51 protein-coding genes (2 of these 51 only partly in view) are annotated in these 56205 nt (G+C 65.7%); 27 read left to right on the top strand and 24 right to left on the bottom strand.

All coding sequences use genetic code 11. From position 1 onward, the window contains the following. On the bottom strand, positions 1-614 hold the 5' portion of the coding sequence (locus ACF8LI_RS16685; RefSeq protein WP_016454212.1) for a tripartite tricarboxylate transporter substrate binding protein. Its footprint begins 415 nt before the window's first position; 614 of the gene's 1029 nt are visible here — the first part of the coding sequence; the start codon lies at positions 612-614; the stop codon falls past the left edge of the window. A gap of 109 nt (positions 615-723) precedes the next feature. Further along, positions 724-1740, bottom strand: coding sequence for a FadR/GntR family transcriptional regulator (locus ACF8LI_RS16680; RefSeq protein ID WP_392413382.1), 1017 nt, complete (start codon positions 1738-1740; stop codon positions 724-726). 244 nt (positions 1741-1984) lie between these two features. Between ACF8LI_RS16680 and ACF8LI_RS16675 the strand changes: the two genes are divergently transcribed. The 10 genes from ACF8LI_RS16675 (at position 1985) to ACF8LI_RS16630 (ending at position 13359) form a co-directional block, all read left to right on the top strand. Further along, positions 1985-3190, top strand: coding sequence for an ABC transporter substrate-binding protein (locus ACF8LI_RS16675; RefSeq protein ID WP_016447226.1), 1206 nt, complete (start codon positions 1985-1987; stop codon positions 3188-3190). A gap of 199 nt (positions 3191-3389) precedes the next feature. Beyond that, entirely contained in the window at positions 3390-4250 is an 861-nt protein-coding gene (locus ACF8LI_RS16670) for a branched-chain amino acid ABC transporter permease (protein WP_016447227.1), read from the top strand. Between the two features lie 5 nt (positions 4251-4255). Next, positions 4256-5248 (top strand): branched-chain amino acid ABC transporter permease, encoded by a 993-nt coding sequence (locus ACF8LI_RS16665; protein WP_392413381.1) that lies wholly within the window; start codon positions 4256-4258, stop codon positions 5246-5248. Beyond that, on the top strand, positions 5245-6024 hold the full coding sequence (locus ACF8LI_RS16660) for an ABC transporter ATP-binding protein (protein ID WP_012207823.1): 780 nt from the start codon (positions 5245-5247) through the stop codon (positions 6022-6024). The genes ACF8LI_RS16665 and ACF8LI_RS16660 overlap by 4 nt, the downstream gene beginning before the upstream one ends. Then, the gene (locus ACF8LI_RS16655; protein ID WP_017404300.1) at positions 6021-6731 is read left to right on the top strand and encodes an ABC transporter ATP-binding protein; all 711 of its coding nucleotides are present in this window, start codon (positions 6021-6023) and stop codon (positions 6729-6731) included. The genes ACF8LI_RS16660 and ACF8LI_RS16655 overlap by 4 nt, the downstream gene beginning before the upstream one ends. Before the next feature lie 32 nt (positions 6732-6763). Beyond that, on the top strand, positions 6764-8059 hold the full coding sequence (locus ACF8LI_RS16650) for a Zn-dependent hydrolase (RefSeq protein ID WP_047219255.1): 1296 nt from the start codon (positions 6764-6766) through the stop codon (positions 8057-8059). Then, positions 8056-9522, top strand: coding sequence for a M81 family metallopeptidase (locus ACF8LI_RS16645; protein WP_392413380.1), 1467 nt, complete (start codon positions 8056-8058; stop codon positions 9520-9522). Before ACF8LI_RS16650 ends, ACF8LI_RS16645 begins: the two co-directional genes overlap by 4 nt. Positions 9523-9730: 208 nt before the next feature. Beyond that, a complete protein-coding gene (locus ACF8LI_RS16640; protein WP_016447231.1) occupies positions 9731-12040 on the top strand; it encodes an NADP-dependent malic enzyme in 2310 nt (769 codons plus the stop codon). A 324-nt stretch (positions 12041-12364) separates the two neighbouring features. Next, the gene (locus tag ACF8LI_RS16635; protein WP_016447232.1) at positions 12365-12784 is read left to right on the top strand and encodes a ribonuclease domain-containing protein; all 420 of its coding nucleotides are present in this window, start codon (positions 12365-12367) and stop codon (positions 12782-12784) included. Between the two features lie 149 nt (positions 12785-12933). Further along, the gene (locus ACF8LI_RS16630) at positions 12934-13359 is read left to right on the top strand and encodes a barstar family protein (RefSeq protein ID WP_013804792.1); all 426 of its coding nucleotides are present in this window, start codon (positions 12934-12936) and stop codon (positions 13357-13359) included. Positions 13360-13425: 66 nt separating this feature from the next. Here ACF8LI_RS16630 and rsmA read toward each other — a convergent pair whose 3' ends face one another. The 3 genes from rsmA to ACF8LI_RS16615 form a co-directional block, all read right to left on the bottom strand. Then, positions 13426-14193, bottom strand: a complete 768-nt coding sequence (gene rsmA / locus ACF8LI_RS16625; RefSeq protein ID WP_017404994.1) for a 16S rRNA (adenine(1518)-N(6)/adenine(1519)-N(6))-dimethyltransferase RsmA — start codon at positions 14191-14193, stop codon at positions 13426-13428. A gap of 76 nt (positions 14194-14269) precedes the next feature. Beyond that, the gene (locus tag ACF8LI_RS16620) at positions 14270-15697 is read right to left on the bottom strand and encodes a peptidylprolyl isomerase (protein WP_016447234.1); all 1428 of its coding nucleotides are present in this window, start codon (positions 15695-15697) and stop codon (positions 14270-14272) included. Positions 15698-15738: 41 nt separating this feature from the next. After that, positions 15739-18174 (bottom strand): LPS-assembly protein LptD, encoded by a 2436-nt coding sequence (locus ACF8LI_RS16615; RefSeq protein WP_392413379.1) that lies wholly within the window; start codon positions 18172-18174, stop codon positions 15739-15741. 92 nt (positions 18175-18266) lie between these two features. On the opposite strand from ACF8LI_RS16615, the gene ACF8LI_RS16610 reads away from it, so the two are divergent. Next, positions 18267-19364 carry an aminoglycoside phosphotransferase family protein gene (locus ACF8LI_RS16610; RefSeq protein ID WP_016447236.1) on the top strand — a complete coding sequence of 366 codons (1098 nt, stop codon included), beginning with the start codon at positions 18267-18269 and terminating at the stop codon, positions 19362-19364. A gap of 13 nt (positions 19365-19377) precedes the next feature. Continuing rightward, positions 19378-20130 carry a 16S rRNA (uracil(1498)-N(3))-methyltransferase gene (locus ACF8LI_RS16605; protein ID WP_047219258.1) on the top strand — a complete coding sequence of 251 codons (753 nt, stop codon included), beginning with the start codon at positions 19378-19380 and terminating at the stop codon, positions 20128-20130. On the opposite strand, the gene ACF8LI_RS16600 is transcribed toward ACF8LI_RS16605, so the two are convergent. Continuing rightward, positions 20117-20983 (bottom strand): alpha/beta hydrolase, encoded by an 867-nt coding sequence (locus ACF8LI_RS16600; RefSeq protein WP_392413378.1) that lies wholly within the window; start codon positions 20981-20983, stop codon positions 20117-20119. The two genes, ACF8LI_RS16605 and ACF8LI_RS16600, sit on opposite strands and share 14 nt — an antisense overlap. Then, the gene (locus ACF8LI_RS16595) at positions 20983-22497 is read right to left on the bottom strand and encodes a M20 family metallopeptidase (protein WP_046241498.1); all 1515 of its coding nucleotides are present in this window, start codon (positions 22495-22497) and stop codon (positions 20983-20985) included. Before ACF8LI_RS16595 ends, ACF8LI_RS16600 begins: the two co-directional genes overlap by 1 nt. 123 nt (positions 22498-22620) lie before the next feature. Here ACF8LI_RS16595 and ACF8LI_RS16590 point away from each other — a divergent pair, with 123 nt between their 5' ends. Further along, a complete protein-coding gene (locus ACF8LI_RS16590; RefSeq protein ID WP_016447240.1) occupies positions 22621-23010 on the top strand; it encodes a MerR family transcriptional regulator in 390 nt (129 codons plus the stop codon). A gap of 38 nt (positions 23011-23048) precedes the next feature. Further along, positions 23049-23690, top strand: coding sequence for an NAD(P)H-dependent oxidoreductase (locus ACF8LI_RS16585; RefSeq protein ID WP_046984813.1), 642 nt, complete (start codon positions 23049-23051; stop codon positions 23688-23690). Here the strand turns inward: ACF8LI_RS16585 and ACF8LI_RS16580 are convergent. From ACF8LI_RS16580 to ACF8LI_RS16565, 4 genes are all read right to left on the bottom strand, one after another. Continuing rightward, the gene (locus tag ACF8LI_RS16580) at positions 23674-24837 is read right to left on the bottom strand and encodes a glycerophosphodiester phosphodiesterase (RefSeq protein ID WP_250439086.1); all 1164 of its coding nucleotides are present in this window, start codon (positions 24835-24837) and stop codon (positions 23674-23676) included. The genes ACF8LI_RS16585 and ACF8LI_RS16580 overlap by 17 nt on opposite strands. Positions 24838-24907: 70 nt before the next feature. Next, positions 24908-25492, bottom strand: a complete 585-nt coding sequence (gene metW, locus ACF8LI_RS16575) for a methionine biosynthesis protein MetW (protein WP_012207840.1) — start codon at positions 25490-25492, stop codon at positions 24908-24910. Next, the gene (locus ACF8LI_RS16570; RefSeq protein WP_392413377.1) at positions 25489-26637 is read right to left on the bottom strand and encodes a homoserine O-acetyltransferase; all 1149 of its coding nucleotides are present in this window, start codon (positions 26635-26637) and stop codon (positions 25489-25491) included. Before ACF8LI_RS16570 ends, metW begins: the two co-directional genes overlap by 4 nt. Before the next feature lie 106 nt (positions 26638-26743). Further along, positions 26744-27322 (bottom strand): TMEM165/GDT1 family protein, encoded by a 579-nt coding sequence (locus ACF8LI_RS16565; RefSeq protein ID WP_034348253.1) that lies wholly within the window; start codon positions 27320-27322, stop codon positions 26744-26746. 493 nt (positions 27323-27815) lie between these two features. On the opposite strand from ACF8LI_RS16565, the gene ACF8LI_RS16560 reads away from it, so the two are divergent. Both ACF8LI_RS16560 and ACF8LI_RS16555 read left to right on the top strand, forming a co-directional pair. Beyond that, positions 27816-28181 carry an RNA-binding protein gene (locus ACF8LI_RS16560; RefSeq protein WP_016447246.1) on the top strand — a complete coding sequence of 122 codons (366 nt, stop codon included), beginning with the start codon at positions 27816-27818 and terminating at the stop codon, positions 28179-28181. 255 nt (positions 28182-28436) lie between these two features. Then, a complete protein-coding gene (locus ACF8LI_RS16555; protein ID WP_392413375.1) occupies positions 28437-28967 on the top strand; it encodes an RNA recognition motif domain-containing protein in 531 nt (176 codons plus the stop codon). A 103-nt stretch (positions 28968-29070) separates the two neighbouring features. On the opposite strand, the gene ACF8LI_RS16550 is transcribed toward ACF8LI_RS16555, so the two are convergent. The 4 genes from ACF8LI_RS16550 to ACF8LI_RS16535 are packed head-to-tail and all read right to left on the bottom strand — an operon-like array spanning position 29071 to position 32088. Beyond that, positions 29071-29871 (bottom strand): SDR family oxidoreductase, encoded by an 801-nt coding sequence (locus tag ACF8LI_RS16550; RefSeq protein WP_016447248.1) that lies wholly within the window; start codon positions 29869-29871, stop codon positions 29071-29073. Positions 29872-29912: 41 nt separating this feature from the next. Continuing rightward, complete coding sequence (lptC, locus tag ACF8LI_RS16545; protein ID WP_016447249.1) at positions 29913-30530, bottom strand: LPS export ABC transporter periplasmic protein LptC; 618 nt, start codon at positions 30528-30530, stop codon at positions 29913-29915. Continuing rightward, positions 30527-31087: an HAD family hydrolase gene (locus ACF8LI_RS16540; RefSeq protein WP_016454196.1), complete on the bottom strand. Its 561-nt coding sequence runs from the start codon at positions 31085-31087 to the stop codon at positions 30527-30529. Before ACF8LI_RS16540 ends, lptC begins: the two co-directional genes overlap by 4 nt. Continuing rightward, complete coding sequence (locus tag ACF8LI_RS16535; protein ID WP_016447251.1) at positions 31087-32088, bottom strand: SIS domain-containing protein; 1002 nt, start codon at positions 32086-32088, stop codon at positions 31087-31089. The genes ACF8LI_RS16540 and ACF8LI_RS16535 overlap by 1 nt, the downstream gene beginning before the upstream one ends. A 97-nt stretch (positions 32089-32185) precedes the next feature. Between ACF8LI_RS16535 and ACF8LI_RS16530 the strand changes: the two genes are divergently transcribed. Continuing rightward, positions 32186-32743, top strand: a complete 558-nt coding sequence (locus tag ACF8LI_RS16530) for an adenine phosphoribosyltransferase (protein ID WP_017405006.1) — start codon at positions 32186-32188, stop codon at positions 32741-32743. A gap of 17 nt (positions 32744-32760) precedes the next feature. On the opposite strand, the gene ACF8LI_RS16525 is transcribed toward ACF8LI_RS16530, so the two are convergent. The 7 genes from ACF8LI_RS16525 to rpmH all read right to left on the bottom strand — a co-directional run bounded on the left by ACF8LI_RS16525 (position 32761) and on the right by rpmH (position 38595). Beyond that, positions 32761-33498 carry a hypothetical protein gene (locus tag ACF8LI_RS16525; protein WP_070080762.1) on the bottom strand — a complete coding sequence of 246 codons (738 nt, stop codon included), beginning with the start codon at positions 33496-33498 and terminating at the stop codon, positions 32761-32763. A 177-nt stretch (positions 33499-33675) separates the two neighbouring features. Next, a complete protein-coding gene (locus ACF8LI_RS16520; RefSeq protein WP_016447254.1) occupies positions 33676-34155 on the bottom strand; it encodes a Crp/Fnr family transcriptional regulator in 480 nt (159 codons plus the stop codon). Positions 34156-34377: 222 nt separating this feature from the next. After that, positions 34378-35799, bottom strand: coding sequence for a tRNA uridine-5-carboxymethylaminomethyl(34) synthesis GTPase MnmE (gene mnmE / locus ACF8LI_RS16515; protein ID WP_017407040.1), 1422 nt, complete (start codon positions 35797-35799; stop codon positions 34378-34380). Positions 35800-35899: 100 nt separating this feature from the next. Further along, a complete protein-coding gene (yidC, locus tag ACF8LI_RS16510; protein WP_016447256.1) occupies positions 35900-37609 on the bottom strand; it encodes a membrane protein insertase YidC in 1710 nt (569 codons plus the stop codon). Then, a complete protein-coding gene (gene yidD, locus ACF8LI_RS16505; RefSeq protein ID WP_016447257.1) occupies positions 37606-37896 on the bottom strand; it encodes a membrane protein insertion efficiency factor YidD in 291 nt (96 codons plus the stop codon). The genes yidC and yidD overlap by 4 nt, the downstream gene beginning before the upstream one ends. Beyond that, positions 37893-38402, bottom strand: coding sequence for a ribonuclease P protein component (locus ACF8LI_RS16500; protein ID WP_017407041.1), 510 nt, complete (start codon positions 38400-38402; stop codon positions 37893-37895). The genes yidD and ACF8LI_RS16500 overlap by 4 nt, the downstream gene beginning before the upstream one ends. A 58-nt stretch (positions 38403-38460) precedes the next feature. Beyond that, a complete protein-coding gene (rpmH, locus tag ACF8LI_RS16495) occupies positions 38461-38595 on the bottom strand; it encodes a 50S ribosomal protein L34 (RefSeq protein ID WP_012207856.1) in 135 nt (44 codons plus the stop codon). A 414-nt stretch (positions 38596-39009) separates the two neighbouring features. Here rpmH and dnaA point away from each other — a divergent pair, with 414 nt between their 5' ends. The 8 genes from dnaA (at position 39010) to ACF8LI_RS16455 (ending at position 52564) form a co-directional block, all read left to right on the top strand. After that, positions 39010-40416: a chromosomal replication initiator protein DnaA gene (gene dnaA, locus ACF8LI_RS16490; protein WP_016447259.1), complete on the top strand. Its 1407-nt coding sequence runs from the start codon at positions 39010-39012 to the stop codon at positions 40414-40416. 121 nt (positions 40417-40537) lie between these two features. Then, positions 40538-41656 (top strand): DNA polymerase III subunit beta, encoded by a 1119-nt coding sequence (gene dnaN, locus ACF8LI_RS16485; protein ID WP_016447260.1) that lies wholly within the window; start codon positions 40538-40540, stop codon positions 41654-41656. A 202-nt stretch (positions 41657-41858) separates the two neighbouring features. After that, positions 41859-44438: a DNA topoisomerase (ATP-hydrolyzing) subunit B gene (gene gyrB, locus ACF8LI_RS16480; protein WP_392413372.1), complete on the top strand. Its 2580-nt coding sequence runs from the start codon at positions 41859-41861 to the stop codon at positions 44436-44438. A 153-nt stretch (positions 44439-44591) separates the two neighbouring features. After that, complete coding sequence (locus tag ACF8LI_RS16475) at positions 44592-46220, top strand: class I SAM-dependent DNA methyltransferase (protein WP_047217512.1); 1629 nt, start codon at positions 44592-44594, stop codon at positions 46218-46220. After that, positions 46217-47587, top strand: coding sequence for a restriction endonuclease subunit S (locus tag ACF8LI_RS16470; protein WP_162233970.1), 1371 nt, complete (start codon positions 46217-46219; stop codon positions 47585-47587). The genes ACF8LI_RS16475 and ACF8LI_RS16470 overlap by 4 nt, the downstream gene beginning before the upstream one ends. A gap of 4 nt (positions 47588-47591) precedes the next feature. Next, entirely contained in the window at positions 47592-48503 is a 912-nt protein-coding gene (locus ACF8LI_RS16465) for an OST-HTH/LOTUS domain-containing protein (RefSeq protein WP_047217513.1), read from the top strand. Between the two features lie 45 nt (positions 48504-48548). After that, entirely contained in the window at positions 48549-51848 is a 3300-nt protein-coding gene (locus tag ACF8LI_RS16460) for a type I restriction endonuclease subunit R (protein WP_047217514.1), read from the top strand. A gap of 5 nt (positions 51849-51853) precedes the next feature. Then, a complete protein-coding gene (locus ACF8LI_RS16455; protein ID WP_047217515.1) occupies positions 51854-52564 on the top strand; it encodes a M48 family metallopeptidase in 711 nt (236 codons plus the stop codon). 34 nt (positions 52565-52598) lie between these two features. On the opposite strand, the gene ACF8LI_RS16450 is transcribed toward ACF8LI_RS16455, so the two are convergent. Together ACF8LI_RS16450 and ACF8LI_RS16445 are read right to left on the bottom strand one after the other, a co-directional pair. Next, positions 52599-53531: a DUF5655 domain-containing protein gene (locus tag ACF8LI_RS16450; RefSeq protein WP_047217516.1), complete on the bottom strand. Its 933-nt coding sequence runs from the start codon at positions 53529-53531 to the stop codon at positions 52599-52601. A 487-nt stretch (positions 53532-54018) separates the two neighbouring features. Next, entirely contained in the window at positions 54019-54948 is a 930-nt protein-coding gene (locus ACF8LI_RS16445; protein WP_012201944.1) for a LysR family transcriptional regulator, read from the bottom strand. A 239-nt stretch (positions 54949-55187) separates the two neighbouring features. Between ACF8LI_RS16445 and ACF8LI_RS16440 the strand changes: the two genes are divergently transcribed. After that, on the top strand, positions 55188-55976 hold the full coding sequence (locus tag ACF8LI_RS16440; RefSeq protein WP_047217517.1) for a 5-oxoprolinase subunit PxpA: 789 nt from the start codon (positions 55188-55190) through the stop codon (positions 55974-55976). 53 nt (positions 55977-56029) lie between these two features. After that, on the top strand, positions 56030-56205 hold the 5' portion of the coding sequence (locus ACF8LI_RS16435; protein WP_012201946.1) for an acetyl-CoA carboxylase. Its footprint extends 73 nt past the window's final position; the window shows 176 of its 249 coding nt (coding positions 1-176); its start codon is at positions 56030-56032; its stop codon lies off the right edge, out of view.

Below are 56205 nucleotides of genomic sequence, written 5' to 3'. Positions count from 1 at the left end.
CCCTTGTAGGGCACGTGGCCGATCTTGACCTTGGCCTGCATGGCATACAGCTCGGCGCCCAGGTGGTTGGGTCCGCCCGTGCCCGACGAGGGGTAGTTGAGCTTGCCGGGCTGGGCCTGGGCCGCCGCCGTCAGCTCCTTGAGTGAGTGGAACGGGCTTTGCGCTCCCACGGTGAGCACCAGCGGGCTGCGCGCCACCAGGCTGATGGGCGCGAAGTCGCGCAGCGGGTCATAGGGCAGCTTGGTATACAGGCCCTTGGCCATGGCCATGCAGCCCACGTCGCCCAGCACCACGGTGTAGCCGTCGGCCGGCGCCTTGGCCACCAGGTCGCAGCCGATGGTGCCGTTGGCACCGGGCTTGTTGTCCACCACCACCGTGGTGTGCATGCTCTCGCCCAGCTTTTGCGCCAGCAGGCGGCCCAGGATGTCGGTGGAGCCACCGGGTGCGAAGGGCACGACCAGGCGAATGGTCTTGGACGGATAGCTGCCTGCGCCCTGGGCATGGGCGAGGGGCGCCGCCAGCGTGGCCGCCAGCGCCAGGCCGCCGGCCAGGGCGTGCCACAGGGCTGCGCGGCGCACCGGGGTGCGGGAGGATGCGAAAGGGGTTTGTCTCATGCTGTTGTCTCGTGAGGGGAATGCGTGAAGGCCAAGCGCGCGGCAGCATACCAGCAGCGGGCAGCGCGAAACGCGTGGCGTGGGGCGCCGATGACCGGTGCGGGACAGCTCAGGAGGCCGCGCGCTTGCGTGCGGCAGCGGGACGCGCGGACGTGGCCTTTGCAGGCGACTTTGCCGGAGCCTTCGCAGCCGTCTTTGCGGAGGCCTTTGGGATGGTTTTTGCGGGGGCCTTTGCCGGGGCCTTCGCGGTGGCCCTTGCGCTCGCCCTTGCCTTTGTTTTTGGCGCAGTCCCTGGCGCTGTCGCTGCGGCCTTTTCCACCGGCTGCACGGCGCGTCGCGGACGCGGGCTGCGCAGGCTGTCGGCATCGAGGATGAGCCGGCCCTGGATGCGGCCCTTCATGCGCTTGACGCTGCTGGCCGCATCGCGCATGTGCTCCTGCATCAATGCGCGCACCTTCGCAGCATCGCGCTCGCGCGCGGCCTGCACGATGCTGCGGTGGAACTGCGCATTGGCCTCGCCGAAGCGCCGGTGCTCGGCCTGCGGAGTACGGTTGGCGAAGACGATGAGCTGGCGGATCATCTCGTTGATCAGCTCGCAGGTGAAGCGCAGGAACGGGTTGGGGTTGGCGGCCGCCAGGATGTCGTGGAAGTTCACGTCCTCGCGCCGCTGGCTCACCAGGTCGTCGCTGCTTTGCGTGGGATCGCAGCAGGCGATGCTGTGCTCCAGGGCCTCGAAATCGGCCTCGGTCAGATGGGGCACGGCGCCTGCCGCCAGCTCGGGCTCCAGCATCTGGCGCACCGTGTAGATGTCGTCGATGGTCACCTCCTGGAAGAACAGGTAGTTCTGCATGAACTGCAGCGTGCGGTCCAGCGGCACCTCGACGACCGTGCCACCGCCCGAAGGGCCGGTGGAGATGGTGATCAGCCCCTGCACTTCCAGCGACTTGAGAGCCTCGCGGATCGTTCCCTTGCTGACCTGGAACTGGGCCTGCAGCTCGCTTTCGCGCGGCAGGCGGTCGCCGGGGCTGAGGTTCTTTTCGGTGATCAGGCGCTTGATCTCCTGGGCCACCAGATCCGGGCGCTTGAGCTGCCGGATCGCCAGGGGGGCCGACTTGGGTGTAGCCATTGTTGTGTTCTCCGGAAGGGCACCGGATCGTGTCCGCGCCCAGTCTGCATACGGGTTTGGTGCAGTATGCACCGCCATGGCGCGTGGGCGTTTGCGCCTAGGGTTAGCACGCGCCCTATTCCTTGTATTTATCACTATAAATATGAATCAAGGAGCCTGCACGCACCCGTTTCGACTGGCATGCAACTTGCTCTGAAAAGCGTACCCGGGCCGCAGCGCCTTCAGTCCCCATCACGGAGATCCCATGCAACGTCGTCACCTCCTGCAACTCTCGGCACTGGGCGCATTGCCCGCATCGCTGGGCCTGGGCCGCAGCGTCTGGGCGCAGTCCAAGGACAGCATCCAGTTCGCCTGCCCCGTGCCCATGTCGGGCGCCTTCGCGGCCAACGGCAAGTACGCGGACCTGGGCATGAAGCTGGCCATAGAGCAATACGGCAAGGCGCTGGGCCGCCCGCTGGCCTACACCGTGCTGGACACCGAGGGCAAGCCCGCCACGGCCGTGCGCAAGCTGCAGGAGTCTTCGCAGCAGCAGGGCACGCGCTTTTTCGCAGGCGGCATCCTGTCGTCGGAGGCGCTGGCCATGGGCAAGGAGGCCGAGAAGGCCGGCGGCATCTTCATCACCACCGCAGGCGCCGACGAGATCACGGGCAAGGACTGCAACAGCGCCACCTTCCGCTGGTCGGCACCCACCTTCGGCGCCATCGAGCAGACCGTGCGCCCGCTGATCGAATCCCTGCCCAAGGCCAAGCGCTGGTACACCATCACGCCGCAGTACGTGTTCGGCGACGGCCTGCTTACGGCGGCCAAGAACATCTTCAAGGAAAAGGGCATCGAGCATGTGGGCAACAGCTACCACTCGCTGACCGAAAAGGAGTTCAGCGGCTACCTGACCAATGCCGTGGCCGCCAAGCCCGACGTGCTGCTGCTGCTGAACTTCGGCGCCCAGTCCTCGGACACGCTGCGCCAGGCCATCAGCTTCGGCATGAACAAGAACATGACCATCCTGATCGCCTGGGCCTCAGGGCTGGAGCAGTTCGAGTCGCTGGGCGCCGACCTGTGCGACGGCGTGTACTTCGGCGCCCAGTACTGGCACACGGTGGACACGCCGCTCAACCGTGATCTGGTGCAGCGCTGCAACGACAAGTTCAAGGCCAATCCCAACTACAGCCTGGCCGGCCACTACATCTGCACCAAGCTGATGATCGATGCCATCATCAAGGCCGGCACGGCCGACCCCAAGGCCGTGGTCGCCGCGCTGGAAGGCATGAAGTACCAGGGCCTGACGGGCGAGGAAGAGGTGCGCAAGGCCGACCACCAGGTGCTCAAGAGCTACTACCTGCTCAAGGGCAAGGCCAAGTCCAAGATGAAGAACAAGGACGACTACGTGGATGTGGTCAGCTCAGGCAAGTCCTTCCTGCCCGTAGACCAGACCGGCTGCAAGCTGGTTTGAGATGGAAGGCACCCCCTGAGGCGCTGCGCGCCTTCCCCCTCTCCTTCGGGAGGGGGACGACACCCTCGCGGCGGGGCGGCCCTTGCTCGGTGTCCCTGAGTTGGGCCGTGCCAGTTCAAGGGCTCAGCCCTGTGTCGCACGGGGTTCAAACCATCGCGCATTCCGCGCCGCCTCCTTCGTCCATCGTTTCGGACCCTGTATGAGCATCTATCTGCTTCAGACCATCAACGGGATCGGCATAGGCATGCTGTATTTCCTGTTGGCCGTGGGCCTGTCCATCGTTTTCGGCCTGCTGCGTTTCGTGAATTTCGCGCACGGTGCCTTCTACCTGCTGGGCGCCTATTTCTGCTACCAGATGACGCGCTGGGGCATGAGCTTCTGGCTGTCCCTGATCGTGGTGCCGCTGGCCGTGGGCGCGCTGGGCTGGCTGGTGGAAAAGCTCATGCTGCGCCATGTGTATGCCAAGGCGCATGAGTTCCACATCATCGTCACCGTGGGCCTGGCCCTGGTGGTGCAGGAGCTGGTGATCGTGCAATGGGGCCCGCTGGGCGACAGCGTGGCCGTGCCCGATCTGCTGCAGGGCGTGGTGATGTGGGGCAGCTTCGTCTATCCCAAGTACCGGCTGTTCGTGATCGGCTTCACCGCCGTGCTGGCCGTGCTGCTGTGGTGGCTGCTGGAAGGCACGCGGCTGGGCAGCGCAGTGCGCGCGGGCAGCGAATCGACCGAGATGGTGTCCCTGCTGGGCGTGAACGTGCTGCGCATCTTCAGCCTGGTGTTCGCGCTGGGCGCTGCCACGGCGGCGCTGGCCGGCGTGCTGGCCGCGCCCATACGCGGCGCCGAGCCCTTCATGGGCGTGGAGGCACTGGGCGTGGCCTTCGTGATCGTGGTCGTGGGCGGGCTGGGCAGCTTCGGCGGCGCACTGGTCGGCGGCCTGCTGATCGGCATCGTGCAAAGCGTGATGAGCACGCTGTGGCCCGAGGGCGCGCGCCTGATGATCTACGTGGCCATGGCCGCCGTGCTGCTGCTGCGACCCCATGGCCTGCTGGGCCGCAAAGGATGAAGACCATGACCAGGCATTCCCATCTCCTTCTCGCGCTGGCCATCGTGGTGGCCATGCCGCTGTGCATGCAGTCGGGCTCGCTGGCCAGCGAAGTGCTGATCTTCGGCCTCGCGGCCATGGGCTGCAATCTGCTGCTGGGCTACACGGGGCTGCTGTCCTTCGGGCAGGGCATCTTCTTCGGGCTGGGCAGCTACACCATCGCCCTGCTGCTGACACGCTGGCCCCTGCCCATGCCGCTGGCCCTGCTGGCCGCCACCGCCATGGGCGCCGTTGGCGCGGCCATCGTCGGCTGGGTGGCCATACGCCAGCGCGGCACCTATTTCGTGATGCTCACCCTGGCGTTTGCGCAGATGTTCTATTTTCTGGCCTACTCGGCCACGGACATCACCGGCGGCGACAACGGCCTGCTCGATGTGCCCCGCCCCGCCCTCGCGGTGGCCGGCCAGACGCTGTGGCCGCTGGCCACGCCCTGGCAGTACTACGGCTTTGTGGCCGTGCTCTTTCTGGTGGTGTTCTGGCTGCTGCGCCGCGTCTGCGACTCCATGTTCGGCCGCACGCTGCTGGCCGTGCGCGACAACGAGGAGCGCGCCGCCGCCGTGGGCTACGACCTGAGGCTGCTCAAGCTGCAGGCCTTCGTGATCTCGGGCGCGGTCACGGGCCTGGCCGGCGCGCTGCACGCCATGATGACGGGCATCGCCCCGCTGTCCAATGCCGAGTACCACACCAGCGAAATGATCCTGGTGATGACCGTGATCGGCGGCACGGGCAACCTGCTGGCCTCGGTGCTGGGCGCGGCCTTCTACGTGCTGCTGGGCGACTGGCTGTCCACGCTGTGGCCGCGCTGGCTGCTGCTGCTGGGCGTGGTGCTGATGATCGTGAGCCTGGGCCTGCAGCGCGGCCTGTGGGGCCTGGGCGAGAGCCTGTGGGCCCTGGTGCGCCGCAAAGGGCCGGCAGATGCCGCGGCGGCCGCTGCAGAAACCAAAGGAGGCCAGGCATGAGCGCCGCAGCATCTCCCATCCTGCTCGAGGCCGTGGGCGTCGAGAAGCGCTATGACAAGTTCGTCGCCCTGGGCGGCGTGGACCTCAAGGTGCGCGCCCATACCGTGCACTCGGTGATCGGCCCCAACGGCGCGGGCAAGACCACGCTGTTCCACATGCTCACGGGCACCAAGAGCGTGAGCGGCGGGCGCATCGTCTTCGACGGCCACGACGTGACGCGCGAGCCCGACCACCGCCGCGTGCGGCGTGGCATGGCACGGTCCTTTCAGGTCACCAGCCTGTTCCTGACCCTGCCCGTGCGCGAGAACCTGCGCCTGGCCGCCCAGGGCGTGGCGCCCGCCAGGGCGCTGGACTGCTGGAACGCGCCCGTGGGTGCTCGCGCCCTGGCCGACACCGTGGCCAGCGTGCTCTCGCGCCTGGGTCTGGAGCGCCATGCGGACACGCCGGCCGGCAACCTCTCGCACGGCCAGCAGCGGCGGCTGGAGGTGGGCATGGCCCTGGCCGCGCGGCCCAAGGCCATCTTCCTGGACGAGCCGACCTCGGGCATGGGCATCGATGACCTGGACGAGATGAAGCGCCTGATCCAGGGCCTCAGGGATGAGCACACCGTGGTGCTCATCGAGCACAACATGAACATCGTCATGGACATCTCCGACACCATCACCGTCATGCAGCAGGGCCGCGTGCTGGCCGAAGGACTGCCCCACGAGATCCGCGCCGACGAGCGCGTTCGCAGCGCCTATCTGGGCAACATGATCACGGGAGGAAAGGCATGAGCGGTCCCCTGCTTTCGGTCGAGGGCATACACGCCCACTACGGCAAGAGCCATGTGCTGCAGGGCGTGTCGCTGCAGGTGCAGGACGGCGAGCTGGTCACGCTGCTGGGCCGCAACGGCGCGGGCAAGACCACCACGCTCAAGTCCATCGCAGGCGTGATGCAGCCCTCGCAGGGGCAGATCCGCTTCGGCGGCGAGCCCGTGCACCGGCTGGCCACGCACCAGGTGGCCCAGCGCGGCATCTGCCTGGTGCCCGAGCACCGCGGCATCTTCAAGCTGCTCACGGTGGAGGAGAACCTGATGCTGGGCCAGCGCAAGCGCTCGCCCTGGCAACTGGCCGACATCTACCGCATCTTCCCGCGCCTCAAGGAGCGGCGCGGCAACGGCGGCGGCCAGCTGTCGGGCGGCGAGCAGCAGATGCTGGCCATAGGCCGCGCCCTGATGAACGCGCCGCGCCTGCTCATGCTGGACGAGCCCGTCGAGGGCCTGGCGCCCGTGATCGTGGAGGAGATCGTGGCCCAGCTCAAGACCATCAAGGCCGCTGGCGTGGCGATCTTGCTGGTGGAGCAGAACCTGGAGGTCTGCACCCAGCTGGCCGACCGCCACTACATCATCGAACAGGGTGCGATTGCGCACGAGGCAGGCAATGCCGCTTTCCTGGCCGATGACGCCATCAAGGACCGGTATCTCGGTGTAGGGATCGCCTGATCCACCGCCTTTCGCATTCCCAGGAGTCATTCATGGATCTCAGTACCCCTCTTGCAGCCGCCGCCGTTGCGGCCGGGCTGCGCACCGACGGCGCCCGCCTGTGGCAATCGCTGATGGACCTGGCGCGCATAGGCGCCACACCCAAGGGCGGCGTGTGCCGCCTGGCGCTGACGGACCTGGACCGCCAGGGGCGCGATCTCTTCGTGCAGTGGGCGCGCGAGGCCGGCTGCAGCATCCGCGTCGATGCCATCGGCAACATCTTCGCGCGCCGCGCAGGCCTGGACGATGCGCTGCCGCCCGTGATGACGGGCAGCCACATCGACACCCAGCCCACGGGCGGCAAGTTCGACGGCAACTACGGCGTGCTGGCCGGGCTGGAGGTGCTGCGCACGCTGGGCGATGGCGGCGTGCGCACGCGCGCCCCGTTGGAAGTGGCCGTGTGGACCAACGAGGAAGGCTCGCGCTTCGTGCCCGTGATGATGGGCTCGGGCGTGTTCGTCAATGCCTTCACGCTGGAGCATGCGCTGGCCCAGCGCGATGCCCAGGGCGTGAGCGTGGACGAGGCGCTGCGCGCCATCGGCTATGCCGGGCCGGCCGGCCCGGCGCCTGCGGTGGGCGCGTATTTCGAGGCCCATATCGAGCAGGGCCCGGTGCTGGAAAACCATGAACGCGTGATCGGCGTGGTCAGCGCCGCGCTGGGCCAGCGCTGGTACGACGTCAGCGTGCAGGGCATGGAGGCCCATGCCGGCCCCACGCCCATGGAGCTGCGCCGCGACGCCCTGCTGGCCGCCAGCGACCTCGTGGCCGAGGTCAACCGCATCGCCCTGGACCGCCTGCCGCATGCGCGCGGCACCGTGGGATCGCTGGAGGTGTTTCCCAACTCGCGCAACGTGATCCCGGGCGGCGTCAAGCTCAGCGTGGACCTGCGCGCGCCGGACGACGGCCAGTTGCTGGACATGGATGCCGCACTGCGCGCGGCCTGCGAGCGCATTGCGGCCGCGCATGGCGTGACCGTTGGCGTGGAGCAGGTCGTCTACTTCCCGCCCCAGCCCTTCACGCCGCACCTGGTGGAGGCCGTGCGCGCCAATGCGGCCGACCTGGGCTACAGCGCCATGGACGTGGTCAGCGGCGCGGGCCACGATGCCGTCTACCTGGCGCGCGTGGCGCCTGCCGCCATGATCTTCGTGCCCTGCGCCGACGGCATCAGCCACAACGAGATCGAGGATGCCGAGCCCGCCCACCTGGAGGCCGGCTGCAACGTGCTGCTGCGCGCCATGCTGGCGGCTGCGGGCGTGGTGCAGGCAGCGGACGGCGGGGTGCCGGCATGAAGATCCTGATCGCCCGGCTCAACCACGAGACCAATACCTTCTCGCCCGTGCCCACGCCCATCGAGGCGTTTGCGCCCACCTATGGCGAGGCCGCCTATTCGGCCAACAAGGGCATGCGCACGGCCATGGCCGCCTTCATCGACCTGGCCGAGGCGGCGGGCGCCACCCTGGTCACGCCGGTATCGGCCACCTCCAATCCCAGCGGCCCCGTGCATGCGGCCGCCTATGACGAACTCACTCGCCGCATCGTGGCGGCCGCGCCGGGCTGCGATGCCATCTTGCTGGACCTGCACGGCGCCATGGTGGCCGAGAACAGCGCCGACGGCGAAGGCGACCTGCTCGAACGCGTGCGCGCCGCCGCACCCGGCGTGCCCGTTGGCGTGGCGCTGGACCTGCACGGCAACATCACCGAAAAAATGGTGGGCAATGCCGACGTGATGGTGGGCTTCAAGACCTATCCGCACATCGACATGTACGAGACCGGCGAGCATGCGGGCCGCCTGCTGCTGGACATGCTGGCCGGCCGCGCGCGCTACGCCGTGTGCTGGCACCGCCTGCCCCTGATGAGCCACACGCTGCGCAGCACCACGCTGGACGGCCCCATGCTGGACGCCGTGAACGCAGCGCGCGCCCTGGAAGCGGAGGGCCTGCCCGCGGTCTCGGTGTTCGGCGGCTTCTCGCTGGCCGACATCGCCGCGCCCTGCGTGAGCGTGGTCGCCACCTGCAGGACCGACGAGCGCGCGGCCACCCAGGCGAGCGTGGACGCGCTGGCCGCCCGGATCTGGCAGCGCCGCGCCGACTTCGTCTACCGCAGCGAGCCGCTGGCCGATTCGCTGCGCCGCGCCCAGGCCCTGGCCGACGGCGCCGACCGCCCCGTGCTGCTGCTCGACCATGGCGACAACTGCATGTCCGGCGGCACCTGCGACACCATGGACGTGCTGCAGACCGCGCTGGAGCTGGGCCTGTCAGGCATTGCCGTGGGCCCGCTGTGCGACCCCGAAGCGGTTGCCTCGCTCACGGCGGCCGGCGAAGGAGCCGAGGTGGAGATCGCGCTGGGCAACAAGGTCTCGCTGGAACGCATCGGCCTGCACAAGCAGCCGCTGCGGCTGCGCGGCACGGTGCGCGCCGTCAGCGACGGCGCCTACACGGTCAGCGGCCCCATCTACACCGGCCAGCGCTGCCACATGGGCCGCACGGTCTGCCTGGACACGGGCGCAGCGCAGATCGTGATCACCGAGCAGACGCACGAGCCCTGGGACCTGGGCGTGTTCCACTGCGTGGGCATGGACCCGACGCGCTTTCGCTTCGTGCTGCTCAAGTCGCGCATGTACTGCCGGCCCGTCTTCGTGCCGCTGTCGGCCGGCCTGGTCGAGTGCGACAGCCCCGGCGTGACCACCTCGGACTATTCGCGCTTTCCGTTCGCCCGGGTCAGCCGCCCGGTGTTTCCGCTGGACGCCATCTGATGGACGCCATGTGATTGCCCGGCTTTGCGGCGCCGCGCAAGCAAAGACCGCCGCCGCCGCAGGACATTGGGCAACCAGGCATCACAACAGTTTCACAGCAGGGCCCGGCTATTGCCTGTCGGCCTACAATCGGTTCCCCCCTACCTCGGCCGACGGCACGCGGGCTGATCCGCGCGTGCGTTGGCCATGCCTTCGCTGGAGACGCTTGATGTCCGACAACACGGCCCCGACCCCTTCCGATAAACGTGCCCAGCTGCGCCGTGCCGCACTCGAATACCACGAGTTTCCCAAGCCCGGCAAGCTGACCATCGTGCCGACCAAGCCCATGGCCAACCAGCATGACCTGGCCCTGGCCTACTCGCCCGGCGTGGCAGCGCCCTGCGAAGAGATCGTCAAGGATCCGGCCGCCGCCTTCAAGTACACGGCGCGCGGCAACCTGGTGGCCGTGATCTCCAACGGCACGGCCGTGCTGGGACTGGGCGACATCGGCGCGCTGGCCTCCAAGCCGGTGATGGAAGGCAAGGCCGTCCTGTTCAAGAAGTTCGCGGGCGTGGACGTCTTCGACATCGAGATCAACGAGAAGGACCCGCAAAAGCTGGTCGACGTGATCGCCGCGCTGGAGCCCACCTTCGGCGCCATCAACCTGGAAGACATCAAGGCGCCCGAGTGCTTCTTCGTGGAGCGCGAACTGCGCCGCCGCCTGAAGATCCCCGTCTTCCACGATGACCAGCACGGCACGGCCATCACCGTGGCTGCGGCCATGGTCAACGCGCTCAAGGTCGCGGGCAAGAAGATCGAGGAGGTCCGGCTCGTCGCCTCGGGCGCGGGCGCCGCTGCCCTGGCCTGCCTGAACCTGCTGCTCAAGGTCGGCCTGCGCCGGGAGAACGTGTTCGTCACCGACCTGGCCGGCGTGGTCTACGAAGGCCGCACCGAACTGATGGACGAGGACAAGGCCCAGTTCGCACGCGCCACCGAGCTGCGCACACTGGGCCAGGTCATCGAAGGCGCCGACGTCTTCCTCGGCCTGTCCGCTGGCGGCGTGCTCAAGCAGGACATGGTGGTCAAGATGGCCGCGCGCCCGGTGATCTTCGCGCTGGCCAATCCCAACCCCGAAATCGTTCCCGAAGACGTCAAGGCCGTGCGCAGCGACGCCATCATCGCCACGGGCCGCTCGGACTATCCCAACCAGGTCAACAACGTCCTGTGCTTCCCGTACATCTTCCGCGGTGCGCTGGACTGCGGCGCGACCACCATCACCACCGAGATGGAAATCGCCACCGTCCACGCCATCGCCGAACTGGCCCAGGCCGAGCAGAGCGAGGAAGTGGCGGCAGCCTACGTGGGCGAGCAGCTGAGCTTCGGTCCTGAGTACCTGATCCCCAAGCCCTTCGATCCGCGCCTGATGATGAAGATCGCCTCGGCCGTGGCCCAGGCTGCCGCCGAATGCGGCGTGGCCCAGCGCCCGATCCAGGACATGGACGCCTACCGCGCCCATCTGCAGACCTTCGTCTACGCCTCGGGCACGATGATGAAGCCGCTGTTCGCCACGGCCAAGAAGGCCACCAAGAAGCGCGTGGCCTATGCCGAAGGCGAGGAAGAGCGCATCCTGCGCGCCGCGCAGATCGTGGTGGACGAGCGCATTGCGCGCCCCACGCTGATCGGCCGCCCGGCCATCATTGCCCAGCGCATCGAGAAGTTCGGCCTGCGCCTGAAGGAGGGCCAGGACTACGACGTGGTCAACGTCGAGCACGACGAGCGCTACCGCGACTTCTGGCAGACCTACCACCGCATGACCGAGCGCAAGGGCATCACCGTGCCCATCGCCAGGATCGAGATGCGCCGCCGCCTGACCCTGATCGGCTCCATGCTGCTGCACAAGGGCGAAGTGGACGGCCTGATCACCGGCACCTGGGGCCAGACATCGCACCACCTGCAGTACGTGGACCAGGTGATCGGCCGCCGCGCCGGCGTGCAGACCTATGCCTGCATGAACGGCCTGCTGCTGCCCGACCGCCAGGTCTTCCTGGTGGACACCCACGTCAACTACGACCCCACGGCCGAGCAGCTGGCCGAGATCACCATCATGGCCGCCGAGGAAATGATGCGCTTCGGCGTCAAGCCCAAGGCCGCCCTGCTGTCGCACTCCAACTACGGCTCCAGCAACCAGCCCAGCGCCGTCAAGATGCGCCAGACCCTGGAGCTGCTGCGCGAGCAGGCCCCCTGGCTGGAAGTGGACGGCGAGATGCACGGCGACGTGGCCCTGGACGGCAAGGCCCGCGCCCAGCTCATGCCCAACAGCACGCTGCTGGGCAATGCCAACCTGCTGGTCATGCCCAACATCGACGCGGCCAACATCAGCTACAACCTGCTCAAGCAGGCCGCTGGCGGCGGCATTGCCATCGGCCCCGTGCTGCTGGGCGCCGCCCGTCCCGTGCACATCCTCACGCCGAGCACGACGGTGCGCCGCATCGTCAACATGACGGCGCTGACGGTGGCGGACGCTAACGCTAACCGTTAAGCACCCCCTGAGCGGCTTCGCCGCTTCCCCCGTGTGCACGGCGCCCTCTCTCGCTTCGCGGGAGGGGGACGACACCCTCGCTGCGGGGCGGCCCTTGCTCGGTGTCCCTCGTTTTGGCCGCGCGCGTTTTTGAGACAACGGGCGGCATTTGCATTGAATGGAAGGCAACTCAGGCGCAGAGTTGCCTTCTCACTGTTCAATCCCCAGACATTTCCTCGGTCAAGCTGCCTGTTTTTTAGGCAGAACTTGCATTTTGAGGGGTGTTCCGTCACACTAGCGGGTCGAGATTTCAGGGCATCCCTGGATTTCTGAAAGGTGTAGTTGATGCTGAAGGCAGCCGCCGCCAAGGCGTACCAGTCCGGTCTAGCGCTCATCGTCGGGGCCGCCTTTGTGCTGTCGCCCTCGCTAGCTGATGCGCGCCGCTCGGCGCCCGAGAGCGCGGATTCGACGGCGGCCATGGCCACCGTCACCCTGTCAGAGCTGCCGCGCGAAGGCCGTTCCACCTATACGCTGATCCTGCGCGGCGGGCCTTTTGCCCACGACAAGGACGGCACGGTGTTCGGCAACCGCGAGCGCATCCTGCCGCGCCAGTCGCGCGGCTACTACCGTGAGTACACGGTGCGCACGCCCGGCTCGCGTGACCGCGGAGCCCGCCGCATCGTCTGCGGCGGAGAGCCCCAGCAGCCCGATGCCTGCTACTACACCAGCGACCACTACAGCAGCTTTCGCAAGATCATCGAATGACCTCGACCCAGTCTTTGCAGCCAGTTCGACCCTCCGCGTCCGACGCAGTGCGCTGGCAGGGGTCTGCATTTCATCCACAGCCCGGGGACGCCGCAGGCCACGTGCCCGTACCCGCAGGCCACATCCACGTTAGAGAAAGAGCCACGGAGATGGATGCACCACTTCGTAAGATCCCGGACACCCCTTTGCGGAACGTGCGCGCCAACATCGTGCAGTCCATCCGCGCCTACAGGGTGGAGGATCTGCAACAGGCGGCCGAGACGCTGGGGTGCCATTTCCTGTATGCCAACCTGGCCCATGCGCAGACCAAGGCCGACATCCTGGAACTGCTGGCCACGCAGTTCTTCTTCCCCGCGCATTTCGGCAAGAACTTCGACGCGCTCTACGACTGCCTGACCGACCCCATCCACAAGGCCGGCCCGCAGCCGGGCTTTGTGCTCGTGCTCGACCAGATCCCGACCACGCCCAAGTTCGACAAGGAAGTGCGCGAGCAGCTGCTGGACAGCTTCCGCGACGCGGCCGAGTACTGGGCCGAGCGCAAGATCCCGTTCCGCTGCTTCTACTCTTTCCTGTAAGAGCCGCACATTGATAGCACGGCGCCAGCGTCCCATGTGGGCGCTGGCGCCGTGCGCCACCTGCGTCTAGCTGCGCGTGAACCGGGCTGCAAGTGCCTCGTACTCGGACACCGGCACTTCCTCGGCGCGGCGCTGCAGGTCGAACTCCCCGTCAAAGCCCTTGGCTTCCAGCCAGCGCCCCAGCGTGTTGCGCAGGATCTTGCGCCGCTGGCTGAAGGCCACCTGCACCATCTCCTCCAGCAGCTTCGCGTCCAGGGCCGCCGGCGCCTCGCGCGGGACCATGCGCACGACGGCGCTGTCCACCTTGGGCGGCGGATTGAAGCTCTCGGGCGGCACGTACAGCACGCTCTCCATCGCATAGCGCCACTGCAGCATGACCGTCAGCCGCCCATAGGCCGCCGTGGCCGGAGAGGCCACCATGCGATCGATGACCTCCTTTTGCAGCATGAAGTGCTGGTCCTCGACCACGTCCACCTGCTCGAGCAGGTGAAAGAGGATGGGGCTGGAGATGTTGTAGGGCAGGTTGCCCGCAATGCGCAGCTTGGGCACGCCCAGGCGCGCAGCGATGGCGCGAAAGTCCACCTTGAGCACGTCGGACTCGACCACGTCGAGCTGCTCGTGCAGGCGCAGGCGCACGGCCAGGTCGCGGTCCAGTTCGATCACGGTGAGCCGGCCCAGGCGCTCGACCAGGGGCTGGGTCAGGGCCATCAGGCCCGGACCGATCTCGACCATGGACTGGCCCGGCCGGGGATCGATGGCACGCACGATGCCGTCGATGATGCCGCCATCGGTCAGGAAGTTCTGGCCGAAGCGTTTGCGAGGAATGTGTTTCATAGAAAAAGCAAGGCGGTGCGCCATGGCACCGCCTTCCATTGTGGACTGCCGCAGCCATGGCTGCTTGGAGGGTGTCTTATTGCGGGGGCTCGCGGTACTCGACGTAGGCGCGGCCACGCAGCTCCTGCAGCCAGGTCTGGTAGTCGGTTTCGAGCTTGCGCTCGCGCACCACGTTGCGCACCATGTCGCGCTGCTCGCGCGGCGTCAGCGCGGCCTGGCGACGCTCGATGAGCTGGATCAGGTGCACACCGAAGCGCGAGACCAGCGGGTCGCTGACCTGCCCGGGCTGCAGCGCATTGAGCACCTGCTCGAACTCGGGCACGAACTGGCCGGGCGAGGCCCAGCCCAGATCGCCGCCGTTGCGCGCGCTGCCGTCCTGCGAGAACTCGCGGGCCAGCGATTCGAAGCTGGCCTGGCCGCTGTCCACGCGGCGCTTGTAGTCGGCCAGGCGCTTGGCGGCATCGGCCTCGGTCATCTGGTCGCCGATGCGCAGCAGGATGTGGCGCGCATGGTTTTGCGTGACCACGGAAGGCATGCCGGCCTGCGACTTCTCCAGCACCTTGAGCACGTGAAAGCCCGCGCCCGAACGGAAGGGGCCGACGATGCCGCCCTGCGGCGTCTGGCCCACGGCCTTGGTGAACAGTTCGGGGTAGCGGTCCAGCGGGCGCATGCCCATGGCGCCGCCGCCCTGGCCGTCGGGCACATCGGAGAACTCCTTGACCACGGCCAGGAAGTCGCCTTGCGTGCGGGCCGCCTCGGCAGCCTGCTTGGCGCGGGCTTCGCGCTCGGCCACTTCGGCGGGGCTGGCATCCTCGCGCACGGCGATCAGGATGTGGCCCAGGTTCACGGCCGCCGGCGCCTTGTCGGCGCCGCCGCTGCGCTGCTCGGCCAGGTAGCGGTCGATGTCGGCTTCGGTCACGCGCACGCGGCCGTCCACATCGCGCTCGCGCAGGCGCTGCAGCGTGATCTGGCGGCGCAGTTCTTCGCGGAACTGCTTTTCGTTCACGCCCTCGGCCCGCAGGCGTGACTGCAGGCCGGCCTTGTCCAGGCCGTTTTGCCGCGCCACATTGGTCAGCGCCTGGTCCACGGCGTAGTCATCCACGCGCAGGCCCGTGTCCTTGGCTTCCTGCAGCTGGGCCTTTTCCACGATCAGCCGCTCCAGCACCTCGCGGGCCAGCAGCGCCTCGGGCGGCATCTGGCCGCCCTGCTCGGCAATGTTCTGCGCCACGCGCGCCATGCGGGCCCGCACCTCGTTGTTGGTCACGGGCTCGGAGTTGACCACGGCCACGATGTAGTCGGCCGAGCGCACGCCGGCATTGCTGCCGCGATCACGCGACAAGGGCTGGTTGGTGGCGTCCAGCGCGCGCGAGACGGAGGCATCGCCGGCCTGGGGCGCCCTGGACTGGCCCGGAACACGCAGGCCTTGCGCCTGGGCTGTGGTGGCCAGCAAGGCCAGCGCCACAGCGGCCGCTGCGCAGCAATGGGTCTGGGAAAGAAAACGCATGGGAGAGATGCCTTGCAAAAAGCGTGTTTGGAGCCTTGGCTCTAATCGTAATTGGTGAAGCGGCTGGGCGGCGTCACCGACTCGCGCAGGTACTGGTAGCGCGGCACATTCTGCTTGAGGCTGCGCTGCGGGTCGGCACCCAGGCTCAGCCGCGAGAAGCCTACGAACTCGATCTGGAACAGCAGCCGGGTGTTGGACTGGGTGATGGAGCTTTGCAGGCGCTCCAGCACCACGCGGCCAATCCAGCAGCAGCCGTCGTACTCCAGCCCGACCACGGTATCGACGAGCTTGCGGTCCTTCAGGCTGTAGTTCAGCCGGCCCACCGTGTACCAGCGGCCGCCGCCCTGGCCACGGCCGGCCCCCAGGTCACGGCCCTTGTCGCCCCAGAGGTCGTTGATGGGCCATTGCCAGCCCACATCGACCAGCTTGCTGGCATCGGTGCGTGCCACGGTGTCGTACTGGGTACGGTAGGCCACGTTCACCGTGCGGTAGGAGCTGGGGCTGTAGCGCGCGCCGAAGGTGGTGCGCACCGGGCGGTTCAGGTCGCGGTTGTACTGGGTCGTGCCTTCGGTGGACCAGGCATCGGTCCAGTTGATGGCCGCACCCAGCAGCACGTCGGACAGCCGGCTGGTGGCAGGCACCTCGCCGGGCAGGATGACCTTCTGGTCGGAGAAACGCACGCGCTGCGCAATGCCGAAACGCGCCTTTTCCGCGCCCGTGGCCCCGTCGATCAGGCGTGTGGTCGCGCCCAGGGTCAGCAGGTGGTTGTCGGCAATGCGGTCCTGGCCGTTGTAGTCGTTTTCGGAGTAGATGCTCGCGAAGTTGAAGTCGTTGCGCGCCGTGTCGTACAGCGGCAGAAAGCTCTGGTCGCGGTAGGGCGTGTAGGTGTAGAAGGCGCGCGGCTCGAAGGTCTGCAGCAGCTGGCGGCCGAACAGCGTGGTGTCGCGCTCGAACACCAGGCCGCTGTCCACACTGACCGTGGGCAGCGTGCGCGAGGCATTGCGGCTGCCGTTGCTCATCAGGCGGTCCACCTGGTAGTTGCTGGTGTGCAACTGGATCCTGGGCGTGATGAAGGCGCCCGGCGACAGGAAGGGACGGCTCAGCTGCGCCTGCATGTAGCTGCGCTGGCCGTTGTTGTAGGTCATGCCGGCCAGGGGCTTGTCGATCTCGAAGCGCGTGGTGTCGGCCACGAAGCTGAAGTCCAGGCCGTGCGGCAGGTCCAGCGGCGTGTAGCGCCATTGCAGCTGCGGCTTCATGCCGTAGGGCGGGGCAATGGGCGCCGATGCGTCCTGCATGGTCTGCCAGTACAGGGTGCGCAGGGTCAGCACCCCGTCGCCACGCGCCCAGGACAGGTTCACGTCGTTGGGCAGCAGGCGCTCGCGCAGCGTACGGGCGGCCAGCGGGAAATCACGCCAGTAGTTGTCGTCGCTGACGCGGTTGAGGTTCATGTTCAACCCCAGGCTGCCGATGGGCGAGCTGATGACGCCCCGGTGCTGCAGCGAGTAGGCCCAGCGGTCACGGTCGCGCTGGCGGTCGCCGGGCATGTAGGCCGCATAGGCCTCGCCCGAATAGGTGGGCTCCAGATAGCGGAACTGGGCGCCCAGGTTGACGCCGCGCTTGCTCATGACCGAGGGATACAGGGTCATGTCGCGGTTGGGCGCAAGGTTCCAGTAGTAGGGCTGCGTGTATTCGATGCCGCTGAGCTTGTCCAGGCCCATGGTGGGAGGCAGCAGGCCCGACTTGCGCTTGTCCGACAGCGGAAAGCTCATGCGCGGCACGGGCAGCACGGTCACGCCCTTGAACTGCAGGGCCGCGCCCTCGGCCACGCCGACTTCCTCGGCCATGTCGATGTGCAAGGTCCGGGCGCGCAGCATCCAGGCCGGCTGCCAGGTGGCTTCGTCATCGCGCTGGCAGGTGGTGTAGGTCGCGTCATGGACCACGGCATGGTCGCGGTCGATGAAGTCCACGCGCGAGGATTTGCCGTAGGCCCCGTTGGCCAGGAAGCGGTAGCCGGCGTTGTCGAAAAAGCCCTTGAAGGCATCGACCTGCAGGTCCAGCTGCGAGCCTTCGTAGACATTGCCGGCCTGGTTGATGTGCACGGCGCCCGAGGCATTAACGCGGTCGTCGGGCACCTGGTATTCGAGCCGGTCGGCGCGGATCATGGTGTCGCCGCGGCGCAGTTCGGCATTGCCCTCGATCACCGCATTGATGTCCGGCTGGCCGCTGAGCGCGTCGCCACGCACGTAGACGGGCTGCTGGGAGCGGACCGCCTCAGGGTAGGTTTCCTGCATCAGCGTGCTGGGGCGCAGCGGGCGCACCTGCTGCAGCCGGCCTTCATCGGCCGCAGCGGGCTGCGCCTGGGCCAGCGTCGAGCCACCGGCCCATGCGAGAGCCACAAGCCAGGCCAGCGGGCGTACAGCGGGGCGCGCGGGCGCGCGGGCAGCCAGCGGATCGGGGAGCGGCGGTCGGAGGTACACGGTGGTCAACAGCGGCGGGTGGACAAAGGCGCAAGCCTAGCATCACCGCCGGGCATTCGCCGGGGTGGCGGTTTGTAGAATCGCGATTATCCATGAGCCATCCAAACACCCCCACGGCCGGCGTTGTCTGGGCCGACCCCGCCCGCCATGCCGCCTTCGACGCCTGGCTGGCCCCGCTGTCCGCCCGCCACGCGCTGCGCCCCGAAACCCTGCGCCCGGCATCGGCCGATGCCAGCTTTCGCCGCTATCTGCGCCTGGACACCGCCGCCGGCGCCAGCCTCATCGTCATGGATGCACCGCCGGACAAGGAAGACTGCGCGCCCTTCGCCAAGGTGCAGGCACTGATGGCCTCGGCCGGCCTGGCTGTGCCGCAGATCCTGGACTGGGACGCCGTGCACGGCTTCATGCTGCTGTCCGACCTGGGCGGCCACACCGTCATCGAGGCGCTGGACCCGGAAAAGCCCCAGGACGCGGAAGCCTGGTACCGCTCGGCGCTGGAGGTGCTGCTGGCCTGGCAGACCGCCTCGCGCCCCGACGTGCTGCCCGCCTATGACGACGCCCTGCTGCGCCGCGAACTGCAGCTGTTCCCCGACTGGTACATCGCGCGCCACCGCGAGACCGTGCTCGACGACAGGCAGCAGGCCACGCTGGCCAAGGCCTTCGACCAGATCGTGGCCCACAACCTGGCGGCACCCAGCGTCTTCGTGCACCGCGACTTCATGACGCGCAATCTCATGCAGCCCGTGACCGCCAGCGGCCCGCTGGGCGTGCTGGACTTCCAGGATGCGGTCTACGGCCCGGTGACCTATGACATCGCCAGCCTGCTGCGCGATGCCTTCATCAGTTGGGAAGAGGACTTTGTCATCGACATTACCGTGCGTTACTGGGAAAAGGCACGCAAGTCGGGATTGGTGGGCGCGCGCAGCCAAAGCGGCTGGGGCGACGATTTCGGCGAGTTCTACCGTGGCGTGGAATGGATGGGGCTGCAGCGCCACCTCAAGGTGGCCGGCATCTTTGCACGGCTGACACTGCGAGACGGCAAGCCCCGCTACCTGGCGGATACGCCGCGCTTCATCCACTACATCCGCGCCACCTGCAGCCGCTACCGCGAGCTGACGCCGCTGCTGCGCCTGGTGGACCAGATCGAGAACATCCAGCCCCAGGTGGGCTGGGCCTACGGGCGCGTTTGAGGACAGGTACGCCATGCCACGCTTTCACTGCCCCATCGCGCTGCACAGCGGCGACGACATCGAACTGCCGCCCGGCGCGGCCCGCCATGTGCAGGTGCTGCGCCTGCAGCCCGGCGACGGCATCACCCTCTTTCAGGGCCGTGCCGGCGAAGGCTTCAGCGGCGGCGAGTTCGAGGCCACCGTGCTGCGCATGGGCCGCAGCGACGTGGCCGTGCGCATAGGCGCGCACCACGCCGTGGAACGCGAACCGCTGCGCCCCGTGCACCTGCTGGCAGGCATCACGGCCAACGAACGCATGGACTGGCTGGTGGAGAAGGCCGCCGAGCTGGGCGCCGCCAGCATCACGCCGCTGGTGGCCGAGCGCAGCGTGCTCAAGCTCAAGGGCGAGCGCGCCGAGAAAAAGCTGGCGCACTGGCAGGCCGTGGCCGTGTCGGCCTGCGAGCAGTGCACACGCAACCGCGTGCCGCCGCTGCATGCGCCCACCGACCTGCAAGACTGGCTGGAGGGCGGCGCGAAACAGCTGCCGCCCGGCACGCTGCGGCTGCTGCTGTCGCTGGGCGAGGGAACCCGGCCGCTGGGCGAGATCGTGGACGCCACGGCCGAGGATGCGCCCGTGGTCTTTCTATCGGGCCCCGAAGGGGGCCTCTCTCCGGCCGAAGAGGCCCTGGCCCGCGCCCAGGGTTTCGTGCCCGTCACGCTGGGTCCACGCGTTCTGCGCGCGGAAACCGCGCCCTTGGCCGCGCTGGCGGCGCTCACGCTGGACTGAACCGGCCCAGCCACTGCCGCAGCCTGGCGAACACGGGCGCGGCGAAGGCATCGCTTTCGTTGAACAGCTCGTGGTAGGCGCCGTCAAAGCACTGCGCCTGCACCACGGCCGGCGGCGCACGGTCGGAAAAGGCCTGGCTGCCGGCCGGCGCCACCAGCCTGTCGTCCCCTGCCCACAGCAACAGGCTGGGCACACTCCAGCTGCCCGCACGGGCCAGCACCTGCGGGCCGCCCTGCGCCAGAAAGCGCGCCAGCCGTGCGCTGATGCGGTCGTGGCACAGCGGATCGGCGCGGTAGGCATCGCAGACCGCCACGTCATGCGAGAGATACGGAATCTGCAGGCCGTTGGACACGCGCAGATCGGGCAGCAGGCGCGGCAGCGTGCCAACGAGCAACTTCTGGATCGGCGACAGGCCCACATCGAGGGCTGGCGAGGACAGCACCAGCGCATCGACAGGCCGGATGGCCCGGGCCACGAACAGCGCCGCCACCAGGCCGCCCAGGCTGTGGCCCAACAGCACCAGCGGCTGGCTGGCCGGTTGCCGGGCGCGCGTGTCATCCACCACGGCCGCCAGGTCGTCCAGAAGCCGGTTGTCGCCCGTCAGGCCACCGCGCGGCCCTGCCGAGCGTCCGTGGCCATATTGGTCGTAGCCGCGTACGGCATAGCCCCAGGCATTGAGCCGCTGGGCCAGTGCCGCATAGCGGCCGATGTGCTCGCCCAGGCCGTGCACCAGCAGCACGGTGGCGCGCGCCGGGCCCTCGCCGGCAGGCCAATCGCACAGTGACAGCTCGGCGCCGTCGCCGGATGCCAGGCGTGTGACCTGGCCTTCCGGCGCGGGGGCAGACGCTGCCATCACGCCACGCCGGCAGTGCCGGCACCGGCTTCGGAACCTGCCTGCGTCACGGCCATGGCGGCGATCACCTGGGCCACGGCGGCCGTGAGCTTCTTGGCATAGGGCACGTGCAGGAATTCATTGGGGCCGTGGGCGTTGCTCTTGGGGCCGAGCACGCCGCAGACCATCATCTGGGCCTTGGGAAAGCCCTGGCTGAGCATGTTCATCAGCGGAATCGTGCCGCCCTGCCCGATGTAGCCGCAGGAGGCGCCGAAATGCGCCTGGCTGGCGGCGTTGAGCGCGTCCTCGAACCAGCCGTCCATGGCTGGCGCATTCCAGCCGCTGGCACCCGACAGCCCTTGCCAGGTCACACGGGCCTGGTAGGGCGCGTTGTCCTCCAGCAGCGCCTTCATCTCCTGCACGCAGGCGGCGGCATCAACCAGGGGCGGCAGGCGCAGGCTGAGCTTGAAGGCCGTGTAGGGCCGCAGCACGTTGCCGGCATCCTGCAGCGCGGGCAGGCCCTCTGCGCCTGTGACACTCAGCGTGGGCTCCCAGGTGCGCTTGACCAGCGCCTGCACCGGGTCGGTGGTGGTGGGCAGGGCAAACAGCGTGGAGCCGCCGCAGTCGTAGTGCGCCCAGGGAAAGCGCGCATAGGTCTCCTCGCCGAGGATGGCCGCCGTGGCGCGCATCTGGGCCATGCGGTCGGCCGGGACCTCGCAGTGGAAGCTGGCGGGCAGCAGGCGCCCGGTCTTGCTGTCCTCCAGACGGTCCAGCACCTGGCGCAGGATGCGGAAGGACGACGGCACGACGCCCGAGGCATCGCCCGAGTGCACGCCCTCGGTGAGGATCTCCACCTTCAGCGTGCCGCTGGCCATGCCGCGCAGGCTGGTGGTCAGCCACAGCTGGTCGTAGTTGCCGGCGCCGCTGTCCAGGCAGATCACCAGGCCCACATCGCCCAGGCGCGGACGCAGGGCATCGACATAGGGCAACAGGTCGCGCGAGCCGCTTTCCTCGCAGGTCTCGATCAGGCCCAGGATGCGCGGGTGCGGCACGCCCTGGCGCTTGAGCTCCTGCACGGCGGCAATGCTGGCGTAGACCGCATAGCCGTCGTCGGCGCCGCCACGGCCATAGAGCTTGCCGTTCTCGTACTTGGGCGTCCACGGACCCAGATCGCTGCGCCAGCCGTCGAACTCGGGCTGCTTGTCCAGATGGCCGTACATCAGCACCGTGGGGCTGGAGGCCGCCTTGTCCTGCGTGCCTTCCACCTCGAAGAACAGCACTGGCGTGCGGCCCGGCTGGCGCACGATCTCCAGCGTCAGGCCCGCCACCTTCTGCGCCTGCACCCAGTCGGCCGCATTGCGCAGCACGGTCTCCAGGTGGCCCTGCTGCTCCCAGTCGGGCGCGAACATGGGCGACTTGGCGGGAATGGCGATGTACTCGGTCAGCGCCGGGACGATGCGCTCGTCCCAGGAGCGGCTGATCCGGTCCAGCGCGGCTGCAGGCTGCAGCAGTTGTGAAGGAGTGCGTGCATTCATGGTGGGTCCTCGTGTCAGGGATGGGCGCACCGTTCGAGCGAAGCCAGCGCCGCGATCCGGTCATTGTGCGCCAACGCCATGCAGACCATGAGAGCCCGGCGCCAGCGACTACGATCACGCCCCATGTATATCGGAGAACTCGCCCGACGCGCCGGCTGCTCGCCCAAGGCCGTCAGGCTCTATGAATCACGGGGCCTGCTCGGTGCCGTGGCGCGGGCAGGCAGCTACCGCGTGTATGGACAGCAGGATCTGGTGCTGGTGCAGCGCATCCGCCAGGCGCTGGGGCTGGGCTTTCGACTCGACGAGCTGCATGGCCTGCAGCGCCTGGACCACGCCGACAGCTGGGACGCGCTGGCCCGGCTGCTGCGCGGCCGCCGCGAGCAGGTGCAGGCGCAGATGCAGCACCTTCAGGGACTGCAGACGCAGCTGGCCGCACTGGAGCGTGAGCTGCTCGAATGCCGCCTGGAGCCGGCGGATTCCAGAGAACGCGCCTGCGAAACCGCCATGGCTTGATCCAGGGTCTTGACCCTGCCCCTTGGGGCAAGGCGAACATGGCCGCCATGTTTCCAAGCACCACGCACCCCCATCATCCCCAGCGCATCCTGATCATCCTCGGCCACCCGTCGGCCGGCAGCCTGTGCGCCGGCCTGGCCGATGCCTACGCCCAGGGCGCACGCGACAGCGGTGCCCAAGTGCGCACGCTGCGCCTGGGCGAACTGGAATTCGACCCGCTGCTGCGCGCCGGCTATCGCCAGGATCAGCCCCTGGAGCCTGACCTGCAGCAGGCCCAGGCCGACATCCTGTGGGCCAGCCACCTGGCCTGGGTCTATCCGACCTGGTGGGGCGGCCTGCCGGCCTTGCTCAAGGGCTTCATCGACCGCATCTTTCTGCCGGGCTTCGCCTTCAAGTACCGCAAGGGCTCGATGCTGTGGGACCGGCTGCTGGCCGGCCGCACCGCCGATCTGCTGGTGAGCATGGATTCCCCGCCCTGGTATTACCGCTGGCTGGCGCACATGCCGGGCCATCACCAGATGCGCCGTGCCATCCTGGAGTTCAGCGGCATCCGGCCCGTGCGCATACACAGTTTCGGACCCGTGCTCGGCGCCGATGCCGCACGCCGCCAGCAGTGGCTGGAGCAGGCGCAGGCAGCGGGCCGGCGCACGGCAGCACGTCCGGTCAAGGCCGCGACTTGAGCAATGCGTCAATGGCGGCTCGCCCCACCGACGGGTCGTCGGTGAAGATGCCATCGATGCCCGTGCGCAGGAAATCGTCCATGTCGGCGCGCGCATTGCCACGCCGGGCGCCGTCCTGTGCGGGCGGAGATTTCAGGCTCAGGGGAAGGAAGGCGTTCTCGGGCCGCAGCGTCCAGGGATGGACCAGCAGCCCCGCGCGATGGGCATCGGCCACCAGCGCAGTGGGCGCGGCATTCGCACCCTGCACCACGGGGATCACCATGCTTTTGCTCGGCCCTATGCCGTTGGCGTAGCGCGCAATCTCGGCCAGGCCTGCGGGCGTGACCATGTCGGCATAGCCGGGGCCCGTGCCGCGTGCCACGCTGTCATAGGGCTTGCCCTTGGGCGCCAGCAACTGCACCAGGCGCAGGCTGCTGCGCGCACGGATCCAGCGCAGGTTCTCGACCTCGAAGGACTGCACGAACACTGGCGCCTGCGCATGGTTCCAGCCGTTGTCCGCGAGCAGCTTGAGCAGCGCGGGCTCCAGCGCCAGGCCGATGGACTGGAAGTAGCTCGGGTGCTTGGTCTCGGGATAGATGCCGATGGTGCGGCTCGAGCGTGCGCTCTCGGCTCGGGCCAGGTCGATGACCTCCTGCAGCGTGGGCACCTCGAAACGGTCATTGAACTGCACATTCGCCGGGCGGATCGCCGGGATGCGTTCGCGCGCACGCAGCGTCTTCAGCTCGGCCAGCGTGAAATCCTCCACGAACCAGCCCGTGATCGCCTGCCCGTCGATGGTTTTGGTGGTCTTGCGCGCCGCGAACTCGGGGCGGTCGGCCACATTGGTCGTGGCCTCCTTGAGGCTGCCGTCGGCCGCGAGGATGGCGATGGCGTTCTCATGCCGCGCCACCAGCACGCCATCGCGCGTGATGACCAGGTCGGGCTCGATGAAGTCGGCGCCCGCGCGTATGGCCTCGCGGTATGCCTCCAGCGTGTGCTCTGGCCGCAGCGCCGATGCGCCGCGATGGGCGATCAGCGCGGGCCGGGGCGGCCAGTCGGCAGCGGCATCGCTTCGGGCGGGCGCCTGCGGTGCGGCGCAGCCGGCCACCAGCAGGCCAGCGGCCGCGCCGGCCAGGGCCAGCGCGCGGCGGCGTGGGAGGTTGTCCATGTCTGTCTCCGGGGTCTCGGGGCATTCGATTGTGCGCGCCGGAGATGACACGGGCATGGCCCGCCTGCGCTCAGGCGTGCTCGAAATGGAAGACCGCCGTGCCCGCCATGAGATTGGGCAGGGTACGCACGCTGCGGCCATCCTGCAGGCCGAAGGAGTCCAGTATGCGCAGCCGGTTCCGGGTGGCCAGCACCTCGAAGTCCTTGTAGGTGCCCACGCGGATGTTGGGCGTGTCATACCACTGGTAGGGCAGGCGCCGCGTCACCGGCATGCGCCCGCGCAGCACGGACAGGCGGTTGGGCCAGTGCGCGAAGTTGGGGAAGGCGACGATGCCCGCGCGCCCTATGCGCGCCGTCTCCTGCAGCATGGTCTCGGCATTGCGCAGATGCTGCAGCGTATCGATCTGCAGCACCACGTCGAAGCTGTTGTCCTGGAAGATGGCCAGGCCGTCCTCCAGATTCAGCTGCAGCACGTTCACGCCCCGGCGCACGCAGGCCAGCACGTTGGCGTCATCCAGCTCCACGCCGTAGCCGGTGCAGCCACGCTCTCGCTGAAGGTGCGACAGCAGGGCGCCATCGCCGCAGCCCAGGTCGAGCACGCGCGAGCCCTTGGGGATCAGGCGCGCAATCGCCTGCATGGTGTTCAGCTCGGTCATGCGGCCTCCTTGGCGGCTGTCGTGGTTTCCTGGGCGATGCCGTCGAAGTAGGAGCGCATCACGTTCATGTAGCGGGGGTCGTCGAGCAGGAAGGCGTCATGGCCGTGGGGCGCGTCGATCTCGGCATAGCTGACGTCGCGGTTGTTCTCCAGCAGCGACTTCACGATCTCGCGGCTGCGTGCGGGCGCGAAGCGCCAGTCGGTGGTGAAGCTGACCAGCAAAAAGCCGGCCTTGGCCACCGACAGCGCCTGGGTCAGGTCGCCGCCATGCGTGCGCGCCGGGTCGAAGTAGTCGAGCGCGCGCGTGATCAGCAGGTAGGTATTGGCGTCGAAGTAGCTGCTGAACTTCTCGCCCTGGTAGCGCAGGTAGCTCTCGATCTGGAACTCCACGTCCTGCGTGCTGTACTTCAGGTCCAGGCCCTCCCTCAGCTGGCGGCCGAACTTCTGGTTCATCACGTCGTCGCTCAGGTAGGTGATGTGGCCGATCATGCGGGCGATGCGCAGGCCGCGCGCCGGCACCACGCCATGCTCGTAGAAATGCCCGCCATGGAAATCCGGATCGGTGACGATGGCGCGCCGCGCCACCTCGTTGAAGGCGATGTTCTCCGCATTGAGGTTGGGCGCGCTGGCCACGACCACGGCATGGCGCATGCGGTCCGGATGGCGCAGCGACCAGGACAGCGCCTGCATGCCGCCCAGGCTGCCGCCCAGCACCGCGGCCAGCTGCGCTATGCCCAGCCGGTCCAGCAGCCGGGCCTGCGCGTCCACCCAATCCTCCACGGTGACCACGGGAAAGTCGGCGCCATAGATCCTGCCGGTGTCCGGATGCGTGTGCATGGGGCCCGTGGAGCCAAAGCACGAGCCCAGGTTGTTCACGCCGATCACGAAGAACCGGTTCGTGTCCACGGGCTTGCCGGGGCCGATCATGTTGTCCCACCAGCCCTCGCTCTTGGGCTGGCCCTCGTACACGCCGGCCACATGGTGGGAAGCGTTGAGCGCATGGCAGACCAGCACGGCATTGCTGCGGTCGGCGTTGAGCTGCCCGTAGGTCTCGTAGGCGAGGTCGTAGTCGCGGATCGAGCCGCCGCCCTGCAGCGGCAGCGGCTCGTCGAAGTGCATGGATTGTGGTGTGGCGATGAAGGACATGAAAAAACCCGGCATCGCTAAAAACGAGGCCGGGTTCTCTGGTGTCGTCTTTAGCTGGATTTATAAAGCGCCCGCAAGCAGAAGCAAATCGGCGCATGAGGAATCATTATGCCAAAACGCCTGCCCCCGGAAGGAACAGGGCCAGCACGCCCAGCACCAGGAAGATCACGGCCGAGATCACATGCACCAGCCGGATGGGCACGCGCTTGACCAGCTTGTCGCCCAGCCACACCACGGGAGCGTTGGCCAGCATCATGCCCAGCGTGGTGCCGGCCACCACCCACAGGTAGGCGTTGTACTTGGCCGCCAGCATCACGGTGGCAATCTGCGTCTTGTCGCCCATCTCGGCCAGGAAGAAGGCCACCAGCGTCGTGCCGAAGACGCCCCAGCGCGAATGCCCGGAGACCTCGTCCTCGTCGAGCTTGTCGGGGATCAGCATCCAGACCGCCATGGCGATGAAGGACAGGCCAAGAATCCAGCGCATGGCGTTCTCGCCAAGATAGCTGGTGATCCAGGCGCCCACGGCACCGGCCAGCGCATGGTTGACCAGCGTGGCCACGAAAATGCCCGCAACGATGGGCCAGGGTTTGCGAAAACGCGCGGCGAGCACCAGCGACAGCAGCTGGGTCTTGTCCCCCATCTCGGCAAGCGCGACGACGGAGGTTGAAATCAGGAAGGCTTCCATGGTGTGGGGATTTATCCGGCCGGATAGAGCACGCATTGACCACGCTCCGACTCCGGCCTTTGGATCGGTGCGCGGTCAATGGTCTCGATCGGTCACACGCAGCATTGCACTGCGCGCCGCATACGCCATAGGCCAGCGAAGGCCCAAGTTTGTTGACGCATGCATCCGGCTGCTGAGCCGAACGATCTACTCCCCAAAGACTGAGCCGGCGATCATAGCAGCCCTCGGATCTGCATGCCGGCCCTCACTGCCGCCAAGGCACTTGCTTATGCGCTGCCGCAATTTCAGGGTAACTCCCAGGGGCATTCTGTGGCGGGCACGATGAATTTTTGCGAAACAGTAATAACGTGCGAAAACTTCTGCCACATAATGGGCGAGCTTTCGTTCGGGCTTCGGCTCAATGAGTGCTAGTGCGTTTGCGTCTCTAACGTTGTCATCCCGTGTTGACTCCCTAGGGCTCCATCGCGTTTTCCAGTTTTTTCAGGAGTCCTCCATGGGCAACAAGCTTTACGTCGGCAACCTGCCGTACACCTTCCGTGACAGCGATCTGGAGCAAGCCTTCAGCGAATTCGGCGCCGTTAACAGCGCCAAGGTAATGATGGAGCGCGACACCGGCCGTTCCAAGGGTTTCGGCTTCGTCGAAATGGGCAGCGATGCCGAAGCACAAGCTGCTATCCAAGGCCTGCACGGCCAAAACCGCGGCGGCCGTGACCTGGTGGTCAACGAAGCCCGCCCGATGGAGCCCCGCGCTCCCCGTAGCGGCGGCTTCGGCGGCGGCTTCGGTGGTGGCGGCGGTGGCGGCTTCGGCGGTGGCAACCGCGACGGCGGCTACGGCGGTGGCCGTCGCAACAGCTACTAAGCTCTCGCTTAGAGCATGCGTTAGCAAAAAAAGGGGCCCTCCGGGCCCCTTTTTTGTTGCCAAACGTTATCAGCTTGTGTTTTCGAGCATTTATCTTTTTGATTTTTGTGCTTCATAATTTAGTTTCGGGCAGACCCGTTCGAACGCTATGTGTTTAGGAAGGTTGGCCAGGCTCTTGTATACAAGGAACCTGATGTCTGTGCGTCCTGAAGCCGAGCGCAAACCAGTGAGCATTGAGGAGTTGAGGAGTTTTTGATGGGCAATAAGCTTTACGTCGGCAACCTTCCCTATGGTGTGCGTGACAACGACTTGGAGCAGGCATTCAGCCAGTTCGGCGCTGTCACCAGCGCCCGGGTCATGATGGAGCGCGACACAGGCCGTTCCAAGGGATTCGGGTTTGTCGAGATGGGCAGTGATGCCGAGGCTCAGGCTGCCGTTCAGGGCATGAATGGCCAGCCATTGGGCGGACGCAGCCTCGTGGTGAACGAAGCACGTCCCATGGAGCCTCGCCCCCCGCGTTCGGGCGGCTTTGGCGGCGGTGGCGGCGGCTATGGCCGTGGTGATGGTGGCGGCGGCGGCGGTTACGGTGGCGGTGGCCGCGGTGATGGCGGTGGCTACGGACGCGGTGACGGTGGCGACCGTGGCGGCTATGGCCGTGGCGACGGCGGCAGTGGCGGCGGCTACGGCGGTCGTGGCGACGGCGGATTCCGCAGCCCTTATGGCTCCGGCCCCCGCAATGGCGGCCGTGGCGGCGGCTGGGGAAACAACAATAACAACGGGGAATGAGATCCACGGTTCTCAGTGTTACCCCGAATCAAAAAGGCTCCTTCATGGAGCCTTTTTTACGCACAAGATGCGTGCATGAGCATATTCCGAACGGCAATGGGCATCAGGGATTTTCCAAATGCCGATGTTTGCGCTTCCGTCCTACAAGCAGCCTGTCGAATATCGCGTTGGGGAGAATTTTCATCAACCGCCCCACCCAGGCCATTTGCCATGGAATGATGACCAGACTGCGGCGAGCTTCAATGGCACGCCAGGCCCTTGCGGAAAACTCCTGCGGCTCCAATAGGAATGGCATGCCATAGCGGTTACCACGCGTGAGGGGTGTATCCACATAGCCAGGAAGCAATGTCGTGACTTTTACGCCACTACTGCGCAATTCACCGCGAAGGCTTTCGCAATAGGCAATGACTGCAGCTTTGCTGGCGCAATAAGCGCCGTGTCCTGGCAGGCCGCGCAGCCCGGCCACACTGGAAATTCCGACCAGTTGCCCGCTTCCACGCTGCACCATGGGTGCGATGAAGGGGTGGAAGCTGGCCACAACCCCCATCGTGTTGACGGCCAGCACCTGCTGCATGGTGTCGATGTCCTCGCGCATCGAGGTGTCCACGCCCCAGCTGACGCCAGCATTGGCGATCACGACATCGGGCAGGCCCTGCTGCTGCTCGCAGCGCCGGGCGGCGGCGATGATGCTGTCAGGCACGCCCACATCAGCCTCGTAGAGGGCGAAACGCGAGGAGTCCAGGCCCTGTTGCGCAGCCCACTGCGCCATCACGTCGCCGCGCCGAGCCACCAGCGCCAGCGACCAGCCTTGCTGGTAGGCGTGCCAGGCCAGGGCCTGGCCTATGCCGCTGGATGCGCCGGTGATGAAGGCCAGGGGTGCCGGGCTGCGCGAGGATGTCGTCATGGCTTGTTCTCCATCGGCATGCCTGCGCTTGCGCTGGCGCCTTACTTGGTCCTGGAAGGCTGCAGGGTGCCGCGCACGCGGCCCTGCAGTTTCATGACCAGATCCAGGTTGCTGTACTGCATGCTATCGGCCGTGAAGCGGTCCTTGCCACGGGTCAGCACCACGGGCTGGTTGGAACTCACGCGCTCCTCGTTGGGCCAAGCGTGCAGGAATTCGCCCTGGAATTGCAACTGCGGCTGCGGCTGTTTACCTGCTGTCACAAATGGCTCGCGCGTGACGATGGCATTGCCGAACATTTGCACCTCGGAACCATCAGCATTGCTCAGCGCCCGGTTCGCACTGCCGCGCGTGATGCGGCCTTCGGGCGAGACCGCGAACATGCGGACGTTGTCGATTTCAAGCGTGTCGGTATCGGGATAGTGGCGGCCCATGCTGCCCTCGATCTGGCTCTTCAGACGCCCCGTGGCATCGAAGCTCTTGATCGAGAAATCCTTCATGAAATAGTCGGGCTCGTGCGCCACGGCCTTTTCGGTGCCGCTGGCCAGGGGCTGCGGCGCATTGCGCACCAGCCACCAGGTGCCCAGCGCCAGCAGGCCCATCAGCAGCACGGGCAGGTACAGGGAAAGCCGGTCACCGACGCGGCGCCAGGCCTGGGTCATGATGCGTATTCCGCCAGCAGCCCGGCATAGGCGCCACGCGCGGCCAGCAGCAGGTCGCACAGCTGGCGCACCGCTCCTTCACCGCCGCTGCGCGGCGTGACCCAATCGGCCACGGCCAGCACTTCGTCATGGGCGTTGGCCGGTGCGCAGGCGAAGGCGGAGCGCCGCATCACGGGCAGGTCCGGCCAGTCGTCGCCCATGGCTGCCGCCTGGTGCCATTGCAGGCCCAGCTCCTTCAGGATGGCCTCGGCGGCAGGCACCTTGTCTTCCGTGCCAAAGCGCGCATGCGTGACGCCCAGATTGCTCAGCCGCAGGCGAAGCGCGGGCGAATCGCGGCCCGTCACCACGGCGGGCGTGATGCCAGCCTTTTGCAGCAGTTTCAGACCATGGCCGTCCAGCGTGTTGAAGCGCTTGAGCACTTCGCCTTCGCCAGAGAACAGCAGGCCGCCATCGGTCAGCACGCCATCGACATCGAAGAATGCCACCCGCACGTCCTGCGCCAGCAGCAGCAGCGGTGCGTCCCAGTTCTGCACGGGCGTCAAGGGAGCGCGTGCCATCAGATTACCTTGGCGCGCATCAGGTCGCGGATATGGACCACGCCGCGCAGCTGGTGCTGCGCATCGGCCACCAGCACGGCGGTGATGCCGTGCTCCTCCATCATGCTGGCGGCGTCGACGGCCAGCGCGTCTTCGGCGATGGTGCGGGGGCCCTTGTGCATGACATCGCCGGCCTGCAGCGCGCGCAGGTCGGTGCCGGCCTCGACACGGCGGCGCAGGTCTCCGTCGGTGAAGATGCCTTGCAGCACGCCTGCCGCATCGACGATGGCCGAGCAGCCCAGGCCCTTGGCGCTCATCTCGCGCATCAACTCGACAAAGCTGGCATCGGCCCCGACCTTGGGCAGCTCTTTGCCGCTGCGCATGACATCGCGCACATGGGTCAGCAGCTTGCGGCCCAGCGCGCCGCCCGGATGGGAGCGCGCAAAGTCCTCGGCGCCAAAGCCGCGTGCATCGAGCAGTGCCACGGCAAGGGCGTCGCCCATGGCCATCTGCGCGGTGGTGCTGGCCGTGGGTGCCAGGTTCAAAGGGCAGGCCTCGCGCTCCACACGGGTGTCCAGCACCCAGTCGGCATGGCGGGCCAGCGTGGACTGCGCGCCGCCGGTCATGGCCACCAGGGGTATGCCCTGGCGCTTGATGGCAGGCAGCAGCACGGTGAGTTCATCGGCCTCGCCGCTGTTGGACAGCGCCAGTACCAGATCGATGCCGGTCACCATGCCCAGGTCGCCATGGCTGGCCTCGCCCGGATGCACGAAGAAGGCGGGAGTGCCCGTGGATGCCAGGGTGGCCGCCACCTTGCGCCCGACATGGCCACTCTTGCCCATGCCCATCACGACGACGCGGCCGGACAGGCTCAGGATGCGCTGCACCACTTCACCGAACACGCCATCCAGGCGCTGCGACATGGCAAGAAGGGCATCGGCCTCGATGCCCAGGGTGTCGCGGGCCAGGCGCAGGACCCTGGACGTATCCAGCGCATTCAAGGTGGCAGCATCAGAATTCATCTGGAAGATTTTAGGCGGTCTGGCTACCCGGCGGCGGCGGCCCCCATCGGGCGTCTGGGTACACTGGCCCGTTCTTTCCAGCCCCCGATCCAGCGCCATGCACACCACCCTCAGCGTCAACGACTACCTGCGATCGCACATACGCACCGTGCCCGACTGGCCGGCGCCCGGCGTGCAGTTCCGCGACATCACGCCGCTGCTGCAGGACCCCCAGGTCTTTCGCGTGATGACCGACGCCTTCGTGCACCGCTACATGCAGCGCGGCATGCGCCCCGACGTGGTGGCAGGGCTCGATGCACGCGGCTTCATCCTGGGTGCCGTGGTGGCCCACGAGCTGGGCGTTGGCTTTGTGCCCATCCGCAAGAAGGGCAAGCTGCCGTTCACCACGGTGGAGGAAACCTATGAGCTCGAATACGGCAGCGCCACGGTAGAGCTGCACACAGATGCCGTCAAGACCGGCGATCGCGTACTGCTGATCGACGACCTGATCGCCACCGGCGGCACCATGATGGCCGGCAAGAGATTGCTGGAAAAGCTGGGCGCCACGGTGATCGAGGGCGCGGCCATCGTGGATCTGCCCGAACTGGGCGGCTCCACCCTGCTGCGCGATGGCGGCCTGCCGCTGTTCACGCTGGTGGATTTCGCCGGCCACTGAATCAGGCCGGCGCCCGGTCAGCGCAGTTCGCCGTACTGGGTGACACCCAGGTCCAGATGGTCCAGCGTGCTGTGGTGAAAGTCCGCGCCGCGTTCGCCTGCGCCTGGCCCGAGCAAGGGGCCCGAGCGGCGCACGCCGGCGGGCGCCGCAGCTGCAGAGCCCGCACCACGGGCTGCAGCGGGCATGGCCGCCACGGCCATCTTGAAGGCGGCCATTTCCTGATCGTCTATGGGCTCGAACGGCGCCGTGTCCTGCCTGCGGCGCTGGGGCGCCACGGCCTCCATCGCAGCCACGACGGGGACGGCCACGGGCTGGACGGGACGCGGTGTGCGCACGGCCACGGAATGCACCTGGGCCTGGGCGGCGGCGTTCTGGTCGCTGACCCGCCAGTACACGGCTGTCACGACCGCGCCCATGCGGGCCTTGGCCGCCTGGGCCAGCATGGCCTCGATCTCGCTGAGCCGAGCGGTTTCGCTGGCATAGGCCCGTGCCAGGTCCATCATCACCACGAAGCGCTGGCCCACGCTGTCCAGCGAGAGCACCTTGAACTTGTAGCTGGCCGACAACACCCCGGCACGCACCATGACATCGCGCACCACGCCGTAGAGCTGCTCACGGCGCTCGGACCGCTCGCTGCGGCGCCCGGCCGCGACGGCATCACGGCGTGCCGCGGGGTTGGCCTGGCCATCGTTTCCAGGCGAACCACGACCCTGTTCGGGCAAAGGCTTGCGGGAAAACCAGTTGAACACAGACATGGGGGCTCTCATTGTCACGAATAGTCACAAACTCGCGGCATTGTGCCTGCAACTTGGCGACATTTTGAGCACAGGTGTTGCAAAAACCGCTGTATCAATTTGTCGCAGAGCAAAGCCCGGTCTGTAATCCCACCCGGCCCCCCGAGAGCCTTCGCCCAAGTGCCGTTCAGGTGCTGCTCAGGTGCTCGCCACCCGGCGGCGGCTGTCCACCGCGCGTCGCGCCAGGACCTGGCCGGCGGCCATGACCAGGGCCAGCGCCACCCCGGGCTGGCGGTTGCTGAGTTCGGCGAAGCGCATGGCCGTCAGGCACCACAGGCGCCCCGGCGCGGCAGCCTGCACGGTGGCGTGGCGCGCGCGGTGCGCAAAGAAGGCGCCCTCGCCCAGGATGGAGCCCGGACCGACGATGGCCAGGCGGATGCGCTCCTTGGCATCCTGGTAGTGCACGCTGAGGCTGCCGGACTCCACGAAGTACAGATTGCGGTCCAGCGAACCTTCGGCAAACAGCAGCTCGCCCGCGGCCAGAGTGACGGGCACCAGGTAAGGTGCCAGCAGATCCCACTGCTCCGAGGTCAGCGCGTTCTGCACACCGTCGACAGCCACGGCCGACGACATGGCCTGGGCCAAGGGCCGCAAATCATTGTGGGAGGAAGAAGACATGGCGGATCCGGTTCGAAGTGGGCCGCGTACCCGCTCCGGGACGGCACCCGGCGACAGGCAGCGGCAAGGGCCGCTGCGGCACGCCGCATGCTAAGCGACGGCAGCGGGCACGCCAATGCCGGCGCGTGGGTTTTCGACGGCAAATTTTGTAGCAAAAGATAAATATTGCCGCCATCCCATCAGCCGTGCTGGGCATGCCGCGCTCAGCCCGGATCCCCTCCGTCACTTGCCAATGCAAAAGCTCGAGAAGATCACACCCAGCAGGTCATCCGAGCTGAATTCCCCGGTGATGGAGTTCAGCGAGACCTGGGCCAGGCGCAGTTCCTCGGCCAGCAGGTCCAGATGGGCGGCCTGGGCCGCCAGCTGCAGCTCGGCCTCTTCCAGGTGCGCGGCCACGGCCTGCAGCGCCTCCACATGGCGTGCGCGCGCCAGGTACAGGCCTTCGGGGGCGGACTGCCATCCGGCCACATCCAGCAGGCGCCGGCGCAGCGCATCCAGGCCGTCGCCAGTGCGTGCCGACAGCGCCACGCTGCCTTCGCGCCCGCCATGCGCCTGCAGCTGGGCCGGCTCGGCGCGATCGGTCTTGTTCCAGACATCGATCACGGGCACCTGGCCCGGCAGCTTCTGGGCCAGGGTTTCGGCGATGGCCGCGTCTGCGGCCAGATAGTCGTTGTCGCCCATGCGCGTGAGGTCGTGCAGGAAGAGCACGGCATCGGCCGCGGCGATCTCGTCCCAGGCGCGCGCGATGCCGATGCGCTCGACCTCGTCGCTGCTCTCGCGCAGGCCTGCCGTGTCGATCACATGCAGGGGCACGCCCTCGATCTGGATGGTCTGCTGCACCTTGTCGCGCGTGGTGCCGGCGATGGGCGTGACGATGGCCAGCTCGGCACCGGCCAGCGCATTGAGCAGCGAGCTCTTGCCCGCATTGGGCTGCCCTGCGATCACGACCTTGATGCCTTCGCGCAGCAGCGCACCCTGGTGGGCGCGCGACAGCACCTGGTCCAGCTTGCCGCGCAGCCGCGCGAGCTGGCCGCTGGCATCGGCCTTTTGCAGGAAGTCGATCTCTTCCTCGGGAAAGTCCAGCGTGGCCTCGACCAGCATGCGCAGGTGCACCAGCGCATCGCGCAGGCCATGAATCTCCTCGGAGAAGGCTCCCGACAGCGAGCGGCTCGCGCTGCGCGCGGCGGCCTCGGTGCTGGCGTCGATCAGGTCGGCAATGGCTTCGGCCTGGGCCAGATCGATCTTGTCGTTGAGAAAGGCACGTTCGGTGAATTCCCCAGGCTGGGCCAGGCGCAGGCCAGGCAGTACGCTGCGATGGCCTTCGAGAGGCTCTTGCGCCGCCTCCAGGCAGCGTGCCAGCAGCAGCTGCAGCACGACCGGGCCGCCGTGGGCCTGCAGCTCCAGCACGTCCTCGCCGGTGTAGCTGTGCGGCGCCGGGAAGAACAGGGCCAGGCCGTGGTCTATGGGTCCGCCTGCGGCATCGCGCAACGGCAGATAGGTGGCCTCGCGCGGCTTGAGGTCGCGCCCGCACAGCACCCGCACCAGCGGCGCCACCCCCTTGCCGGAGACGCGCACGATGCCCACGGCGCCGCGCCCCGGAGCGGTGGCGATGGCGGCAATGGGGTCGTTGTGGCGGGGCAGCATGGATGGAGCTTTCTTGGGAAGGGATTTCAGGCCGCCGATGATAGGCCGCCCATGAAAAAAGCCCGCCGAAGCGGGCTTTGGAGCCAGGGCCTTCGCAGGCTTACTTGGCAGGCTTGGTCTTGCCGAAGTTGGGCAGATTGAACTGCGGCGGCACGCCCATGCGGGTGTTGATGATCCACTGCTGGGCAATGGACAGGATGTTGTTCGTCAGCCAGTACAGCACCAGGCCGGCCGGGAAGAAGAAGAACATCACGCTGAAGACCAGGGGCATGATCCACATCATCTTGGCCTGCATCGGATCCGGCGGAGCGGGGTTCAGCGCGGTCTGCAGCAGCGACGACAGGGTCATCAGCACGGGCAGGATGAACAGCGGGTCCTTGGCCGACAGGTCGGTGATCCAGCCGATCCAGGGCGCGTTGCGGATTTCCACGCTGGACAGCAGCACCCAGTACAGCGCGATGAACACCGGGATCTGGATGATGATGGGCAGGCAGCCGCCCATGGGGTTGACCTTTTCCTCGCGGTAGATGCGCATCATCTCCTGCTGCATCTGCTGGGGCTTGTCCTTGAGGCGCTCGCGCATTTCCATGATGCGCGGGTTGATGGCCTTCATCTTGGCCATCGAGGAGTAGGCCTTGGCATTGAGCCAGTAGAAGGCGATCTTCAGCAGCAGCACCAGGGCCACGATGGACCAGCCCCAGTTGCCCAGGAAACCGTGCAGCTTGTCCAGCAGCCAGTACAGCGGCTTGGCCAGGATGGTCAGCCAGCCATAGTCCTTGACCAGTTCCAGGCCGGGGGCCAGAGCCTCCAGGCGCTTTTCGATCTGGGGTCCGGCAAACAGGCGCGCTTCCACGCTCTTGCTCTGGCCGGGCTCGATGGTGCCCACGGGCGTGATCATGCCGACGGCGTAGAGGTTGCTGTCCACCTTGCGCAGGAAGTTCTCGCGCTGCACGCCTTCGGCCAGCAGCCAGGCGCTGGCAAAGTAATGCTGGACCATGGCCACGTAGCCGCCCGAGGACGACTTCTCGACGCTGGCCTTGCCGTTTTCGATGTCCTTGAACTCGACCTTCTGGTACTTCTTCTCGTCGGTGTAGACGGCCGGGCCCGTGAAGGTGGAGTACATGGTGGACTCTTCGCCTTCGGGCTTGTTGCCGTCGCGCACCAGCTGCAGGTACAGCTGCGGGTTCACGGCAGTCGTGCCGGTGTTCACCACTTCATGGCGCACGCCGATGTCGTAGGCACCGCGCTTGAGCGTCCAGATCTTGACCAGCTTCACGCCGCCCATGTCGGGCGACTCGAAGCGAAGCTCCATCTGGTCCTCGCCGTCCTTGAGCTCGCGTGCACCGGGCAGCGCGGTCATGGTCGTCTTGTGCGTGGGGAAACCGCCGCCGATCAGGCCCGACTGTCCCAGGTACACACGGTGCACGCTCTCGTCGAACAGCACGACCGGTTTGTCCTTGTGGGCGGAATCGGCGTACTTGAGCAGCTCGGCATGGCGCAGCGTGCCGCCCTGGCTGTCGAAGGTCAGGCGCAGCACGTCGGTGCTGATGGTCACGTTCTGGCGCGGAGCAGCCTCGGGCGCGGCAGCGCCGCCAGGCACTTCGCCGGCACCGGCCGTTGCCGCAGTCGCTGCCGAGGGCACGCTGGCGTCGCCGGGCGCCTTGCCCGTTTCAGGTGCCGGGGCCGTGGCCACGGCCGGCGCGGGGAAGAAAGTGGCCTTCTTGCCGTTGTGCACTTGCCATTTGTCCCATAGCAAGACCAGCGAAAAGCCAAATATCACCCACAGGATGGTGCGGCGAATATCGTTCATGAAGACTTCTTAGGTGAGGAAGGTTGGGTGTTTTCGGGCGCAGCCGTCAGGCTGGTGAACAGCCTGGGCTTGTGCTCTGGCACAGGGTCATGCCCCCCGTCACACCACGGATGACAGCGCGCCAGTCGGCGCAGTGTCAGGTAGGAGCCTACCGCAGCGCCGTGTTGCTCCAGCGCTTCAAGGGAATAGGCAGAGCAGGTCGGCGTGAAGCGGCAGGCCGAGCCCAGCCAGGGACTGAGCATCAGCCGATAGCCACGCACCAGCGCCATCAGCAGCCGCTGCATCATGGCGTGGCTCCGGCAGGCTCGCCAGCGGCAGCGGCCGGCTCCTGCGCTGGCTGAGGCAACCCGGGTGCCGGCTGCGACAGGCGTTTCGCGGCATGGGCGAACAGCTGCTGCAGCTCGGCACGAACCGCCTGCTTGAGCACATCGGACGTGGCGCTCACGAACTGGCGCCGGTCAAAGCCCGAGCGCAGTCGCACCACATGCGCGCCATGGAGCATCAAGGCCTCGTGCTCGCCGCCCACGGCGTAGATCTGCCGCTTGATGGTGTGGCGTGTCACCGATCGGCGCGCCCAGCGCTTGGGCACCATGGCACCCAGCCAGGCATCCCGGCGCACCGCGCCAACGCCGAACAGGGCCTGCGGATCTTGCGATCCGGGCCCTGTCGGTGGCGGCATGGCAGCGACCTGCTCCGTCAGAACGAGACGGTGCAGGGCGAAGTGCGCGGTACGCGAAATCGTACCGGCAGCCATGGCGGCCTGAAACTGCGGACGTGTTTTCAGCCGTTGCATTCCAGCACCCCTTTCAGGGGTTCAGTGCAGCGAGCAAACCGCCCAGCAATGGCTGGCCTTAGACGGCCAGACGCTTGCGGCCCTTGGCGCGGCGAGCGTTGATCACGGCGCGGCCGCCCTTGGTCTTCATGCGGACCAGAAAGCCGTGGGTGCGGGCGCGACGGGTCTTGGAGGGTTGGTAAGTACGTTTCATGTTGGTTCCTAGAGAAGGTTCAGTTTTGCACCGGTCCCGTATCCGGCACGCTACACGCAGTGCAGCCAGCAGCCGCCACAAAGGCAAACCGCCAGGCCACCTGCCAAAAATCTGCACGATGCACTTGCCATGTGCGGCCAGGAGCGCGAACCGGGAAGGTTTCGCCCAAGGCAACCAGCAGCAGCATGCAGACCCGATGCAGACGGGCGGGACATATCACCCTGAACACATTCAGGGAAACCCGCGATTATCACAGCGTTGCCCACTTGATGCAATGCCCTTCGAACCCGAAGGATGCCTGCCCATTTTGCGACAGGGCAGAGGACAAGCTCCTGATATTTTGTGGATAACTTCCGCAAAAGCTACAATGGCAGCCTCGCAACAGTTCCTCCTATCCACAACTAGACTTCGACAATGACAGAGGAACCTACGAACGATGCAGGCCAGGGCCTGTGGCAAGTCTGCGTTGAGCAACTGGGGCAGGAAATGCCTGAGCAGCAGTTCAACACCTGGATCAAGCCCCTGACCGCGCACGTCGCCGAAGACTTCTCCAAAGTCACCGTCTACGTGGCCAACCGCTTCAAGCTCGACTGGATCCGCGCCCAATATGCAGGCCGCATCTCGGCCATGCTGGAGTCGCTCTATGGCCAGCCGGTGACACTTGAGTTAGCGCTCGCTCAACGGGAAAGCGTTGTGCGTACTTATGTTCGCCCATCTTCCAGCGAGCGCTCGGCCCCACCGGAAACCATTGTCACCTCGGTGCCCACGGTCACTGGCGAAGACGCGGCAGCGCCGGTCTTCCGTACGCGCCTGAACGCCGCGCTGACCTTTGAAACCCTGGTGGAAGGCACGGCCAACCGCATGGCACGCTCGGCCGCCATGCATGTGGCGGGCTCGCCCGGCCACCTGTACAACCCGCTGTTCATCTACGGCGGCGTGGGCCTGGGCAAGACCCACCTGGTGCATGCCGTGGGCAACAAGCTGCTGGCCGACAAGCCCGACGCGAAAGTTCTCTACATCCACGCCGAGCAGTTCGTCTCGGATGTGGTCAAGGCCTACCAGCGCCGCACTTTTGACGAATTCAAGGAGCGCTACCACTCGCTGGATCTGCTGCTGATCGACGATGTGCAGTTCTTCGCCAACAAGGACCGCACGCAGGAGGAGTTCTTCAACGCCTTCGAGGCCCTGCTGGCCAAGAAGAGCCACATCGTGATGACCTCGGACACCTATCCCAAGGGTCTGGCCAACATCCACGAGCGGCTGGTCTCGCGCTTCGACTCCGGGCTGACGGTGGCCATCGAGCCGCCCGAGCTGGAGATGCGCGTGGCCATCCTGATCAACAAGGCCCGCGCCGAGAACGCCGAGATGCCCGAGGAAGTCGCCTTCTTCGTGGCCAAGAACGTGCGCTCCAACGTGCGCGAGCTCGAAGGCGCGCTGCGCAAGATCCTGGCCTATTCGCGCTTCAACCAGAAGGAAGTCTCCATCCAGCTGGCCCGCGAGGCCCTGCGTGATCTGCTGTCCATCCAGAACCGCCAGATCAGCGTGGAAAACATCCAGAAGACGGTGGCCGACTACTACAAGATCAAGGTGGCCGACATGTACAGCAAGAAGCGCCCGGCCAGCATTGCCCGGCCGCGCCAGATTGCCATGTACCTGGCCAAGGAATTGACCCAGAAGAGCCTGCCCGAGATCGGCGAGCTGTTCGGCGGACGCGACCACACCACCGTGCTGCACGCGGTGCGCAAGATCGCCGGCGAACGCCAGCAACTGACCGAGCTGAACCAGCAGCTGCACGTGCTGGAGCAAACTCTCAAAGGTTGATGAAAACTCCCCCGTTCAGGCCCTGCGTACGCGGCAAAATGGGGGATTCGAGCGGCAAGAGGGGGCTCATGTGTGAGCCGCCGCTCCCACCGAGACCCGCATCCTTAAATCAGAGGTTGACATGATCGTCCTGAAAGCCACACAAGACAAAGTTCTCGCGGTCCTGCAATCGGTGTCCGGCATCGTCGAACGCCGCCACACGCTGCCCATCCTGGCCAACGTGCTGATCAAGAAGACCGGCAACGCATTGCAGCTGACCACCAGCGACCTGGAAATCCAGATCCGCACCACCGCCGAACTCGGCGGCGACACCGGCGACTTCACCACCACCGTGGGCGCGCGCAAGCTGATCGACATCCTCAAGACCATGCCCGGCGACCAGACCGTGAGCCTGGAGACCCAGCAGGCCAAGATGGTGCTCAAGGGCGGCAAGAGCCGCTTCACGCTGCAGACCCTGCCGGCCGAGGATTTCCCGCTGGTGCAGGAGGCTGCGGCCTTCGGCCCGTCGTTCAGCGTGCCGCAGAAGGTGCTCAAGGACCTGCTGGGCCAGGTCTCCTTCGCCATGGCCGTGCAGGACATCCGCTACTACCTCAACGGCATCCTGTTCGTGGCCGAGGGCAAGCAGCTGTCCCTGGTGGCCACCGACGGCCACCGCCTGGCCTTTGCAAGCAGCCAGCTGGACGTGGAAGTGCCCAAGCAGGAAGTGATCCTGCCGCGCAAGACCGTGCTGGAGCTGCAGCGCCTGCTGTCGGATGCCGGCGGCGAGAACCAGCCCCACATCGAGATGCAGTTCGCCAACAACCAGGCCAAGTTCACCTTCGGCGGCATGGAGTTCGTGACCAAGCTGGTCGAGGGCAAGTTCCCCGACTACAACCGCGTCATCCCGCGCAACCACACCAACAGCGTGACCCTGGGCCGCGCCCCGCTGCTGGCCAGCCTGCAGCGCACGGCCATCATGACCAGCGACAAGTTCAAGGGCGTGCGCCTGACGGTGGAGCCCGGCACCTTGCGCGTGGCCTCCAACAACGCCGAGCAGGAAGAGGCCATGGACGAGCTGGACATCGACTACGGTGGCGACACCATCGAGATCGGCTTCAACGTCACCTACCTGATCGACGCCCTGTCCAACATGGGCCAGGACATGATCAGGATCGACCTGCAGGACGGCAACAGCTCGGCGCTGCTGACCATCCCCGAGAACGACAGCTTCAAGTACGTCGTGATGCCGATGCGCATCTGAGCGCGCGCAACACCTACCCGATGCCTGACACATTGCGCAGCCCCTGCACCCGCCGCCCGGTGGCACAAGCCGGTGCAAGGCGCGCAACCACCCTATCCGACTCGTAGCCCGCAGCGCGCGTCCCTACGCACCGCGCCAGCGGCCGAATCGAACATTTTCAAGCGAAGCGACAGCTTCCGACGGAACTACCCCAGGGCCTTCCATGACCGACGAGAACAAGCCAGAAAACCAGACCATTGCCCCCGAAGGCTCAGACTCCAGCGGCTATGGCGAAGGCGCGATCCAGATCCTCGAAGGCCTGGAGGCCGTGCGCAAGCGCCCCGGCATGTACATCGGCGACACCTCCGATGGCACGGGCCTGCACCACCTGGTCTTCGAAGTGGTGGACAACTCCATCGACGAAGCCCTGGCCGGCTACTGCGACGACATCCTGGTCACCATCCATGCCGATGGCTCCCTGTCCGTCATCGACAACGGCCGCGGCATCCCCACGCGCGTGAAGATGGACGACAAGCACGAGCCCAAGCGCTCGGCGGCCGAAATCGCCCTCACCGAACTGCACGCGGGCGGCAAGTTCAACCAGAACAGCTACAAGGTCTCGGGCGGCCTGCACGGCGTGGGCGTGTCCTGCGTGAACGCACTGTCCATCTGGCTCAAGCTCAGCGTGCGCCGCGACGGCGAAGTCTACGAGATCGACTTCTCGCGCGGCCAGGTGCAGAACCGCCCCATCGAGATCGTGGACGGCGTCGAGGTCTCGCCCATGCGCGTGGTCGGCAAGAGCGACAAGCGCGGCACCAAGGTCCACTTCCTGCCCGACACGGAAATCTTCACGCAGAACCATGAGTTCCGCTACGAGATCCTGGCCAAGCGCCTGCGCGAACTGTCCTTCCTGAACAACGGCGTGCGCATCCGCCTCAAGGACGAGCGCGACGGCCGCGAGGACGACTTCTCCGGCGCCGGCGGCGTCATGGGCTTCGTGCAGTTCATCAACGCCAACAAGAAGGTGTTGCACCCCACCGCCTTCCACGCCAACGGCACACGTCCTGCGGAAAGCTACGGCGGCATCCCCGGCACCGAGATCGGCGTCGAAGTCGCCATGCAGTGGAACGACAGCTACGCCGAGCAGGTGCTGTGCTTCACCAACAACATCCCGCAGCGCGACGGCGGCACCCACCTGACGGGCCTGCGCGCCGCCATGACGCGCGTGATCGGCAAGTACATCGAGCAGAACGAACTGGCCAAGAAGGCCAAGGTCGAGGTCAGCGGCGACGACATGCGCGAAGGCCTGTGCTGCGTGCTGTCCGTGAAGGTGCCCGAGCCCAAGTTCAGCAGCCAGACCAAGGACAAGCTGGTCTCCAGCGAAGTGCGCGCGCCCGTGGAGGACATCGTCGCCAAGGCGCTGACCGACTACCTGGAGGAAAAGCCCCACGACGCCAAGATCCTGTGCAGCAAGATCGTCGATGCCGCGCGTGCCCGCGAGGCCGCGCGCAAGGCCCGCGAGATGACGCGCCGCAAGGGCGTGCTCGACGGCATGGGCCTGCCCGGCAAGCTGGCCGACTGCCAGGAAAAGGACCCGGCGCTGTGCGAGATCTACATCGTCGAGGGTGACTCCGCCGGCGGCTCCGCCAAGCAAGGTCGCGACCGCAAGTTCCAGGCCATCCTGCCGCTGCGCGGCAAGATCCTGAACGTGGAAAAGGCCCGCTACGAGAAGCTGCTGTCCAGCAACGAAATCGTCACCCTGATCACGGCCCTGGGCACCGGCATCGGCAAGGCCACGGCCGAATCGGGCAAGAGCGGCAGCGACGACTTCGACCCCAACAAGCTGCGCTACCACCGCATCATCATCATGACCGACGCGGACGTGGACGGCGCCCACATCCGCACCCTGCTGCTGACCTTCTTCTACCGCCAGATGCCGGACCTGGTCGAGCGCGGCCACATCTACATCGCCCAGCCGCCGCTGTACAAGGTCAAGAACGGCAAGGAAGAGCTGTACATCAAGGACGGCCCCGCGCTCAACCAGTACCTGCTGCGCATCGCGCTGATGAACGCCAGCGTCAGCACCGGCGGCGCCAACCCGCGCACGCTGGACGGCGAGGAACTGGCCAAGCTGGCCAACATGCACCTGGCCGCCGAGACCGTCATCGACCGCCTGTCCAACTTCATGGATGCCGAGGCCCTGCGCGCCATCGCCGACGGCGTGCAGATCACGCTGGACAGCATCGAGGCGGCCCAGGCCTGCGCCCCCATCCTGGAGGCCAAGCTGCGCGAGTTGACCACCACGGGCGTGCCCGCCGAGGTCACGGCCGAAATCGACCCGGTCTCCGAAAAGCCCGTGCTGCGCATCAGCCGCCACCACCACGGCAACATCAAGAGCTCCATCCTCACCCAGGAATTCGTGCGCAGCCACGACTACGCCGCGCTGGCTGACGAAGCCCAGAACTTCAACGGCCTGCTGGGCGAAGGCGCCAAGGTCACGCGTGGCGAAGGCGAAAAGGCCAAGAGCGACAAGGCCGGCGACTTCCGCCAGGCCATGCAATGGCTGCTGCACGAGGCCGAACGCACCACGGCCCGCCAGCGCTACAAGGGCCTGGGCGAAATGAACCCCGAGCAGCTGTGGGAAACCACCATGGACCCCACCGTCCGCAGCCTGCTGCAGGTGCAGATCGGCGACGCCATCGAGGCCGACCGCGTGTTCACCATGCTCATGGGCGACGAGGTGGAGCCGCGCCGGGACTTCATCGAGACGAATGCGCTGCGGGCGGGCAATATCGACGTGTAGGCCGCCTATAAGGCGACACATTACGTGAAAATTTGAGACCCATAAGTTGGGAAACTTATGGGTCTTTTGCCATTAATTGGCAACCTCCATTGCTTTCCATCCGAGGCGCTACTAGCCAGCTTCGCGCCTCTTGCACCGGTAATACACAGAGACATGGCCAACCAGCTAACCCTAGAAACCCTCGAATCCTGGCTCTGGGAGTCCGCCAACATTCTGCGCGGCTCCATCGACTCCTCGGACTTCAAGAACTACATCTTCGGCCTGCTGTTCCTCAAGCGCTTCAACGATGTATTTGAAGAGCGTGTGCGACATCTCCAGCAAGTGGAGCTCCTGAGCGAGGTGGATGCCGTGCTTGAGGTCCAGGACAAGTGGGGATCGTTCCCCAAGAACGCGCGCTGGCCCAGCCTGATCGCCCGTACCGAGAACATCGGCGAGGCGCTGGACAAGGCCTTCTCGGACATCGAGCAATACAACACCGAACTGCAATACGTGCTGACCGCCACGCAGTACGGCGACAAGCGCGTGTTGTCCGATGCCACGCTGCAGCGCCTGCTGCGCCATTTCAACCAGTACAAGCTGGGCAATGCCGACCTCTACAAGGCCGACATGCTGGGCGATGCCTACGAGTACCTCATCAAGCAGTTTGCCGACGATGCCGGCAAGAAGGGCGGCGAGTTCTACACGCCCAAGGCCGTGGTGCAGCTGGTGGTGGAGCTCATCGACCCGCAACCCGGCCACAGCGTGTACGACCCTACCTGCGGAAGCGGCGGCATGCTGGTGGAGAGCGCACACCACATCGCCAAGCTGCCCGGCGGCACGCTGATCGGCGACCGCCCCAACGCCCTGCTCTACGGCCAGGAAAAGAACCTGGGCACCTGGGCCATCGCCAAGCTCAACCTCTACCTGCACAACATGCGGGCCGAAATCGAGCGTGGCGACACTCTGGTGGAGCCCAAGCACCTGGACAACGGCTACCTCAAGACCTTCGACCGCGTCATTGCCAATCCGCCGTTCTCGGCCAAGGCCTGGTGGACGCCGCTGGAGCTGGAGAGCGAAGCCAAAAAAGAGAGCGAAGACAAGGATCCCAAGAAAAAACCCAAGTCGCCCAATTACAAGGAGGTCAGCGACCCCTTCGGCCGCTTCACCTACGGCGTGCCGCCACGTGGCTATGCCGACCTGGCCTTCGCCCAGCACATGCTGGCCAGCCTGAAGGCCGATGGCCGAATGGGCATCATCCTGCCGCACGGCGTGCTGTTCCGCAGCGGCGAAGAGGGCAAGATTCGCGAGGGCCTGCTGTTCGGCACCGATGCCGCCAGTGGAGGCCAACCGGGCGACCTGATCGAGGCCATCGTCGGCTTGCCGTCCGCGCTGTTCTACAACACCGGCATCCCGGCCTGTGTGCTTGTGCTGAACAAGCGCAAGCCCGTCGCGCTCAAAGATAAGGTCATCATCATCGACGCCAGCCATGAGTATCTCGAAGGCAAGGCCCAGAACAGCCTTCGCACCGAGGATATCGAGCGCATCGCCCGCATCCATAAAACCGCCTTCGAGCGGCAGGCCGAGGTGGAGAACTACTGCCGCTTGGTCACGCTGGACGAGATTCGCGGCAATAACGGCAACCTCAACATTGCGCGGTACATCGATAAAGGGGAGACCGAGGAAACCGTCAATGTGACGGCAACTTTGGCGGAACTGGCGGCACTGGCCGAAGAAGAGGCGCAGATTGATGCACGTATGAACGGTTACCTGTCAGAGCTGGGTTTGTTCGGGGAGCGTATATGACACAGGCAACTCACCATTTCCTTCAGAACAGCCTGCGGCGCTTGATCGCCTCGGACTGGAAACTGGGAGTGGTTGGGGATTTCGTTGCTGAGCTGAATGCTGGTGTGAGCGTCAATGCGGTTGAGACTGAGGGTGGCTGCGCAGGGGATGAAGTCGGCGTGCTGAAGTCCGGTGCGGTGCTCCGAGGCAAGTTCTTTCCTGAACAGCACAAGGTCGTAGTCCCCGCGGACCGTGGGCGCGTCGCGACAAGTGTCCGTGCTGACCGAATCATCCTTAGCCGCATGAATACGCCCGCACTCGTCGGAGAGTCAGGGTATGTCGAAGAAGACGCCCCGCATCTGTTCCTGCCGGATCGCCTTTGGCAGACGGAGCCGTCGAACGAGCCACATTCACAGCGCTGGCTGTCCTACTGGTTGCAGCATCCCGCGGTGAGGGCGCTCATTGTGGCGGCGGCGACAGGCACGAGCAACAGCATGAAGAACATCTCCAAGGAGACGGTCCTGTCATTGCCCGTGCCGCGAACACCACTGGCTGAGCAGACAAGGATCGCCGCCATCCTGACGGCTGTGGACGACAAGCTGGACGTGATTGCGCGCCAGATTGAAGCCACCCAGACCCTTAAGCAGGGCCTGATGCAGACACTATTCAGCCGGGGTGTCGGCACCAAAGGCTCGAACGGCACATGGGCACCCCACACGCACCTCCACCATATTGATGGGCGAGAACTCCCCCGGGCTTGGGGAGCAGCAACGCTAGGCGCCTACATCGCCGAGCTTCGCTCAGGCGTTAGCGTGAACGCGGAAGACCGGGTCTGCCGCCCGGGCGAGATAGGCGTGCTCAAGGTCAGCTCAGTTCAAGACGGCAGATTTTTTCCGTCGAATCACAAGACCGTCGTTCCCATGGAACTTGATCGAGTGGCTGAACCGGTACAAGAAGGTTGCATCATCATCAGCCGGGCCAACACTCCAGCACTCGTCGGCGAATCTGCCTACGTAGTGAATTCTCACCCGGAGCTATTCCTACCAGACAAGCTTTGGCAGACTCGGCCAACCGACAGCGCCCATTCGGCGCGCTGGCTAGCGTTCTACCTTCAAAGCCCGGGAGTTAGGCAAGAAGTTCGAAAGGCTGCCACCGGAACCAGCGGAAGCATGAAGAACATCTCTAAGGCTTCGTTGCTGAACATATTCATGCCGCTGGTTCCCTTGGAAGAGCAGCTCCACATTGCTGAGTTGCTTGGTGCGATCACGTCCAAGATTGAGGCATTGGAAGAAAAGGATCGGCACTACCAGAGCCTCAAGCGCGGCCTCATGCAAAAGCTCCTGACCGGCGAATGGCGCGTCAAGATCGGCACCGAGACAGCCACCTGATCCCATGGATGCCGCAGTCACGCCAAACGCCAACAGCACTTGCCTAGCCGAGCTGCAGCGCGCCACACAGCACAAGCTGGGCGGCTGCCTGCTGCGCCTGCAGCAGTACGAGCAGCTGCTGAAGGCTATGGTGGTCGGCATGAACCTGGAAGGGGAGCCGGTCCAGCTCCAGGCCGCGCGAGACGCCCGGGTGGCAAGTGTCCAGAAGACGACCCTGGGCGGGCTGGTAGGCCTCTTTACGGGGACGTATCTGCATACGGAGGAAAACGCGGCCGCATCGGAGCAGGAGACGGACAATTCCCCCGGCGACAGGCTCTGGGTCAGCTACCAGCAACGCATGGTGATGAGCGCCGAGTGCCATGAGGCGATCAAGGTCGAGCTCAAGGAGTTGGTGGACCTGCGCAATGAGCTGGTGCACCACCTGCTGGAGCGCTTCGACCTGGGCCAGCTCGACCGATGCGAAGCCGCCGTGGCCTACCTGGATGCCAGCCGGGCGACCATCGACAGGCACTACCAGACGCTACGCAACTGGACCGAGCAGATGGACCATGCGCGGACCCTGATGGCGTCATTCATGGACGGTGGCGCCTTTAAAGACCTGCTATTCGGCGCAATCACACCTGACGGTCAAGTGCATTGGCCCGCAAGCGGCATCGTGGCCAGCCTGCGCGAGGCGGAACAGGCACTCGTTGCATCGGGTGGCAAGGAGAACTGGATCGTGCTGAACGCTGCCATCGCCTGGATCGCCCGGCAGCATCCGGACCAGATGCCCAAACGCTACGGTTGCAGTAGCTGGCGGCAGGTGCTGCATGAAAGCCGACAGTTCGAGGTGATGAAGAAGACACCGACGCCCGCCCAAGGCGCCGGCCCCTCAACAGGCACAGTGGTTTGCTACCGTAGCCGCCGGGAGGAATAACCCAATGAACCACACGCTGCAAACCCAGATCCTGGGAGTACATCCATGAGCCAGTCCCCCGAGAAAACCGGAGTGGAAACTCCGGCCCTGGAATGGCTCGTGCGACTGGGCTACACCCATTTGCCCGGTGCCGCAGTGAAGGTGGAGCACCGCCACTTGGCCCCGGTACTGGAAGACGTGCTGCGCGCGCGGCTGCTGGCCCTGAACCCCTGGCTGGCCGAAGCGCCCAGCGGGGTGGATGCGGCGCTGATCGAGCTGCGCAAGCGCACCCACGACGCGCTGCTGGCGGCCAACCAGGCCGTATGGCAGCAGGTGCTGCACCGCTCGGACATCCAGGTGAAAGACCTGGCGGGCCTGCCGCGCAGCGTGCGCTTTCTGGACGCAGCCGAAGCCAGCCGCAACGACTTCCATGTGGTGGACCAGTACGTGGGCCGCAATGCCGACGGCGACCTGTTCCGCCCCGACCTGCTGCTGTTCGTCAACGGCCTGCCGCTGGCCATCATCGAATGCAAGGCCAGCCACCACCGCCTGGACGAGGCGCTTGGCCAGCTGGATGGCTATCAGCGCAGCTTTGCGCCGCAGTTCGTGTTCAACCAAGTCTGTGTGGCATTGAACCGGCGCCAGGGCCTGTATGGCGCAATCCTCACCAAACCGGCCTTCTACGCACGCTACCGCCTGCAGGAAGACGAACTGGGTACGGTGAGGGAACTATTGGACAGCGAGCCGAGCGAACAGGAGCAACTGCTGTGGGCACTATTCGAGCCTCGACGCTTTCTGGAACTGGTCACCCACTTCGTGCTGTTCGAGGCACGTGATGGCAAGACCGTCAAGAAATTGCCGCGCTACCAGCAGTGGCGTGCCGTCCGCAAGACGCTTGCGCGCCTGACGGCGGCAACACCCATGGGAGGCGTGATCTGGCACACCCAGGGCAGCGGCAAGTCGCTCACCATGGCCTTGCTGGCCCGCATGCTGCGCGCCGACAGCACAGGCCTGGCCAACCCCACGGTGCTGGTGCTGACGGACCGCAAAGACCTGGACAAGCAGATCTTCGATACCTTTCACGCCGTAGGCATCAAGGCCATTCAGGCCATCTCGGTGGCAGGCCTGGTGCGGATGCTGGGCAATGACTATGGCAGCGTCTTCACCAGCACCGTGCAAAAGTTCCAGGAGAACGATGAGCCGCATTCGCCGGAGCAGTTGGCCACCACCCATGGCGCAGACGACGAAGACGAGTTGAACAAAGCCACGCGGCACAGGCGCATACGCGAAGGCAAGGACTTCTTCATGGTGCAGGAGTTCAACGAGCACTTCGGCCAGCACGATGAAGATGGCGTTGCACTTGCGGCCAAGTGGCAGGAAATCAGCCGCGAACCGGTGAACTTCCGGGTACTGAGCGCCAAATCCAACTGCTATGTGCTTGTGGACGAGGCCCATCGCAGCCAGTACGACTTTCTGGCCGCCTTCATGCGGGCCAGCCTGCCCCACGCAAAATTCATTGCCTTCACCGGCACACCGCTGCTGAACGATGACAAGCACACGCTGGCGGAGTTCGGGGGCGACGCCTACATCGATGAATACCGGCTGCACGAGGCTGTGGCCGACGGTGCCACGTTGCCCATCAAGTACCAGGACGCCTGGGTCAAGCTGGCTGCCGATGCGGGGCTTGACGCGGCCTTCGACGCACAGTTCGCCAAGGAGTCCGAGGCGCGTCAGCAGGCTCTGAAGCAAGCGCTGCTTGCCCAATGGCGCAAGGCGGGAAACCGCATGCAGCAAGTGGCGGCGCATCTGGTGGAGCACTTCGTGACCCATGTGCAAGCCAAAGGGCTGAAGGCCATGCTGGTCTGCGACGGCCGCGACATGGCCGTGCGCTACAAGGACTTGCTCGACAGCCTGATGGCACAACGTGCCGAGCAGGGTCTTCCCACCTTCCAGAGCAAGGTAGTGATTTCACTGGCCGGCATCACCGGCGCGCGCACAGGGGCGACCGTCGAAGAGGCTGCTGCGACATACAAACTCGAAATAGCCAAGGTCCAGAGCATCGAAGAGCGGGTGCGAGACGAGCTCAAGAACGGCAAGGAACCGGTCGCCATGCCGTCGGAGCAGATCAGCACATTCGTCGGCAAGCTCTTTCCGCTGCCCTATGGTGACGAGCGCAAGGGGTACGACGGCCAGGCACATGCGAACAATGTGGGCCTCATCATCGTCTCCGACATGCTGCTGACAGGTTGGGACGCCCCCATCGTCAGCACCATGTATCTCGACAAGCCACTGAAGGAGCACACGCTGCTGCAGGCCATTGCACGCGTGAACCGCACGCTGACGGGCAAGAACGCCGGCTATATCGTGGACTACCACGGTGTGGTGGACCACCTGGATCATGCATTGAAGATCTACGGTGGCGAAGTACAGCCCTCACAGGTCTGGCAAGGCGTGGAGAGCGAACTGCCCAAGCTGCAGAGCACACTGGAGCGCATCCTCAAGCTGCTGCCCAAAAAGCATGACCCCGTGACCCAACGCGAGGGCTACAAGGACGATGCAGAGAGCTTTCTCGATCCGGCCTACCGGCTGGATGCCGTCGAGGACTTCCTGGAACTGGTGAAGCAGTTCAATCGCAGCATCGACATCATCCTGCCCGATGTGCGTGGCGTGCCCTTCAAGCCCTACTTCACACTGTTCGGAGAGATCCGGCTGATGCTGCGCGACAAGTTGCCCGATGCCACTTACCGCGAGCGCATTACCCAGTTGGAATCCGCCTTGCTGCAGCGCCTGCTGGACGAGTACATCGCCGCCAGCCCGGCCAGAAGCCTGCTGGGGCGCGAAGTCTCCATTCTGGATGCCAGCGACATGGCGCGGCTGAAGCATCTGGCCAGCCCTGGCAGCCAGGCGCTGGTGATGAAGAACCAGCTCAAGCACACCATTGCCACCGGACGTGACAAGGACCCGGCCTTCTTCGACAAGCTGGCAGAGGAACTGGAGAAGCTGCTGGAAGAAGAGAAGGCAGGACGCATCAGCCAGGCACAATTCCTGGAACAGTTGGAGCTGTTCGGGCAGCGGGTGATGGACAAGGACAAGACGACCGGTTTTGACAAGCCGGCAGAGGCGGCCACCTACCACTACTTGGCAGCGCTACTGGGCAATGAGACCGCCCGAGCTGCAACTGCCAAGCTGTTTGAAGACCAGGAACTGAGCCATACCCTGGCTGCCAGCAACTGGAAGCAGATGCTTGATCTGCATCCCGAGGTCCGAGACCTGCTGCGCAGATTGCTGACGCCCATCGCTGGCTGGGAACGCCCAGTGGCTCGCGAGCATGCCGGACGCATCTTGGACATTCTTTTGAAGAACTGAGCGCCATGCCTCAGCTGCAATACGGACAGACGACCATTGAATGGCGCTTCAAGGCAGACGCCACGCTCAAGCGTCACTACGTGACTGTCGAGCGTGGCCAGCCGGTGTTGCTGCGCGGTCCGAGGGTCTCCCGGCAAGAGCAAGAGGTCTTGGTACGTCAGCGTGCGCGCTGGATTCGCGAGAAGCAGGCGCAGGTCGAACAGCCATTGGCCGAAGAGCTGGTAGTCACCGGCAGCCGTCTGCGCTATTGCGGACGGACCTACTTCACCGAGGTGAAGCACACGCCCGGCCTGCTCTATCCCACGCTCCATTTCACCGCTTCGCGCTTCCTGATCGAAAACCCGATGGGCCGAGATATTGGCGCCGATGCGCTGGCGCCCTTGCTGACAGCGTTTTATCGAGAGCGGGCGCAAGAGAAACTGCTGGCGCGCGTCCGCCACTGGGAACGCCAGTCCGGCTTGCAGGCCGCTGGCGCACGCATCAGACTGTTCCAAAGCCGGTGGGCCAGTTGCAGTGCGAAAAACGTATTGGAATTTCACCCACGCGTCATGGAGTTGCCAGCCAGTGTGCAGGACTATGTGGTCGTGCACGAGTTATGCCATACGATCGAGAAGAGCCACACCCGGGCTTTCTGGGCTCTTGTGGCACAACAGATGCCGGACTGGCGGCGGCAGCACACGCTGCTCGAACAGGCAGCGTTTGGCGACACGATCTAGGACCTAATGACGAGCAGTTGCAAGGGTCTATTCCTCACCCCTCCACATACGCCCGCTCCAGCAACACCTTTGCCCGCTCAAGATCCCCCGCGCTGCGCAGGCACAGCTCCAGCTCCCCCGTCCCCCAGTGCCCGATCTGCCGCACGTCGCGGCTGAAACCTTCCTCCAGCGTCACAGTGTCGGGGTCCAGTTTCAGCATCACGAGCATCTTGTTGGGGTACATGACCACGCTGGCAAAGTTCTTGAGCTTGCGGAAGGCGACATAGAGCTTGAGCTGCTTTTCCGTTACGTCGTCGCCCAGCGCAAACACGAATGAGCGCACATCGGCATACAGGGCCTGGATGTCCGCAGTCGCGCCTTGCAGCTGTTCGGCAAAGCTTTTGTCTTTGCCTTGCGGCTTGGAGGTGATGGGGCTGGCATCTATCGAAGACGATTTGGCGGTCACCGTGGCTGGTTCGACCACCGTCTGCGTGTTCACCAGCTCCAACAGCAACAGGTCTTCGCCAAAGCGTTTGTAGCGGATCAGCTCGATATTGCGTGGGATCTGCTGCACCGCGTGCTGGTCGTAGCGCGTGAAATCCGCAGCGATGCACAGCAGCCGGGTGCCCGACCATTCCACGCTGTCCGCCACGTCCTTACCCAGCCTTTCCATCACCAACCAACGGAATTCGGCCTTGTGGTCCAGCAGCCAGTCCAGGTAGAACAGCCCCTGGTTGATGACGTTCTCGTTGCTGTGCCGCTTGTATTCGATGATGACGGGGCAGTTGTTCTCGTCCAGCCCCAGCGAGTCGATACGGCCGCGGTGCGTCTTGCCGGTGGCGTATTCCGTGGCCAGGAAGCGCACGCCCAGGAAGGTTTCCATCTGGCCTTCGATCAGCGTCTGCAGATTGCGCTCCAGCGCCACCGCCGTGGCGGCCAATTCGGTGGCGGTGCCGCCTTGCAGACGGAAAAGCTGGATATCGCTCATGAGGGGACCTTTTGCACCATGCAGCAGAAGAGATAAGGCCATTCTTCAATGGCCGGCCAAGTCTACAAGAGGCGCATTGGGGCAAAGCACCCCCAACCAGGACTGCCCCGGGGCGCGACCGAAACCATGTGCGGGGCTAGCTCCCTCAGGAAGGGCTCAAGAACAGCGAACAGCGAACCGCGCACGCCCGAATTCTCAGACCCGCCGAGATCATCTGACCCAGCGACTGGCCGTCCAGCGTCAGCGCCACAAGGCGGCTGCCGCCTGCGGCGCAGCGGTGACGCAGGGCCGTGGATGAGACCATGGCCATGCCGTAGATCAAGCGTGAAAAACAGCGGCTGAAAGAGAATGTCGATCGATCCAAGAATCGCCGGCATTCTTCACCCAGGCCATGAAGTGATGCCTCAATTGATGCATTCGCATGTGCGGGAAATTCGGAGCAAGCCGTTTTGCTGAATGCAGAAATGGGCATGTCCAACCAACGACATCAACCGCCGGGCCTCCTTCTGCCTTGATGCACGACCGGCTCGAGAAACAACTGCCGAAAGTAATCGCGAAACGCCGTCATCGCTGGGGAAAATTCGATGCCTTGCTTCCACCCAAGCCCGATGTTCATCGTTGGCACGGCGTCGCGCAGACTGATGGTTTCAATGCGCTTTCCCTCCAGCGACCAAGGTCGATAAACCATATCCGAGAGAACGGTCACACCTAGGCCATTCGCCACGGTGCTGCGCACTGCTTCTACAGAGCTCGTGCGCAGCCTGATCTGAGGTTGGTACGGCGTCTTGCTCCAATATTTCATTGCAGTGCCCGCAGCCTCGTCCACGGTGAGCAGGATGTAGGGCTCGGCCGCCACATCGGCCAGCGTGACTTCCGCCTTTTCGAGCAGCGCATGCTTGGCCGGCACCCACAGTCGGCGTTGCGAGCCAAAGAATGTCTCGAGCGACAGCTCGCGCAGCACCACATTGGACGTGAGCAGTACTCCCATGTCGTATTGCTGCGTGATCAGTCCCTCCTCAATGGCTTCACGCACTACTTCGTGCACCTTGACCTTGATCTGCGGATGCAATTGCTCGAAACGCTGAAGGTGATGGGGCAAGAAGTAGCCGAGCACCGTGTAGGTGGCGGCAATGGTCAGCGTCCCCTCGACATTCACTCCCTCATGCGGCATGCGGATCGCCTCGTCGGCAGCAGAGAGCACGGCATAGGCATGGCTCAGAAAACGCCGTCCGGCCCGGGTCAGTTCCACGCCATGAGGCTGTCGCTCAAACAGCTGCTGCCCCAGCATTTCCTCCAGCTCCCGGACTGCCGTGGTCACCGCCGATTGCGAGATGTTGAGTTGAAGTGCCGCATGTGAGATGCGCCCCACTTCGGCCACCGCCGTGAAGTACTTGAGCTGGCGAAGGGTCAGAGACATGGTGCGGTCTTCCTGGGGTATTTACTTATCTCTCAAAAATTACATGCCAGCGCGCGCAAATCCGATACCGAGGATTCACTGATCTGCAGGGTAGCGTTCATTGCAGGCAGTCGGCGTATCTGTTTTTCAGATATCGCATCGCCTGTAAATAATGCTTTTCAGCCGATTTTCAGCTCACTAATCTTCACCTTGTCCCGCATTGCTGCCATCTGGCCGTGCCAACAACACAAGGCAAAAACGTGAAGAAGACGCTGATTGATCTGAACTCCGACATGGGCGAAAGCTTCGGTCCATGGGCCATCGGCGATGGTGTGGACCAGGAATTGATGCCGTTGATCAGCTCGGCCAATATCGCCACAGGCTTTCATGCGGGTGATCCGAACATCATGCGCAAGACGGTGTTGTTGGCCCGGGAAAACGGCGTGGGCATCGGCGCGCACCCGGGCTTTCGCGACCTCGTGGGCTTCGGGCGCCGCCATATCAATGCACCGGCCGACGAGCTGGTGAACGACATGGTCTACCAGCTCGGCGCGCTGCGCGAATTCGCGCGGCTGGCCGGCATGACGCTGCAGCACATCAAGCCGCACGGCGCGCTCTACATGCATGCGGCACGCGACGAGGCGCTGTCGCGTGCACTCGTCACGGCCCTGCAGCAGATCGAACCGACGCTGCGCCTGTTCTGCATGGAATCGTCCGTCACCTTCCAGGTGGCGTGCGAATTGGGCCAGCCCGTGGCGCGCGAGTTCTATGCCGACCGCGACTACGACCTGAGCGGCTCCATCGTCTTCACCCGCCGCGTCGGCGCGCTCGACCCCGAGGCCGTGGCCGCCAAGGTGCTGCGCGCCTGCACCGAAGGCGTGGTGCGCACGGTCGAAGGCCAGGACGTGGCGATCGGCTTCGACTCGGTGTGCATCCACAGCGACACGCCCGGCGCGCTGGCGCTCGTACAGGCCACGCGCCGCGCACTGGCCGAGCACGGCATCGAAGTTGCAGGTTTTGCCGGTGCGGCTGCGCCGGCGCGGCCTTGAGTTTTCCGTTCTTCCCGCTTTCGTTCCTGTTCCCGCTTTCCAGGAGTGCATCGATGCCCGCTACCCATGAAGTCCTCAGCCCGCTGCCGGGCACTTTCTACCGCCGTTCGGCGCCTGACGCGCCGCCATTCAAGGCCGAAGGCGACACCGTGGCCGTGGGCGATGTGATCGGCCTGGTGGAGGTGATGAAGCAGTTCAGCGAAGTCACGGCCGACGTGGCCGGACGGCT

Origin of the sequence: Delftia sp. WSY_12 (assembly GCF_043104645.1) — a bacterium.
Lineage (GTDB): Bacteria > Pseudomonadota > Gammaproteobacteria > Burkholderiales > Burkholderiaceae_C > Comamonas > Comamonas tsuruhatensis.
This window is presented reverse-complemented; position numbering and strand designations above follow the sequence as displayed.

Coding starts and splice junctions, on each gene's coding strand:
- ACF8LI_RS16680 (WP_392413382.1), bottom strand. CDS start 1,740: ATGGCTACACCCAAGTCGGCCCCCCTGGCGATCCGGCAGCTCAAGCGC.
- ACF8LI_RS16675 (WP_016447226.1), top strand. CDS start 1,985: ATGCAACGTCGTCACCTCCTGCAACTCTCGGCACTGGGCGCATTGCCC.
- ACF8LI_RS16670 (WP_016447227.1), top strand. CDS start 3,390: ATGAGCATCTATCTGCTTCAGACCATCAACGGGATCGGCATAGGCATG.
- ACF8LI_RS16665 (WP_392413381.1), top strand. CDS start 4,256: ATGACCAGGCATTCCCATCTCCTTCTCGCGCTGGCCATCGTGGTGGCC.
- ACF8LI_RS16660 (WP_012207823.1), top strand. CDS start 5,245: ATGAGCGCCGCAGCATCTCCCATCCTGCTCGAGGCCGTGGGCGTCGAG.
- ACF8LI_RS16655 (WP_017404300.1), top strand. CDS start 6,021: ATGAGCGGTCCCCTGCTTTCGGTCGAGGGCATACACGCCCACTACGGC.
- ACF8LI_RS16650 (WP_047219255.1), top strand. CDS start 6,764: ATGGATCTCAGTACCCCTCTTGCAGCCGCCGCCGTTGCGGCCGGGCTG.
- ACF8LI_RS16645 (WP_392413380.1), top strand. CDS start 8,056: ATGAAGATCCTGATCGCCCGGCTCAACCACGAGACCAATACCTTCTCG.
- ACF8LI_RS16640 (WP_016447231.1), top strand. CDS start 9,731: ATGTCCGACAACACGGCCCCGACCCCTTCCGATAAACGTGCCCAGCTG.
- ACF8LI_RS16635 (WP_016447232.1), top strand. CDS start 12,365: ATGCTGAAGGCAGCCGCCGCCAAGGCGTACCAGTCCGGTCTAGCGCTC.
- ACF8LI_RS16630 (WP_013804792.1), top strand. CDS start 12,934: ATGGATGCACCACTTCGTAAGATCCCGGACACCCCTTTGCGGAACGTG.
- rsmA (WP_017404994.1), bottom strand. CDS start 14,193: ATGAAACACATTCCTCGCAAACGCTTCGGCCAGAACTTCCTGACCGAT.
- ACF8LI_RS16620 (WP_016447234.1), bottom strand. CDS start 15,697: ATGCGTTTTCTTTCCCAGACCCATTGCTGCGCAGCGGCCGCTGTGGCG.
- ACF8LI_RS16610 (WP_016447236.1), top strand. CDS start 18,267: ATGAGCCATCCAAACACCCCCACGGCCGGCGTTGTCTGGGCCGACCCC.
- ACF8LI_RS16605 (WP_047219258.1), top strand. CDS start 19,378: ATGCCACGCTTTCACTGCCCCATCGCGCTGCACAGCGGCGACGACATC.
- ACF8LI_RS16600 (WP_392413378.1), bottom strand. CDS start 20,983: ATGGCAGCGTCTGCCCCCGCGCCGGAAGGCCAGGTCACACGCCTGGCA.
- ACF8LI_RS16595 (WP_046241498.1), bottom strand. CDS start 22,497: ATGAATGCACGCACTCCTTCACAACTGCTGCAGCCTGCAGCCGCGCTG.
- ACF8LI_RS16590 (WP_016447240.1), top strand. CDS start 22,621: ATGTATATCGGAGAACTCGCCCGACGCGCCGGCTGCTCGCCCAAGGCC.
- ACF8LI_RS16585 (WP_046984813.1), top strand. CDS start 23,049: ATGGCCGCCATGTTTCCAAGCACCACGCACCCCCATCATCCCCAGCGC.
- ACF8LI_RS16580 (WP_250439086.1), bottom strand. CDS start 24,837: ATGGACAACCTCCCACGCCGCCGCGCGCTGGCCCTGGCCGGCGCGGCC.
- metW (WP_012207840.1), bottom strand. CDS start 25,492: ATGACCGAGCTGAACACCATGCAGGCGATTGCGCGCCTGATCCCCAAG.
- ACF8LI_RS16570 (WP_392413377.1), bottom strand. CDS start 26,637: ATGTCCTTCATCGCCACACCACAATCCATGCACTTCGACGAGCCGCTG.
- ACF8LI_RS16565 (WP_034348253.1), bottom strand. CDS start 27,322: ATGGAAGCCTTCCTGATTTCAACCTCCGTCGTCGCGCTTGCCGAGATG.
- ACF8LI_RS16560 (WP_016447246.1), top strand. CDS start 27,816: ATGGGCAACAAGCTTTACGTCGGCAACCTGCCGTACACCTTCCGTGAC.
- ACF8LI_RS16555 (WP_392413375.1), top strand. CDS start 28,437: ATGGGCAATAAGCTTTACGTCGGCAACCTTCCCTATGGTGTGCGTGAC.
- ACF8LI_RS16550 (WP_016447248.1), bottom strand. CDS start 29,871: ATGACGACATCCTCGCGCAGCCCGGCACCCCTGGCCTTCATCACCGGC.
- lptC (WP_016447249.1), bottom strand. CDS start 30,530: ATGACCCAGGCCTGGCGCCGCGTCGGTGACCGGCTTTCCCTGTACCTG.
- ACF8LI_RS16540 (WP_016454196.1), bottom strand. CDS start 31,087: ATGGCACGCGCTCCCTTGACGCCCGTGCAGAACTGGGACGCACCGCTG.
- ACF8LI_RS16535 (WP_016447251.1), bottom strand. CDS start 32,088: ATGAATTCTGATGCTGCCACCTTGAATGCGCTGGATACGTCCAGGGTC.
- ACF8LI_RS16530 (WP_017405006.1), top strand. CDS start 32,186: ATGCACACCACCCTCAGCGTCAACGACTACCTGCGATCGCACATACGC.
- ACF8LI_RS16525 (WP_070080762.1), bottom strand. CDS start 33,498: ATGTCTGTGTTCAACTGGTTTTCCCGCAAGCCTTTGCCCGAACAGGGT.
- ACF8LI_RS16520 (WP_016447254.1), bottom strand. CDS start 34,155: ATGTCTTCTTCCTCCCACAATGATTTGCGGCCCTTGGCCCAGGCCATG.
- mnmE (WP_017407040.1), bottom strand. CDS start 35,799: ATGCTGCCCCGCCACAACGACCCCATTGCCGCCATCGCCACCGCTCCG.
- yidC (WP_016447256.1), bottom strand. CDS start 37,609: ATGAACGATATTCGCCGCACCATCCTGTGGGTGATATTTGGCTTTTCG.
- yidD (WP_016447257.1), bottom strand. CDS start 37,896: ATGATGCAGCGGCTGCTGATGGCGCTGGTGCGTGGCTATCGGCTGATG.
- ACF8LI_RS16500 (WP_017407041.1), bottom strand. CDS start 38,402: ATGCAACGGCTGAAAACACGTCCGCAGTTTCAGGCCGCCATGGCTGCC.
- rpmH (WP_012207856.1), bottom strand. CDS start 38,595: ATGAAACGTACTTACCAACCCTCCAAGACCCGTCGCGCCCGCACCCAC.
- dnaA (WP_016447259.1), top strand. CDS start 39,010: ATGACAGAGGAACCTACGAACGATGCAGGCCAGGGCCTGTGGCAAGTC.
- dnaN (WP_016447260.1), top strand. CDS start 40,538: ATGATCGTCCTGAAAGCCACACAAGACAAAGTTCTCGCGGTCCTGCAA.
- gyrB (WP_392413372.1), top strand. CDS start 41,859: ATGACCGACGAGAACAAGCCAGAAAACCAGACCATTGCCCCCGAAGGC.
- ACF8LI_RS16475 (WP_047217512.1), top strand. CDS start 44,592: ATGGCCAACCAGCTAACCCTAGAAACCCTCGAATCCTGGCTCTGGGAG.
- ACF8LI_RS16470 (WP_162233970.1), top strand. CDS start 46,217: ATGACACAGGCAACTCACCATTTCCTTCAGAACAGCCTGCGGCGCTTG.
- ACF8LI_RS16465 (WP_047217513.1), top strand. CDS start 47,592: ATGGATGCCGCAGTCACGCCAAACGCCAACAGCACTTGCCTAGCCGAG.
- ACF8LI_RS16460 (WP_047217514.1), top strand. CDS start 48,549: ATGAGCCAGTCCCCCGAGAAAACCGGAGTGGAAACTCCGGCCCTGGAA.
- ACF8LI_RS16455 (WP_047217515.1), top strand. CDS start 51,854: ATGCCTCAGCTGCAATACGGACAGACGACCATTGAATGGCGCTTCAAG.
- ACF8LI_RS16450 (WP_047217516.1), bottom strand. CDS start 53,531: ATGAGCGATATCCAGCTTTTCCGTCTGCAAGGCGGCACCGCCACCGAA.
- ACF8LI_RS16445 (WP_012201944.1), bottom strand. CDS start 54,948: ATGTCTCTGACCCTTCGCCAGCTCAAGTACTTCACGGCGGTGGCCGAA.